At 70.9% G+C, this 56295-nt stretch carries 57 protein-coding genes and 1 tRNA gene (2 of these 58 cut by a window edge); 26 read left to right on the top strand and 32 right to left on the bottom strand.

What is annotated here, in order from left to right:
• The 8 genes from ACFWWR_RS21640 to rsmI all read right to left on the bottom strand — a co-directional run.
• Positions 1-136 carry the 5' end (the start) of a PQQ-binding-like beta-propeller repeat protein gene (locus ACFWWR_RS21640; protein ID WP_383858865.1) on the bottom strand. The gene continues 1652 nt to the left of window position 1, outside the view, so 136 of the gene's 1788 nt are visible here — the first part of the coding sequence; its start codon is at positions 134-136; its stop codon lies off the left edge, out of view.
• 193 nt (positions 137-329) lie between these two features.
• Positions 330-2138, bottom strand: a complete 1809-nt coding sequence (locus ACFWWR_RS21645; RefSeq protein ID WP_383858868.1) for an ABC-F family ATP-binding cassette domain-containing protein — start codon at positions 2136-2138, stop codon at positions 330-332.
• 264 nt (positions 2139-2402) lie between these two features.
• Positions 2403-3299 (bottom strand): 4-(cytidine 5'-diphospho)-2-C-methyl-D-erythritol kinase, encoded by an 897-nt coding sequence (locus ACFWWR_RS21650; protein ID WP_383858871.1) that lies wholly within the window; start codon positions 3297-3299, stop codon positions 2403-2405.
• The gene (rsmA, locus tag ACFWWR_RS21655; RefSeq protein ID WP_384304810.1) at positions 3296-4315 is read right to left on the bottom strand and encodes a 16S rRNA (adenine(1518)-N(6)/adenine(1519)-N(6))-dimethyltransferase RsmA; all 1020 of its coding nucleotides are present in this window, start codon (positions 4313-4315) and stop codon (positions 3296-3298) included. The genes ACFWWR_RS21650 and rsmA overlap by 4 nt, the downstream gene beginning before the upstream one ends.
• A gap of 70 nt (positions 4316-4385) precedes the next feature.
• Positions 4386-5699 carry a ubiquitin-like domain-containing protein gene (locus ACFWWR_RS21660; RefSeq protein ID WP_384304813.1) on the bottom strand — a complete coding sequence of 438 codons (1314 nt, stop codon included), beginning with the start codon at positions 5697-5699 and terminating at the stop codon, positions 4386-4388.
• Positions 5700-5839: 140 nt separating this feature from the next.
• On the bottom strand, positions 5840-6721 hold the full coding sequence (locus tag ACFWWR_RS21665; protein WP_384304815.1) for a TatD family hydrolase: 882 nt from the start codon (positions 6719-6721) through the stop codon (positions 5840-5842).
• Positions 6722-6768: 47 nt separating this feature from the next.
• Complete coding sequence (locus tag ACFWWR_RS21670; protein WP_383858883.1) at positions 6769-7203, bottom strand: hypothetical protein; 435 nt, start codon at positions 7201-7203, stop codon at positions 6769-6771.
• Positions 7204-7642: 439 nt separating this feature from the next.
• Positions 7643-8500, bottom strand: a complete 858-nt coding sequence (rsmI, locus tag ACFWWR_RS21675; protein ID WP_383858886.1) for a 16S rRNA (cytidine(1402)-2'-O)-methyltransferase — start codon at positions 8498-8500, stop codon at positions 7643-7645.
• A 63-nt stretch (positions 8501-8563) separates the two neighbouring features.
• On the opposite strand from rsmI, the gene ACFWWR_RS21680 reads away from it, so the two are divergent.
• The gene (locus ACFWWR_RS21680) at positions 8564-10306 is read left to right on the top strand and encodes a dolichyl-phosphate-mannose--protein mannosyltransferase (RefSeq protein WP_384304818.1); all 1743 of its coding nucleotides are present in this window, start codon (positions 8564-8566) and stop codon (positions 10304-10306) included.
• On the opposite strand, the gene ACFWWR_RS21685 is transcribed toward ACFWWR_RS21680, so the two are convergent.
• Positions 10307-10588, bottom strand: a complete 282-nt coding sequence (locus ACFWWR_RS21685; RefSeq protein ID WP_383858892.1) for an SCO0607 family lipoprotein — start codon at positions 10586-10588, stop codon at positions 10307-10309.
• 242 nt (positions 10589-10830) lie between these two features.
• Between ACFWWR_RS21685 and ACFWWR_RS21690 the strand changes: the two genes are divergently transcribed.
• Both ACFWWR_RS21690 and ACFWWR_RS21695 read left to right on the top strand, forming a co-directional pair.
• Positions 10831-12471: a penicillin-binding transpeptidase domain-containing protein gene (locus tag ACFWWR_RS21690; protein ID WP_384304820.1), complete on the top strand. Its 1641-nt coding sequence runs from the start codon at positions 10831-10833 to the stop codon at positions 12469-12471.
• Positions 12472-12566: 95 nt separating this feature from the next.
• On the top strand, positions 12567-14249 hold the full coding sequence (locus ACFWWR_RS21695) for a penicillin-binding transpeptidase domain-containing protein (protein ID WP_384304822.1): 1683 nt from the start codon (positions 12567-12569) through the stop codon (positions 14247-14249).
• Here the strand turns inward: ACFWWR_RS21695 and ACFWWR_RS21700 are convergent.
• Entirely contained in the window at positions 14226-14600 is a 375-nt protein-coding gene (locus ACFWWR_RS21700; RefSeq protein ID WP_383858901.1) for an SsgA family sporulation/cell division regulator, read from the bottom strand. The two genes, ACFWWR_RS21695 and ACFWWR_RS21700, sit on opposite strands and share 24 nt — an antisense overlap.
• A 179-nt stretch (positions 14601-14779) precedes the next feature.
• Here ACFWWR_RS21700 and ACFWWR_RS21705 point away from each other — a divergent pair, with 179 nt between their 5' ends.
• From ACFWWR_RS21705 to ACFWWR_RS21730, 6 genes are all read left to right on the top strand, one after another.
• On the top strand, positions 14780-15826 hold the full coding sequence (locus ACFWWR_RS21705) for an energy-coupling factor ABC transporter permease (protein ID WP_383858904.1): 1047 nt from the start codon (positions 14780-14782) through the stop codon (positions 15824-15826).
• Between the two features lies 1 nt (position 15827).
• The gene (gene cbiQ, locus ACFWWR_RS21710; RefSeq protein ID WP_384304825.1) at positions 15828-16589 is read left to right on the top strand and encodes a cobalt ECF transporter T component CbiQ; all 762 of its coding nucleotides are present in this window, start codon (positions 15828-15830) and stop codon (positions 16587-16589) included.
• Positions 16565-17344 (top strand): energy-coupling factor ABC transporter ATP-binding protein, encoded by a 780-nt coding sequence (locus tag ACFWWR_RS21715; RefSeq protein WP_383858910.1) that lies wholly within the window; start codon positions 16565-16567, stop codon positions 17342-17344. Before cbiQ ends, ACFWWR_RS21715 begins: the two co-directional genes overlap by 25 nt.
• Positions 17345-17354: 10 nt before the next feature.
• Positions 17355-17825, top strand: a complete 471-nt coding sequence (locus ACFWWR_RS21720; protein ID WP_384304827.1) for a MarR family winged helix-turn-helix transcriptional regulator — start codon at positions 17355-17357, stop codon at positions 17823-17825.
• 119 nt (positions 17826-17944) lie between these two features.
• Positions 17945-18409: an organic hydroperoxide resistance protein gene (locus tag ACFWWR_RS21725; RefSeq protein WP_383858916.1), complete on the top strand. Its 465-nt coding sequence runs from the start codon at positions 17945-17947 to the stop codon at positions 18407-18409.
• 35 nt (positions 18410-18444) lie between these two features.
• The gene (locus tag ACFWWR_RS21730; RefSeq protein ID WP_384304830.1) at positions 18445-19617 is read left to right on the top strand and encodes a serine hydrolase domain-containing protein; all 1173 of its coding nucleotides are present in this window, start codon (positions 18445-18447) and stop codon (positions 19615-19617) included.
• A gap of 4 nt (positions 19618-19621) precedes the next feature.
• Here ACFWWR_RS21730 and ACFWWR_RS21735 read toward each other — a convergent pair whose 3' ends face one another.
• Positions 19622-19897, bottom strand: coding sequence for a DUF1876 domain-containing protein (locus tag ACFWWR_RS21735; protein WP_383858922.1), 276 nt, complete (start codon positions 19895-19897; stop codon positions 19622-19624).
• A 118-nt stretch (positions 19898-20015) separates the two neighbouring features.
• On the opposite strand from ACFWWR_RS21735, the gene ACFWWR_RS21740 reads away from it, so the two are divergent.
• Entirely contained in the window at positions 20016-20420 is a 405-nt protein-coding gene (locus ACFWWR_RS21740; RefSeq protein WP_383858925.1) for a RidA family protein, read from the top strand.
• A gap of 68 nt (positions 20421-20488) precedes the next feature.
• Here ACFWWR_RS21740 and ACFWWR_RS21745 read toward each other — a convergent pair whose 3' ends face one another.
• The 3 genes from ACFWWR_RS21745 to ACFWWR_RS21755 form a co-directional block, all read right to left on the bottom strand.
• On the bottom strand, positions 20489-21334 hold the full coding sequence (locus ACFWWR_RS21745) for an EamA family transporter (protein ID WP_384304832.1): 846 nt from the start codon (positions 21332-21334) through the stop codon (positions 20489-20491).
• Positions 21331-21837, bottom strand: a complete 507-nt coding sequence (locus ACFWWR_RS21750; RefSeq protein ID WP_384304835.1) for a YbaK/EbsC family protein — start codon at positions 21835-21837, stop codon at positions 21331-21333. The genes ACFWWR_RS21745 and ACFWWR_RS21750 overlap by 4 nt, the downstream gene beginning before the upstream one ends.
• A gap of 87 nt (positions 21838-21924) precedes the next feature.
• On the bottom strand, positions 21925-22476 hold the full coding sequence (locus ACFWWR_RS21755; RefSeq protein WP_383858933.1) for an ATP-binding protein: 552 nt from the start codon (positions 22474-22476) through the stop codon (positions 21925-21927).
• Between the two features lie 176 nt (positions 22477-22652).
• On the opposite strand from ACFWWR_RS21755, the gene ACFWWR_RS21760 reads away from it, so the two are divergent.
• Together ACFWWR_RS21760 and ACFWWR_RS21765 are read left to right on the top strand one after the other, a co-directional pair.
• On the top strand, positions 22653-23291 hold the full coding sequence (locus ACFWWR_RS21760; protein WP_384304837.1) for a GNAT family N-acetyltransferase: 639 nt from the start codon (positions 22653-22655) through the stop codon (positions 23289-23291).
• Positions 23292-23372: 81 nt separating this feature from the next.
• Positions 23373-23849: a MarR family winged helix-turn-helix transcriptional regulator gene (locus ACFWWR_RS21765; RefSeq protein WP_383858939.1), complete on the top strand. Its 477-nt coding sequence runs from the start codon at positions 23373-23375 to the stop codon at positions 23847-23849.
• 58 nt (positions 23850-23907) lie between these two features.
• Here ACFWWR_RS21765 and ACFWWR_RS21770 read toward each other — a convergent pair whose 3' ends face one another.
• Both ACFWWR_RS21770 and ACFWWR_RS21775 read right to left on the bottom strand, forming a co-directional pair.
• Entirely contained in the window at positions 23908-26145 is a 2238-nt protein-coding gene (locus ACFWWR_RS21770; protein WP_383858942.1) for an MMPL family transporter, read from the bottom strand.
• Between the two features lie 100 nt (positions 26146-26245).
• Complete coding sequence (locus ACFWWR_RS21775; RefSeq protein ID WP_384304840.1) at positions 26246-26845, bottom strand: TetR/AcrR family transcriptional regulator; 600 nt, start codon at positions 26843-26845, stop codon at positions 26246-26248.
• Positions 26846-27012: 167 nt separating this feature from the next.
• On the opposite strand from ACFWWR_RS21775, the gene ACFWWR_RS21780 reads away from it, so the two are divergent.
• Positions 27013-30267 carry a S41 family peptidase gene (locus tag ACFWWR_RS21780; RefSeq protein ID WP_384304842.1) on the top strand — a complete coding sequence of 1085 codons (3255 nt, stop codon included), beginning with the start codon at positions 27013-27015 and terminating at the stop codon, positions 30265-30267.
• A gap of 124 nt (positions 30268-30391) precedes the next feature.
• Here the strand turns inward: ACFWWR_RS21780 and ACFWWR_RS21785 are convergent, their stop codons facing one another.
• From ACFWWR_RS21785 to ACFWWR_RS21800, 4 genes are all read right to left on the bottom strand, one after another.
• Positions 30392-30619 carry a hypothetical protein gene (locus ACFWWR_RS21785; RefSeq protein WP_383858951.1) on the bottom strand — a complete coding sequence of 76 codons (228 nt, stop codon included), beginning with the start codon at positions 30617-30619 and terminating at the stop codon, positions 30392-30394.
• A gap of 91 nt (positions 30620-30710) precedes the next feature.
• Entirely contained in the window at positions 30711-31595 is an 885-nt protein-coding gene (locus ACFWWR_RS21790) for an SDR family oxidoreductase (RefSeq protein WP_383858954.1), read from the bottom strand.
• Positions 31592-32518, bottom strand: coding sequence for an alpha/beta fold hydrolase (locus ACFWWR_RS21795; protein ID WP_384304845.1), 927 nt, complete (start codon positions 32516-32518; stop codon positions 31592-31594). Before ACFWWR_RS21795 ends, ACFWWR_RS21790 begins: the two co-directional genes overlap by 4 nt.
• Complete coding sequence (locus ACFWWR_RS21800; RefSeq protein ID WP_384304847.1) at positions 32515-34023, bottom strand: flavin-containing monooxygenase; 1509 nt, start codon at positions 34021-34023, stop codon at positions 32515-32517. The genes ACFWWR_RS21795 and ACFWWR_RS21800 overlap by 4 nt, the downstream gene beginning before the upstream one ends.
• A 133-nt stretch (positions 34024-34156) precedes the next feature.
• Here ACFWWR_RS21800 and ACFWWR_RS21805 point away from each other — a divergent pair, with 133 nt between their 5' ends.
• Positions 34157-34801 carry a MerR family transcriptional regulator gene (locus ACFWWR_RS21805; protein WP_384304850.1) on the top strand — a complete coding sequence of 215 codons (645 nt, stop codon included), beginning with the start codon at positions 34157-34159 and terminating at the stop codon, positions 34799-34801.
• Between the two features lie 18 nt (positions 34802-34819).
• Here ACFWWR_RS21805 and ACFWWR_RS21810 read toward each other — a convergent pair whose 3' ends face one another.
• Positions 34820-35623, bottom strand: coding sequence for an exodeoxyribonuclease III (locus ACFWWR_RS21810; RefSeq protein ID WP_384304853.1), 804 nt, complete (start codon positions 35621-35623; stop codon positions 34820-34822).
• Between the two features lie 66 nt (positions 35624-35689).
• Here ACFWWR_RS21810 and ACFWWR_RS21815 point away from each other — a divergent pair, with 66 nt between their 5' ends.
• Positions 35690-36166 (top strand): GNAT family N-acetyltransferase, encoded by a 477-nt coding sequence (locus ACFWWR_RS21815; RefSeq protein ID WP_383858967.1) that lies wholly within the window; start codon positions 35690-35692, stop codon positions 36164-36166.
• A gap of 61 nt (positions 36167-36227) precedes the next feature.
• On the opposite strand, the gene ACFWWR_RS21820 is transcribed toward ACFWWR_RS21815, so the two are convergent.
• Positions 36228-36623: a nuclear transport factor 2 family protein gene (locus tag ACFWWR_RS21820; protein WP_383858970.1), complete on the bottom strand. Its 396-nt coding sequence runs from the start codon at positions 36621-36623 to the stop codon at positions 36228-36230.
• A 76-nt stretch (positions 36624-36699) separates the two neighbouring features.
• On the opposite strand from ACFWWR_RS21820, the gene ACFWWR_RS21825 reads away from it, so the two are divergent.
• Entirely contained in the window at positions 36700-37254 is a 555-nt protein-coding gene (locus ACFWWR_RS21825) for a PadR family transcriptional regulator (RefSeq protein WP_384304891.1), read from the top strand.
• Positions 37255-37356: 102 nt separating this feature from the next.
• On the opposite strand, the gene ACFWWR_RS21830 is transcribed toward ACFWWR_RS21825, so the two are convergent.
• The 7 genes from ACFWWR_RS21830 to galU form a co-directional block, all read right to left on the bottom strand.
• Positions 37357-37430, bottom strand: a tRNA-Ala gene (locus ACFWWR_RS21830).
• 76 nt (positions 37431-37506) lie between these two features.
• Entirely contained in the window at positions 37507-38700 is a 1194-nt protein-coding gene (gene glpR / locus ACFWWR_RS21835; RefSeq protein WP_383859022.1) for a gephyrin-like molybdotransferase receptor GlpR, read from the bottom strand.
• 185 nt (positions 38701-38885) lie between these two features.
• Entirely contained in the window at positions 38886-39500 is a 615-nt protein-coding gene (locus ACFWWR_RS21840) for a GNAT family N-acetyltransferase (protein WP_383859025.1), read from the bottom strand.
• Between the two features lie 20 nt (positions 39501-39520).
• Positions 39521-40027, bottom strand: a complete 507-nt coding sequence (locus ACFWWR_RS21845; protein ID WP_383859028.1) for a molybdenum cofactor biosynthesis protein B — start codon at positions 40025-40027, stop codon at positions 39521-39523.
• Positions 40024-40536 carry a cyclic pyranopterin monophosphate synthase MoaC gene (moaC, locus tag ACFWWR_RS21850; protein ID WP_383859030.1) on the bottom strand — a complete coding sequence of 171 codons (513 nt, stop codon included), beginning with the start codon at positions 40534-40536 and terminating at the stop codon, positions 40024-40026. The genes ACFWWR_RS21845 and moaC overlap by 4 nt, the downstream gene beginning before the upstream one ends.
• A gap of 107 nt (positions 40537-40643) precedes the next feature.
• On the bottom strand, positions 40644-41966 hold the full coding sequence (gene glp / locus ACFWWR_RS21855; RefSeq protein ID WP_384304856.1) for a gephyrin-like molybdotransferase Glp: 1323 nt from the start codon (positions 41964-41966) through the stop codon (positions 40644-40646).
• Between the two features lie 5 nt (positions 41967-41971).
• On the bottom strand, positions 41972-42874 hold the full coding sequence (gene galU / locus ACFWWR_RS21860; protein WP_383859036.1) for a UTP--glucose-1-phosphate uridylyltransferase GalU: 903 nt from the start codon (positions 42872-42874) through the stop codon (positions 41972-41974).
• A 131-nt stretch (positions 42875-43005) separates the two neighbouring features.
• Here galU and ACFWWR_RS21865 point away from each other — a divergent pair, with 131 nt between their 5' ends.
• Entirely contained in the window at positions 43006-43590 is a 585-nt protein-coding gene (locus ACFWWR_RS21865) for a 5-formyltetrahydrofolate cyclo-ligase (RefSeq protein WP_383859039.1), read from the top strand.
• A gap of 69 nt (positions 43591-43659) precedes the next feature.
• On the opposite strand, the gene ACFWWR_RS21870 is transcribed toward ACFWWR_RS21865, so the two are convergent.
• Positions 43660-46440, bottom strand: coding sequence for a penicillin acylase family protein (locus ACFWWR_RS21870; RefSeq protein ID WP_383859042.1), 2781 nt, complete (start codon positions 46438-46440; stop codon positions 43660-43662).
• Positions 46441-46677: 237 nt separating this feature from the next.
• Between ACFWWR_RS21870 and ACFWWR_RS21875 the strand changes: the two genes are divergently transcribed.
• The 6 genes from ACFWWR_RS21875 to mscL all read left to right on the top strand — a co-directional run bounded on the left by ACFWWR_RS21875 (position 46678) and on the right by mscL (position 52482).
• Positions 46678-48216, top strand: a complete 1539-nt coding sequence (locus ACFWWR_RS21875) for a potassium/proton antiporter (protein WP_384304893.1) — start codon at positions 46678-46680, stop codon at positions 48214-48216.
• Positions 48217-48491: 275 nt separating this feature from the next.
• Complete coding sequence (locus tag ACFWWR_RS21880; protein ID WP_383859048.1) at positions 48492-49754, top strand: MFS transporter; 1263 nt, start codon at positions 48492-48494, stop codon at positions 49752-49754.
• 67 nt (positions 49755-49821) lie between these two features.
• A complete protein-coding gene (locus ACFWWR_RS21885; protein WP_383859051.1) occupies positions 49822-50157 on the top strand; it encodes an FmdB family zinc ribbon protein in 336 nt (111 codons plus the stop codon).
• A 156-nt stretch (positions 50158-50313) separates the two neighbouring features.
• Positions 50314-51147, top strand: coding sequence for an S-methyl-5'-thioadenosine phosphorylase (locus tag ACFWWR_RS21890; RefSeq protein WP_383859054.1), 834 nt, complete (start codon positions 50314-50316; stop codon positions 51145-51147).
• A gap of 165 nt (positions 51148-51312) precedes the next feature.
• A complete protein-coding gene (locus ACFWWR_RS21895) occupies positions 51313-51879 on the top strand; it encodes a hypothetical protein (RefSeq protein ID WP_383859057.1) in 567 nt (188 codons plus the stop codon).
• A 138-nt stretch (positions 51880-52017) separates the two neighbouring features.
• The gene (mscL, locus tag ACFWWR_RS21900; RefSeq protein ID WP_384304859.1) at positions 52018-52482 is read left to right on the top strand and encodes a large conductance mechanosensitive channel protein MscL; all 465 of its coding nucleotides are present in this window, start codon (positions 52018-52020) and stop codon (positions 52480-52482) included.
• A gap of 26 nt (positions 52483-52508) precedes the next feature.
• Here mscL and ACFWWR_RS21905 read toward each other — a convergent pair whose 3' ends face one another.
• On the bottom strand, positions 52509-52691 hold the full coding sequence (locus tag ACFWWR_RS21905; protein WP_383859063.1) for a hypothetical protein: 183 nt from the start codon (positions 52689-52691) through the stop codon (positions 52509-52511).
• Between the two features lie 122 nt (positions 52692-52813).
• Between ACFWWR_RS21905 and ACFWWR_RS21910 the strand changes: the two genes are divergently transcribed.
• The 3 genes from ACFWWR_RS21910 (at position 52814) to ACFWWR_RS21920 (ending at position 56126) form a co-directional block, all read left to right on the top strand.
• A complete protein-coding gene (locus ACFWWR_RS21910; protein ID WP_384304861.1) occupies positions 52814-53842 on the top strand; it encodes a P1 family peptidase in 1029 nt (342 codons plus the stop codon).
• A 130-nt stretch (positions 53843-53972) separates the two neighbouring features.
• Complete coding sequence (locus ACFWWR_RS21915) at positions 53973-55193, top strand: Ig-like domain-containing protein (protein WP_384304864.1); 1221 nt, start codon at positions 53973-53975, stop codon at positions 55191-55193.
• 186 nt (positions 55194-55379) lie between these two features.
• Positions 55380-56126 carry a DUF6227 family protein gene (locus ACFWWR_RS21920; protein WP_384304867.1) on the top strand — a complete coding sequence of 249 codons (747 nt, stop codon included), beginning with the start codon at positions 55380-55382 and terminating at the stop codon, positions 56124-56126.
• Between the two features lie 43 nt (positions 56127-56169).
• On the opposite strand, the gene ACFWWR_RS21925 is transcribed toward ACFWWR_RS21920, so the two are convergent.
• Positions 56170-56295, bottom strand: partial view of a hypothetical protein gene (locus ACFWWR_RS21925; protein WP_383859075.1) — the final stretch only. Its footprint extends 129 nt past the window's final position; 126 of the gene's 255 nt are visible here — the last part of the coding sequence; its start codon lies beyond the right edge, outside the window — the gene reads right to left on this strand; the stop codon is at positions 56170-56172.

Below are 56295 nucleotides of genomic sequence, written 5' to 3' on the forward strand. Positions count from 1 at the left end.
AGCCGTAACCGGGCTGCGGTGGAGCCTGCGGCGGCGGTGGCGGCGGAGCTCCGAAGCCGCCTCCCTGCTGTTGTGGTGGTTGGTCCTGCGGCGCTCCGAAGCCACCCTGCGGCGGCTGGTTGGGCGGCTGAGTCATCAGCGCGTCCCCCCGTTCAGTCACTGATTTTTAGCCACGCCCTGAGGTTCGTATGGACCCAGAGTCGTACTCAGAAAGTTCTCAGACGGCTCTTTCTATCACTCGGGACCGACAACGCACCGGGCCGGTTCTGCCCCTGTTCCCAAGGGAGGACCGGCCCGTGATGCCGTCGTTATGCGCCTTCACGCGCCCTTCACGCGTCCTCGGCGAGTTCCAGCCATCGCAGCTCCAGGTCGTCCCGCTCGGCGGCCAAGTCCCGCAGCTCGGCGTCGAGTTTGGCCACCTTCTCGAAGTCCGTGGCGTTCTCCGCGATCTGCGCGTGCAGTTTGGTCTCCTTCTGGGAGACCTTGTCCAACTGCCGCTCGATCTTCTGGAGTTCCTTCTTCGCGACACGCTGGTCGGCGGCGCTCTTCTCCGGTACGGCCTTGTCGGCGGCCGGCGTGGGGACCGAGGCCGCCGCCACCTCCTCCATGCGCCGGCGCCGCTCCAGGTACTCGTCGATGCCGCGCGGCAGCATCCGCAGGGTGGCGTCGCCGAGGAGGGCGAAGACGCGGTCGGTGGTGCGCTCGACGAAGAACCGGTCGTGGGAGATGACGACCATCGAGCCGGGCCAGCCGTCGAGTACGTCCTCCAGCTGGGTCAGCGTCTCGATGTCGAGGTCGTTGGTGGGCTCGTCGAGGAAGAGGACGTTGGGCTCGTCCATGAGGAGACGCAGCAGTTGGAGCCTGCGCCGCTCACCGCCGGACAGGTCGCCGACGGGCGTCCACTGCTTCTCCTTGTTGAAGCCGAACGTCTCGCACAGCTGACCGGCGGTCATCTCGCGCCCCTTGCCGAGGTCGACGCGCTCCCGCACCTGCTGCACGGCCTGCAGCACCCGCCAGGTCGGGTCGAGTTCGGCGACCTCCTGGGAGAGGTAGGCGAGCTTGACGGTCCTTCCCACGGCGATCCGCCCGCCGACCGGCTGCGTCTCGCCCTGCGTCAGGGCGGCCTCGGCCATGGCCCGCAGCAGGGAGGTCTTCCCGGCGCCGTTCACCCCGACCAGACCGATCCGGTCGCCCGGGCCGAGCTGCCAGGTCACGTGCTTGAGCAGCACCTTGGGGCCGGCCTGGACGGTCACGTCCTCCAGGTCGAAGACGGTCTTCCCGAGCCGCGACGAGGCGAACTTCATCAGCTCGCTGCTGTCCCGGGGCGGCGGCACGTCCGCGATGAGCTCGTTGGCCGCCTCCACGCGGAAGCGCGGCTTGGACGTACGGGCCGGGGCGCCGCGCCGCAGCCACGCCAGCTCCTTGCGGACCAGGTTCTGCCGCTTGGTCTCCTCCGTGGCGGCGATGCGCTCACGCTCCGCGCGCGCGAAGACGTAGTCGGAGTAACCGCCCTCGTACTCGTAGACATCGCCCTTCTGCACGTCCCACATCCGGGTGCAGACCTGGTCCAGGAACCACCGGTCGTGGGTCACGCAGACGAGCGCGGAGCGCCGCTCGCGCAGGTGCCGGGCGAGCCAGGCGATGCCCTCCACGTCGAGGTGGTTGGTCGGCTCGTCCAGGACGATCAGGTCCTGCTCCTCGATGAGCAGCTTGGCGAGCGCGATGCGGCGCCGCTCACCGCCGGAGAGCGGGGCGATGACGGTGTCGAGCCCCTGCGGGAACCCCGGCATGTCGAGCCCGCCGAACAGCCCGGTGAGGACGTCCCTGATCTTCGCGTTCCCGGCCCACTCGTGGTCGGCCATGTCCCGGATGACCTCGTGCCGGACGGTGGCCGTCGGGTCGAGGGAGTCGTGCTGGGTCAGCACGCCGGTCCGCAGTCCGCCCGAGTGCGTGACCCGGCCGGTGTCGGCGTCCTCCAGCTTGGCGAGCATCCGGATCAAGGTCGTCTTGCCGTCGCCGTTCCGCCCGACCACCCCGATGCGGTCGCCCTCGGAGACGCCGAGCGAGACGCCGTCCAGCAGGGCACGGGTGCCGTACACCTTGCTGACGTTCTCGACATTGACCAGGTTGACGGCCATTACTCTCCTGACAAGGGGGACGATCGACCTTCCAGAGTAGTCGGAGGGGCGGGTGGTCATCCCCAAGCCGGGGTTCTCGCCCCCGCCAGGGGGCTCCGCCCCATGGACCCCCGGCCTTCGCCCACCCACCACCCGACTCGGTGGGTCGAGAGGTGCGCCACCGGGGCGAGGGTCACGTTTTGTCCGACCGAGTCGGGTGGGGGGTGGGCATAGGCCCGGCGGTCTGAGGGCGGAGCCCCCAGAAACGCGCACCCCCACCGGGGATCAGCGCTTGACCGTGGCCCCCGGGGCCGGCCCGGAAGTCGTCCGTACGCTCCGGCAGGCGCCGGACGTGCGCAGGGCCTCCGCCACCTTCGTCGCCGACTCGGCGTCCCGGGTGAGGAACGCCGTGGTCGGGCCCGAGCCCGAGACGAGGGTGGCGAGGGCGCCGGCGGCCCGTCCGGCCGCGAGGGTGTCGGCGAGTTCCGGGAAGAGGGAGAGCGCGGCGGGCTGGAGGTCGTTGGTGACTGCGGCGGCGAGCGCGTGGGCGTCGCCCTTGGCGAGGGCGTCGAGGAGCGGCTGGGAGGCGACCGGCTCGGGGACGTCCAGCCCCTCCGCCAGCCGGTCGAACTCGCGGAAGACGGCCGGCGTGGACAGCCCGCGCTCCGCCATCGCGAACACCCAGTGGAAGGTTCCGCCCACCTCCAGGAGCCGGAGTTTCTCTCCGCGCCCGGTGCCGAGTGCCGCCCCGCCGACCAGGCTGAACGGCACGTCGCTGCCCAACTCGGCGCAGATGTCGAGGAGTTCCTCGCGGGAGGCGTTCGTGCCCCACAGCGCGTCGCACGCGACGAGGGCTCCGGCGCCGTCCGCGCTGCCGCCCGCCATGCCCCCCGCCACCGGGATGTCCTTGGCGATGTGGATGTGCACGGCGGCATCGAGGCCGCGACGCCCGGCGAGGACGATCGCCGCACGCGCTGCCAGGTTCGTACGGTCCAGCGGCACCTGGCCGGCGTCCGGCCCCGCGCAGGTCACGCGCAGTTCGTCGGCCGGGGTCACCGTCACCTCGTCGTAGAGGCCGACCGCGAGGAAGACGTTGGCCAGGTCGTGGAAGCCGTCGGGACGGGCGGCGCCGACCGCGAGCTGCACGTTGACCTTGGCGGGAACACGCACGGTGACGCTCACTGCTCGGCCTGCTCCTCGGTGTCGACGTCCGTCTTGTCGCCGGTCTCTGTCTTGCTTTCCGCGCCCGTCTTGCTCTCGACGCCCGTCCCGTACCCGGCGTCCGTCCTGCTTTCCGCGGCCGTCTTCCTCCCGGCGCCCGTCCCGTACCCGGCGTCCGTCTTGTTCTCGGCGATCCGAGCGAACTCCTCCACCGTCAGCGCCTCCCCGCGTGCCTGCGGCGAGACGCCGGCGGCGACCAGGGCGGTCTCGGCGGCGGCCGCGGATCCCGCCCAGCCGGCGAGCGCGGCCCGCAGGGTCTTCCGCCGCTGCGCGAACGCGGCGTCGACGACGGCGAAGACCTCGTGCCTGGAGGCGGTCGTCTTGAGCGGCTCGGCCCGCCGCACCAGTGAGACCAGCCCGCTGTCGACGTTCGGGGCGGGCCAGAAGACCTTGCGGCCGATCGAGCCGGCCCGCTTGACCTCGGCATACCAGTTGGCCTTGACCGACGGGACGCCGTACACCCGCGAACCGGGCGGGGCGGCGAGCCGGTCGGCGACCTCCGCCTGGACCATGACGAGGGTGCGCTCGATGCTCGGGAAGGTGTCGAGCATGTGCAGCAGGACCGGCACGGCCACGTTGTACGGCAGGTTCGCGACCAGCGCGGTCGGGGCGGGGCCCGGCAGCTCCCGCACCTGCATCGCGTCGGAGTGCACCAGCGCGAACCGGTCGGCCCGGTCCGGCATCCGCGCCGCGACGGTCGCGGGCAGCGCGCCGGCTAGTACGTCGTCGATCTCGACGGCGACGACCCGGTCGGCGGCCTCCAGCAGTGCGAGCGTGAGCGAGCCGAGTCCGGGTCCCACCTCGACCACCGTGTCGTCGGGGCGGACCCCGGCGGTGCGGACGATACGGCGGACCGTGTTCGCGTCGATCACGAAGTTCTGACCGCGCTGCTTGGTGGGCCGCACACCGAGCGCTGCCGCGAGTTCGCGGACGTCGGCGGGGCCCAGGAGGGCGTCGGGGGTGGGGCTGCTGCTCACGGCACAAGAGTACGGGGCACGCCGGGCGCGATCGTCCGCGCGCGGTCGCGGGCCACCGCACGCTAGACGCTCACCCGTGCAACCGCGCCCCGCAATGCGGCCAGGGGCTCGTCCCCTGCCGCACGTACAGCTTCTTCGCCCGGAACGTCTGTTCCGCCGCCGGGGCGTCCTGCGGGCGCCCCTTGCCGCCGAGGCTCTGCCAGGTCCGGGTGTCGAACTGGTAGAGCCCGCCGTACGTCCCCGAAGGGTCGACGGCGCCCGGCCGCCCCCCGGACTCGCAGGTCGCGAGGGCCTGCCAGTTCAGGTCGTCGGCGCCCCGCACGGACGTCGGCAGCGGCTTCGTGCCCACCCTGACCATCTGCGCGCGCGGCTCCCGCACCACCTCGGTCCTGGTCCGCCGCGGCTTCTGCCGGACCCCGTTGACGGTCCGCAGCGAGTACGTGATCCGTCGCAGCCCCGGCTGCCCGGCCCGTTCGACGACCTCGGTGCCCCGGAACAGGGAGGCGTCCTCGGTCCGCTCCACCTCGAAGGGGATCGCCTCGTCGTGGACCTCTTTGATGCCGATGATCCGCAGCACGGTGACGGTCTGCCCGTCGCGAGGGAAGCTGTCCGGCGCGACGGAGGTGGTGTCCTGCCCGCGCAGGGTGATCCCGGCCTGCTCGACGGCCTCCCGCACGGTCGCCGCGTTCGTACGGATCGTGCGGGCCCGCCCGTCCGCCATGATCGTCACGGCGCGTTCGGTACGCATGTCCAGTGCGAGCCCCTCGCGCCCGATGGGCCGGGAGCGCGAGACGGACAGATAGGCGCCCTGCGCACGCACCCCCAACTGCTGAAGCGCCCCTTCCACCGTGTGCGCCGTGGTCCACACCTCGTGCCGGTGTCCGTCGATCGTGAGCCGCACGGGGCGCCCGTAGCGCACCGCGACCTCGTCGCCGCTGGCGAGCTCCTCGCCGGGGGCGGGCGCGACCACGTCGTGCGCGCCGACCTTCACGCCCTCCTCGGCGAGCAGTTCGGAAACGTCGTCCGCGAAGGTGTGCAGGGTGCGGGGCCTGCCGTCGACGCTGAGCTCGATCGCCTTGTCCTCGGCGACGAAGGCGGTGGTGCCGCCCGCGAGGAACGCGACGACCAGCGCCTGTGGGAGCAGTCGGCGCATGGCGCTCTCCGAGCGCTCCGCGTACCGGACCCTGCGCCGCCGCGCGGCCCGCCCGTTCCCCTCGGCGCGCACAGCGGGCGCGGGTGGCGCCTCGTAGGCGGGCATGTAGGTGTCGTCGTACGGCGGCGGCGCCACGTACATGCCGTAGGCCAGCGTCTGGGCGCTGTGCACGTCGGTGTACGGCTCGCTCGGGCCGTACGTCTCGTACGTCTGGTGCTGCGAGTTGCTCACGCCGACACGCTCCAGGGGCCGGAGGGTCCATAGGGGTCCGGATCGGGCCCCCAGAACCTAGCGGAGCGGCCGTCACTCTCCAAGGCGACGCGGCTACTCAGAGTCGCGTTTCGATGGGTATTGGTAACGGATGGTCGCTGTCAGTAGTCGAACGCGCGGGCCGTGTTGGCGGCGAGTGCCGACGCCAGCGCGTCCTCGTCGACACCGCGCACGGCGGCCATCGCGCGCACCGTGACCGGAATGAGATACGGGGCGTTGGGCCGTCCTCGATACGGCACCGGGGTGAGGAAGGGCGCGTCCGTCTCCACCAGGAGCAGCTCCGCCGGCGCTGTGGCCACGGCGTCCCGCAGGTTCTGGGCGTTCTTGAAGGTGACGTTGCCGGCGAAGGACATGAAGTATCCGGCGCCGGCGCAGATCTCCGCCATCTCGGCGTCGCCGGAGTAGCAGTGGAAGACGGTGCGCTCGGGGGCGCCCTCCTCCTTCAGCACGCGCAGTACGTCGGCGTGGGCGTCGCGGTCGTGGATGACCAGGGCCTTGCCGTGCCGCTTGGCCATCTCGATGTGGGCACGGAAGGACCTCTCCTGCGCCTGCTTGCCCTCGGGGCCGGTGCGGAAGTAGTCGAGGCCCGTCTCGCCGACGCCCTTGACCTGGGGCAGCCCGGCCAGCCGGTCGATCTCGGCGAGGGCCTCGTCGAGGCCGGCGTCGCCGCCCGGGGTGCGCGCGCCCTGCCGGGACCAGCCGTCGGGGTCGCCGTGGACGATCCGCGGGGCCTCGTTCGGGTGCAGGGCGACGGTCGCGTGGACGGCGTCGTAGCGCTCGGCCGTCTCGGCGGCCCACCGCGAGCCGGCCAGGTCGCAGCCGACCTGCACGACCGTGGTCACGCCCACCGACGCGGCTTTCGCGAGCCCTTCCTCCACGGTCCCCGACTGCATGTCGAGGTGGGTGTGGGAGTCGGCGACCGGTACCCGCAGGGGTTCCGGGAGCGGCGGGGCGGCGTTCTTGTCGGCGGCGTTCGAAGGCATGCCCCGATCCTACGAAAGGGGCATGCCGTCGCCGGTGCCGGAGCGGATCAGCTCGCCTTGCGCTGGAAGGGGTGCAGGAGATCGGACAGGTGCCAGTGGTGCTGCTCCCCGTGCTCCCCCTGTTCTCCGCGCTCCTTCTGCTGTCCCTCGGCGTCGGCCGCCGGTGCCTCTGCCGGACCGGCGGGCGGCGTGCGGTGCTGCCGGTGCGCCGCGTCGCGGGCGGAGGCGACCCGGCCCGGCCGCATGATCCGTACGACGTGGTTGTCGCAGTTGGTGCACGTGGGCCGGGAGAGCGGGGAGGGCACGACCTGTCCGTTCGCCACGTAGAGCACGAACTCGTGGTCGTCGGCGTCCACGTGGTGCTCTATCTCGTACGACTGCTCCCACCCGTGCCCGCAGCGCATGCAGGCGAAGGAATACGACTCGTGCACGACGGCGGTGGCACCGGCGCGGAGTCCGGTCTGCCCTGCGATCTCACTCATGCCAGCTCCTGTTGTCCGCTGGATCGAGGGACGGATGAGTCCCTCGACCCAGTGGACGCCTCCACCAGCATGAACGCAGCAGGCCTGTCGAGTGTTGGCGGCGATTTGGGCGTTCCTTGCCAAACCGCCCCGTTGACCGCCTCCTGGCTTTGCCTTCCAAGCCGACTCTTTGCGCACGCATGGGGCGCCCGCTCAGAGGAGGTACGCCCTGCTCAGGGGGCGTGTGCGCCAGCTCACAGGATGCGTACGCCGGGCGCACACGACAAGCCGTGCGCCCTTGCTTACGCCCCTTTGTTCCTCGCGTCACGCCCCCCGCAGCCTCGCAACCGCTCCCGCGTTCCCGCCGCTCACGCCCGGCGATCTCCGCCGCTCAGGCCGTACGTTCCCCGCCGCTCACGCCCGGCGATCTCCGCCCCTCACACCCCGTGATCTCCGCCGCTCACGCCCCCGCGTTCTTCGCCGCCACCACCGCGTCGAACACCTGCCGCTTGGGCAGCCCCGCCTCCGCGGCCACCGCGGCGATCGCCTCCTTGCGCCGCTCCCCCGCCTCCTCGCGCACCCGCACCCGCCGGACCAGCTCCGTGGCGTCGAGCTCCTCGGGGCCGCGCTCCGGCGCCCCCTCCACGACGACGGTGATCTCCCCGCGTACGCCCTCCGCCGCCCACGCCGCCAGCTCGGCCAGCCCGCCGCGCCTGATCTCCTCGTACGTCTTGGTCAGCTCCCGGCAGACGGCGGCCCGCCGGTCGGCGCCGAACACCTCGGCCATCGCGGCGAGGGTGTCGTCGAGCCGGTGCGGGGCCTCGAAGTAGACGAGGGTGCGTCGCTCCTCGGCCACCTCCCGCAGCCGGGACAGCCGTTCGCCCGCCTTCCGGGGCAGGAACCCCTCGAAGCAGAACCGGTCGACGGGCAGCCCGGACAGCGCGAGCGCGGTGAGCACGGCGGACGGCCCCGGCACGGCGGTGACCCGGATGTCCTTCTCGACGGCGGCGGCGACGAGCCGGTACCCCGGGTCGGACACGGACGGCATCCCCGCGTCGGTCACCAGCAGCACCCGCGCGCCGCCCACCAGCGCCTCGACCAGCTCGGGTGTCCGGGCGGCTTCGTTGCCCTCGAAGTAGGAGACGACCCTCCCCTTGGGCGTCACGCCCAGCGCCTGCGTCAGGCGTCGCAGTCTCCGGGTGTCCTCGGCGGCGACGACGTCGGCACCGGCCAGTTCCTCGGCGAGCCGGGGCGGGGCGTCGGAGATGTCGCCGATGGGAGTACCGGCAAGGACCAGGGTTCCGGGCGTAACTGTCACGTTTCCATCCTCGCAGGGGCCCAAGCACGGGACTCACACAGCGCCGTTCCCTACGATGGCGCGGTGACCAGTACCGCGTCCTCCATGGACACCCGGCAGGAGCAGGCCCACCAGGACCAGCGGCCGTCGTGGCAGCAGCGGCTGCGCCGCTTCGGCTATGCGGCGGGGCCCAGAAGCGACGTCCGCGATCGCCTGGTGCCGCCCTACGTCGAGCCGAGCCCGAGGCTGTGGCAGGTCCTCGGGGTGTCCAAGGAGTTCGCCGGGCGGATCGGCCGCTGGTCCGCCTGGGGCGGTCCGCTGCTGGTGACGCTGTTCGCGGGCGTCATCCGGTTCTGGAACCTGGGCAGCCCGAAGGCGGTGATATTCGACGAGACGTACTACGCGAAGGACGCGTGGGCGCTCGTCCACCGCGGCTACGAGGTCAACTGGGACAAGAACGTCAACGACCTGATCCTGTCGAACAACGGGAACGTCCCGGTCCCGACGGACCCGGCGTACGTGGTGCACCCGCCGGTCGGCAAGTACGTCATCGGGCTCGGCGAGCTGATCTTCGGGTTCAACCCCTTCGGCTGGCGGTTCATGACCGCCCTGCTGGGCACCCTGGCGATCCTGATGCTGTGCCGGATCGGCCGCCGCCTGTTCCGCTCCACGTTCCTCGGCTGCCTGGCCGGCGCGCTGATGGCGGTGGACGGCCTGGCGTTCGTGATGGCCCGCACCTCGCTGCTCGACGGCGTGCTGATGTTCTTCGTGCTGGCCGCGTTCGGCTGCCTGGTGATCGACCGGGACAGGGTGCGCGAGAAACTCGCCGCCGCGCTCCCGGCCGACGCCGACGGCCGGGTCCGCCCCGACGCGCACATCGCGGAGACCCTCCGCTTCGGGTGGCGCCCCTGGCGCTGGCTGGCGGGCCTGATGCTCGGCCTCGCGATCGGCACCAAGTGGAACGGCCTGTACGTCCTCGCCGCCTTCTGCGTGCTGACGGTGCTGTGGGACGTCGGCTCCCGCAAGGTCGCGGGCGCGGGGCGCCCGTACGAGGCGGTGCTCAAGCACGATCTCGGTTTCGCGTTCCTGGCCACCGTGCCGGTCGCGATCGCCACGTACATCGTCTCGTGGACCGGCTGGATCCTCTCCCCCTCGGACGGCACCGGCGGCTACTACCGCAACTGGGCGGCGACCGACGGCAAGGGCAGCAGCTGGTCGTGGCTCTTCCCGGAGTGGTGGCGCAGCCTGTGGCACTACGAGCACGAGGTCTACAAGTTCAACATCAACCTCTCCTCGCCGCACACCTACCAGTCCAACCCGTGGAGCTGGATCGTCACCGGCCGCCCCGTCTCGTACTTCTACGAGTCCCCCGCACCCGGCAAGGACGGCTGCCCCGCCGACGCGGGCGAGAAGTGCGCCCGCGAGGTGCTGGCGATCGGTACGCCACTGCTGTGGTGGGTGGGCTGCTTCGCGATCCTGTACGTCCTGTGGCGCTGGTTCTTCCGCCGCGACTGGCGGGCCGGCGCGATCGCCTGCGGTATCGCGGCCGGATACCTGCCCTGGTTCCTCTACCAGGACCGCACGATCTTCTTCTTCTACACGATCGTCTTCGTCCCGTTCCTCTGCCTGGCCGTCGCGATGCTCCTCGGCGCGATCATCGGCCCACCCGGCTCCAGCGACACCCGCCGGGTGGCGGGCGCCACGGGCGCGGGTGTCCTGGTCCTGCTGATCGCCTGGAACTTCGTCTATTTCTGGCCGATCTTCACGGGCACGGCGATCCCGATAGACCAGTGGCGGTCACGGATGTGGCTGGACACCTGGGTCTAGCTAGCCGGAGACCTCGGTGATCCTGCCGTTCTCGTCGACGGTGTGGGTCTCCCAGTACACGTCCCACTTGTCGCCGACGTGCTCGGGCTCCTTGCCCTTCGGGTAGCGGGCGTACCCCTCCGGCGGGTCCTGGTCGTCGGGGACGCAGGCGGTGCCGGTGCTGCCCACGGCGAGGACGCCGTACTCGCCGCCGCCGCAGCTCGCGTCCTCCGTGGAGCAGCCGGTCAGCAGTACGGCGGCGGTCGTGCCGGCCAGTACGAGGCCCAGGATGGTCTTGCGCACGAGTGACTCCCCCTTGGTCGGTGTGGGACCAGCTTGGACGAGCCGGGGAGGGCCGGCATGAGTTGCCGTACTCAGGAGTAGGGCGTCGGACTACTCGGTCACGCGTTCCCACACATTCGCTCAACAAAAGCGAAACACCCGTTACAGCCGCCACAGCTTCCGCATAGAGTGCCACCGATGAGGAGCCTTTCTGAACGCGTTCAGAAGATGCGTGGAAGGCACAAACGGGGAGGGGAAGCCCAGTGGGCAAGGGGGTCAAGACCGCCGTCATCGGTGGCGTGTTCGCCGTGATGGTCGGCGGCGCGGGGTACGGGGCGTACAACGTCGTGTCCGCGCTGAACGGGAACGGGGGCGGCGGAACGGGGACGGCGGCCGGGCCGGCGGAGGTCAAGAGCGGGCCGCCGAGTGCGGACGAGGTCAAGGAGACGACCGGCAAGTTCTTCGCGGCCTGGGAGAAGGGCGACGCCGTGAACGCGGCGGCGTACACGAACAACGCCACGGCGGCCGAGCCGCTGCTGACGGCGTACGCGGGGACCGCCCACATCGGCGATGTGAAGATCACTCCCGGTACGGCGTCCGGTGCCACCGTGCCGTACACGGTGAAGGCGAAGGTGGCCTACGACGGGAAGTCGAAGCCGCTGACGTACAAGAGCGAGCTGACCGTGGTGCGCGGGGTCACCACCGGGCGGGCGCTGGTCGACTGGCAGCCGTCCGTGATCCACCCCGAGCTCAAGCGGGACGACACCCTGGTCACCGGGGAGTCGGCGAACCCGCCGATCGAGGCCGTCGACCGGAGCGGGACCGTGCTGACGGAGGAGAAGTACCCGTCCCTGGGACCGGTCCTGGACGCGCTGCGCGGCAAGTACGGCGACAAGGCCGGCGGCACACCCGGCATCGAACTGGCGATCCGGCACACCGACGAGGGCGCCGCGGACACCCCGCTGCTCACCCTCGCCAAGGGCACCCCCGGCAAGCTGGAGACCACGCTCAGCGCGACCGCGCAGGCCGCGGCGGAGAAGGCGGTCAAGCTGTACGCCCAGTCGTCGGTCGTCGCCGTCAAGCCCAGCACGGGTGAGGTGCTGGCGGTGGCCAACAACCGCACGGACGCCTTCAACGCGGCCTTCGAGGGCACCGTCGCGCCCGGCTCCACCATGAAGATCATCACGGCCGCGATGCTCATAGACAACGGCGTGACCTCGATGAACGGCCCGGCGCCCTGCGATAACACGGCCGTGTGGCAGAGCCAGACCTTCAAGAACCTCACGGGCATGGAGCCCAACGAGAACGCCACACTCGCCAACAGCTTCATGCGGTCCTGCAACACCGCCTTCGTCAAGCTCATCGACGAGAAGCCGCTCACCGACGAGTCGCTGACCACGGAGGCCCAGACGCGCTTCGGGCTCGGCCTGGACTGGAAGACCGGCATCGTCTCCTTCGACGGCAGTGTCCCCGCCTCCGGCGGCCCGGACCGCGCGGCCAACGCCATCGGCCAGGGCGAGGTCCAGATGAACCCGCTGAACATGGCGTCCGTGACGGCCACCGCCATCACCGGCGACTTCCGCCAGCCCTACCTGGTGTCGCCGAAGCTCGACGACCGGCAGCTGGCCACCGCCAAGGGCCTGCCGTACGACACCGCCTCCCAGCTGAAGCAGATGATGCGGCTGACGGCGACCCAGGGCACCGCCCAGAAGGCGATGGCCGGGCTCGGCGGCGACATCGGCGCGAAGACCGGCTCCGCCGAGGTCGACGGGCAGGCCGTGTCCAACAGCTGGTTCACCGGCTTCCGCAACGACGTGTCCGCGGCGGCCATGACGGAGGAGGGCGGCCACGGCGGCGACGCGGCCGGTCCGATTGTCGCAGCTGTGCTACGAGCTGCCGGCTGAAGTCATCCCCGTGGGACGGGACTCTAGGGTGGTGTCGTCGTTGAGGTGAATGAGGGCAACGGGGACCCTGGGGATCTTGCGGAGGATCGAAGGCTGTGGGTAACAGAAGACGCGTCGCCGAGCGACGGAAGACCAGGCCCGCCGTGATCGGCGGGCTGATCGCCGTGGTGGTCGGCGGCGCCGGCTTCGGCGTCTACGCGCTCTACGGCGGCGGGGCCGCGGCCGACGACCGCACGCAGTCCACCTCCGCCTCCGCCGAGGACAAGGCGAAGGACATCCCGTCCGGCCCCCTCTCCGCGACCGAGGTCACCACCGCCGCGCGGAAGTTCCTCACGGCCTGGCAGCAGGGCAAGGTGACCGCCGCCGCGGCCGCCACGGACGACGCGAAGTCGGCCACCACCCTGCTGACCGGCTTCACCAAGGACGCCCACATCAAGGGCGTCACGCTCACCGCGGGCACCCGCACCGGCGACAAGGTCCCCTTCTCCGTGAAGGGGACCGTGTCGTACAAGGGCACCGAGAAGCCGCTGACGTACGACAGCGCGCTCACCGTCGTCCGGGGCACCGGCGACGGAAAGCCGATCGTCGACTGGCACTCCGCCGTCCTCCACCCCGACCTCCAGGACGGCGACACCCTGGTCACCGGTGAGTCCGGGACCCCGCCGATCAAGGCCTTCGACCGGGACGGCGGCGAGCTGACCGAGGCCAAGTACCCGTCGCTGGGCACGGTCCTGGACGGTCTGCGCGAGAAGTACGGCAAGACGGCCGGCGGCAAGGCGGGCATCGAGCTCCGTGTGATCCGCGGCAAGTCCGCGAAGTCGTCAAAAGCGTCCGACAAGACCCTGCTGGAGCTGAGCAAGGGCACACCGGGCACCGTGAAGACGACCCTGAACCCGACGCTCCAGGCGGCGGCTGAGGCACAGGTGGCCAAGAAGGCCCGGTCCTCGGTCGTCCTGATGCGCCCCTCCACCGGCGAGATCCTCGCCGTGGCGAACGCCTCCCACGGTTTCAACACCGCCTTCCAGGGCTCCCTCGCCCCGGGCTCCACGATGAAGGTCATCACCTCCTCGCTACTGATCGACAAGGGGCTGGCGTCGGCGGACAAGGCGCACCCCTGCCCGAAGTACTTCACGTACGGCGGCTGGAAGTTCCAGAACGACGACAAGTTCCAGATCAAGGGCGGCACCTTCAAGGCGAGCTTCGCCCGTTCCTGCAACACCGCCTTCATCAGCCAGGCGCCGGACCTGGAGAACAACGACCTGACCAAGCAGGCCCAGCAGGTGTTCGGCCTGGGGCTCAACAACTGGGCCATCGGTGTGCCGTCGTTCGACGGCTCGGTGCCGGTGCAGAGCGCGGCCCAGATGGCGGCCTCGCTGATCGGGCAGGGCGGGGTCCGGATGAACCCGCTGAACATGGCGTCGGTGTCGGCGACGGTCGAGTCCGGCACCTTCAAGCAGCCCTACCTGGTGTCCCCGACGGTCGACGACCGCGCCCTGGCGACGGCCTCGCGCACGATGTCCGCGGGCACCGTCTCCCAGCTGCGGGAGCTGATGGCGTACACGGCGGCCTACGGCACGGCGGCCGAGGCGATGTCCGGGGTCACCGGGAACGTCGGTGCGAAGACGGGCTCGGCGGAGGTCGACGGCCAGAAGAAGCCCAACGGCTGGTTCACCGCGTACCGGGGCGACCTCGCGGCCGCGGGCGTCGTCCAGTCGGGCGGCCACGGCGGCGACACCGCCGGACCGATCGTGGCGTCACTGCTGAAGCTGGGCGGCTGACTCCCCGCGGCCTACCGGCGTCGCCAGGTAGGTCCGCCGCAGGAACCTGAGCAGTGCCTTCGTCTCGAACTGAACGACCGAGACGCCCTGCGGGGAGTGGAACTCGACCACGGCCTGCACCCGCCCGCACGGCCACACGCGGACCTCTCCGCTGCCGACCGGGGCGCGCAGGCCCTGTTCGAGGAGTGAGCGCGAGAAGGTCCACTCGTCGTGGGTGCTCGGCAGCCCGACGCGTACCGAACGCGGGTCGGTCTCGGGGTCGTACCGCAGGATCACGGGGACGGCCTCGTCCTCGACGATGTCCGCGTCCGAAACGATGTGGGCTCGCGCGTACTGTTCGACTACAGACATCGTGACGGGCCTCTCACGCTGCGCAACCTGTGCGGAAGCTGTGCATCCACTGTCACTCCAGCGTCGCATATTTCCCGGATTCCGCCCCTGGGACCGCACGGCTTGCTTGTGAGCACCCATGGCTGTTCGTCGCGCATCTCACTTGCAAGAGGTTCGCAACAAGCCACTATCATCGAACGGTGCATGTGCCTGACGGATTCATCGACGCCCCCATCTCGGTAGCGACCGGAGCGGTCGCCGCGGCCGCCGTCGCGGTGAGCCTGCGCGGCGCGCGCCGCGAACTGGACGAACGCACCGCCCCGCTGGCCGGGCTGGTGGCGGCGTTCATCTTCGCCGTGCAGATGCTGAACTTCCCCGTCGCCGCGGGGACCAGCGGACATCTGCTCGGCGGTGCGCTCGCGGCGATCCTCGTCGGCCCCTTCACCGGGATCCTCTGCGTCTCCGTGGTCCTGCTCATGCAGGGCATCCTGTTCGCGGACGGCGGTCTGACCGCGCTCGGCGTGAACATCACGGACATGGCGATCGTCACTACGGTCGTCGCCTACGCCGTCTTCCGCGGGCTGGTGAAGGTGCTGCCCCGCACGCGGCGCTCCATCACCGTCGCCTCCTTCGTCGCCGCGCTGCTCTCCGTGCCGGCCGCGGCCCTCGCCTTCACCTTCCTCTACTGGCTCGGCGGCACCACCGACGTCTCCATCGGCAAGGTCGCCACCGCCATGGTCGGCGTGCACGTTCTCATCGGCATCGGCGAGGCCGCGATCACCGCGCTGACCGTCGGCGCCGTCATCGCCGTACGGCCGGACCTCGTGTACGGCGCCCGCGGTCTCCAGCAGAAGCTCAAACTGCGGGTGAACGGCGAGCTGGTCGACGTCCCCGCGGCGGCCCCGGCGCCCGTGGCCGCCCGCTCCCACCGCACGGTGTGGATCGCCGGACTGGTCACCTCCCTCCTCCTGGCCGGGTTCGTCAGCTTCTACGCCTCCGCGAACCCCGACGGCCTGGAGAAGATCGCCGCCGACAAGGGCATCGACGCGAAGACCGAGAAGCACGCGAACGCGGACTCACCGCTCGCCGACTACGGCGTCAAGGACGTCGACGACGCCCGCCTGTCCGGCGGCCTCGCCGGCGTGATCGGCGTCGGCGTCACGGTCGTCGCGGGCAGCACGGTGTTCTGGGCGGTGCGCAGGCGGCGTACCGGCGAGGACGTCTCTCCCGTGAGCACGAGCGTCTGACATGGGCGCCGGACACGCACACAGGCTCTACCGCCACGGGCACTCGCCCGTGCACGCCCTGCCGCCGCACACCAAGCTGGCGGCGACCTTCGCCTTCGTGCTGGTCGTGGTGTCGACCCCGCGGGAGGCGATGTGGGCCTTCGGCCTGTACGCCGTGCTCCTGGCCTGCGTCGCGTACGCGGCCCGTGTGCCCGCCGGTTTCCTGCTCAAGCGACTGCTGATCGAGGTGCCGTTCGTCGCCTTCGCGGTGCTGATGCCGTTCGTGGCGGAGGGCGAGCGGGTCGAGGTGCTGGGCCTCCAGCTGAGCGTGAACGGCCTGTGGGGCGCCTGGAACGTGCTCGCCAAGGGCACCCTCGGCGTCGCCGCGTCGGTGCTCCTCGCCTCCACGACCGAACTGCGCGAACTCCTCCTGGGACTGCAGCGGCTGAAGCTCCCGCCGCTGCTCGTGCAGATCGCCTCCTTCATGATCCGGTACGGCGACGTCATCACGGACGAGATGCGGCGGATGCGGATCGCCCGGGAGTCACGGGGCTTCGAGGCGAGCGGTGTCCGCCACTGGGGCGTCCTCGCGAAGTCCGCCGGGGCGCTGTTCATCCGCTCCTACGAACGCGGCGAGCGCGTGCACCTGGCCATGGTCAGCCGCGGGTACGCCGGTTCGATGCCGGTCATCGACGAGGTGACCGCGTCCCGGGCGCAGTGGTCGTACGCGCTGACCCTCCCGTTCACCGCCCTCGTCGTATGTCTGCTGGGATGGACGCTGTGACCGCTTCCCTCGAGGTCTCGGGCCTCGCTTTCGCCTATCCCGACGGCCACCAGGCCCTGTTCGGCGTGGACTTCGCCATCGCCCGCGGCGAGCGGGTCGCGCTGCTCGGGCCGAACGGCGCCGGCAAGACGACCCTGGTGCTTCACCTCAACGGCATCCTGTCCGGCGGCACCGGCACCGTGAAGGTCGCCGGGCTGCCCGTCGGCAAGCAGCACATGGCAGAGATCCGGCGCCGGGTCGGCATCGTCTTCCAGGACCCCGACGACCAGCTCTTCATGCCGAGCGTGCGCGAGGACGTGGCGTTCGGGCCGGCGGCGGCCGGGCTGAAGGGGCCCGAGCTGGAGCAACGCGTGCGTACGGCCCTGGAACGGGTCGGCATGCAGGACTTCGCCGACCGGCCCCCGCACCACCTCTCCTTCGGGCAGCGGCGCCGGGTGGCGGTCGCCACGGTGCTGGCGATGGAGCCGGAGATCCTCGTCCTCGACGAGCCCTCCTCCAACCTCGACCCCGCCTCCCGCCGCGAACTGGCCGACATCCTGCGGTCGTTGGACGTGACCGTCCTGATGGTCACGCACGACCTGCCGTACGCCCTGGAGCTGTGCCCGCGCTCCCTGATCCTGAGCGACGGCACGATCGCCGCCGACGGGAAGACCGCGGAGCTCCTGGTGGACGACGAGCTGATGCGCGCCCACCGGCTGGAGCTGCCCTTCGGTTTCGATCCGCGTCCGGCACCGGTGCCCGAGGGCCGTCCGTGACAATGGGCGCGTGACGAACCAAGAGGACGCCGGGGTCGAGGGCTCACTGCTGCTGGACGACCAGCTGTGCTTCGCGCTGTACGCCGCCCAGCGCGCGGTGACGGCCGCGTACCGGCCGCTTCTGGAGGACCTCGGCCTCACCTACCCGCAGTACCTGGTGCTGCTGGTGCTGTGGGAGCGCGGCGAGATCACGATCAAGGAACTGTCGGGCGCGCTGCGCCTCGACTACGGCACCTTGTCGCCGTTGCTGAAGCGGCTGGAGAGCGCGGGGCTCGTGCGCCGGGAGCGCGCGGCGAACGACGAGCGCTCGGTGCTGGTGTCGTGCACGGGACGCGGTGAGGAACTCAGGGAGCGCGCGGCGCCGGTGCCCGGCGCCCTGCTCACGGCCACGGAGCTCGACGGCGCGGAGGTCGCGCGGTTGCGCGAGGAGTTGTGGCGGCTCGCGGACCGGGCGGAGGCCGCGGCCGAGCGCGGCCGCTGACATCCGCGCCGACATCCCCTCTGACATCGCGTTACCCGCGGTTGCCTCCCCCGGCCGTGAACGGCACGGCTACTGGCCGGTACCTTGTGCACGATGTATTTGCTGGGGGAGGTTCTGCCGTGATCGAAGAGACCGTCGAAAGTGCCGCCGTCTCCGTCGACACCCGTCCGACGAAGATCGCCTACGTCGCCGAGGCCACCGCGCACGGCGGCCGGGACGGCTATGTCACCAGTCAGGACGGGCAGATCGAGCTGAAGGTCGCGATGCCGCCGGAACTCGGCGGGGACGGCAACGGCACCAACCCGGAGCAGCTGTTCGCGGCCGGCTACAGCTCCTGCTTCCACAACGCGCTGGTGATGGTCGGCCGCCGGTCCGGCTACGACCTGTCCGGTTCCACGGTCGCCGCGAAGGTCGGCATCGGCCCCAACAAGCACCGCGGTTACGGCCTCGCGGTCGCCCTCAGCGTCTCACTCCCGGTCCTCGACGCGGACGTCGCGGCGAAGCTGGTGGACGCGGCGCACGAGGTCTGCCCGTACTCCAACGCGACCCGCGGGAACATCGACGTGACGATCCTGCTTGGCTGAGGGGGAGACCCCACAGCCAGACGAGGAGTACGCGCGTGGACGTGAACGGCACAGTCGCCGAGGGCTTCGAGCCGGTCAGGGAAGCGTTCGCCAGGAACTTCGAGGTGCTCGGGGACCGGGGCGCGGCGGTCGCCGTCTACCGGGACGGGCACAGGGTCGTCGACCTGTGGGCCGGCACCAGGGACATCGACGGGACCGAGCCCTGGCGGCGCGGCACCGCACAGATCGTGCGCTCGGCCACCAAGGGCGTCGCCGCCGCCGTACCGCTGCTGCTGCACCAGCGCGGGCTGCTCGACCTGGACGCGCCGGTGAGCGAGTACTGGCCGCAGTTCAAGGCGCGGGGCAAGGAACGGGTGCTGGTCAGGCACGTGCTGAACCACCGGTCCGGCCTTCCGGTCCTCGACCGGCCGCTCACCCCGGCCGAGGCGCTGGACCCGGCGCGGGGCGCCGAGGCGGTCGCCGCGCAGGCCCCGGTCTGGGAGCCCGGCACCGACCACGGCTACCACGCGCTCACGTACGGCTGGATGCTCGACGAACTCGTGCGGCGCGTGACGGGCCTGTGGGCCGGCGAGTGGATCGCGGCGGAGATCGCCGGCCCGCTGGGCGCCGACCTGTGGCTCGGACTGCCGCAGGCGGAGGAGGAGGCGGGACGGACCGGCCGGGTGGGCCGGATCGAGACGCCGGAACCCGCCACGGGGGCGGGCCTGCGCGTCCGCCCCAAGCGTGCGGTCACCGAGGCCTACGCCGATCCCGCCTCCCTCACCCGCCGGGCCTTCGCCGCGATCACTCCCTTCCCCGACCAGAACTCCCCGGCATACCGGGCGGCCGCCCTGCCCGCGACGAACGGCATCGCGACCGCCGACGGACTGGCGCGCGTGTACGCGGCCCTGATCGGCGAGGTCGACGGCGTACGCCTCTTCGACCCGGCGACCATGGAGGCGGCCCGCGGCGAGGAGTCGGCGGGAGCGGACCGCGTCCTGGTCGTGAACACCCGCTTCGGCCTCGGCTACATGCTGCACGGCAGCGCGTCGCCGCTCCTCGGCCCGGGTTCGTTCGGCCACCCGGGCCGAGGCGGCTCCCTGGGCTTCGCCGACCCGGAGACCGGCGTCGCGCTCGGCTATGTGACGAACGGCTTCCGCAAGACCGTGACGGCGGATCCGCGGGCGCAGGCGCTGGTCAGGGCGGTACGGAGCGTCGTACAGGCGTAACGGCTCAGACGTTGATCGAGTGGGACCTCCGGCCGGACGCCTCGTCGATCTCGTCGTGGGCTTTGGTCAGCAGGCGCATGGCGAGCTCGTTCAGGGCCCGCGCGCCCGCGACCTCCTCCCCCACCCTCGGCTGGTTCGCGTCGGTGTGGTGGCGGCTCGCGTGCCCCTGCGCGCGTACCTCGGAACCGTCGGGCAGCCGGACCATCGCGGCCGCCCGCGTGTGCTGATCGTCCTCCCGGAATTCCAGTTCGACGTGCCATCCCACAGCGGTGTGCATCATGACGATCACCTCCGGAGCATCTGCTTCCAGAGTGCTCCTCCGAGGGCACGGGCGCACGGCCTGAGGAGCCGCCGCGGGACGCGGAATGGGCCGCCCCTGGCGGGACGTTCGCACAGGCATGACGCCCGACCAGCGCACCATCACCAACCCGCCCGCCCTGCACGACCCCACGCCGTTCGGCTACAGCCACGCCGTGTCCGCGCCCGGCGAAACCGTCTTCATCGGCGGCCAGTACGCCTCCGACGCCACCGGCGCCCCCGTACCCGGCGACTTCGCCGCACAGGTGGACCTGTCCTTCGACCGGCTGCGCTCCGCCCTGGCGGGAGTGGGGCTCGGCTTCGAACACGTCGTCCGGCTCGGCACGTTCATCGTCGACCACGACCTCGACAAGCTGGAGACCCTCGGCAAGGCACTGCACGCCCGCTTCGGCGACCGGCTGCCGGCGCAGACGCTGAGCGGCGTCGCCTCGCTCGCGCTGCCCGGGATGCTGTTCGAGGTGGACGCGGTGGCGGTACGGCCGTAAGAGCCACTGCCCGCGGTGGCGGTACGGCCGTACGCCCCGGCGGGCGCGGTGGAGTACCGCCCCCGCGCCTACCCGGCGTGCAGCATCAGCCCGATCCCGATCACCAGCAGCCCCGCCGCGGCGACCCGCGGGGCGCCGAACCTCTCCTTGAAGAACACGGCACCGATCGCCGCGCCCACGATGATCGAGGACTCGCGCAGGGCGGCGATCGGCGCCAGTTCGGCCCTCGTCTGGGCCCACAGGACGAGACCGTACGCCGTCACGGAGAGGGCCGCGCCCAGCAGCCCGACGCCCGTGAACGGGCGGAGAACGGTGACGAACTGCCCCCGCCAGCGGTAGAGCGCGTACGCCGGGATCGCCACGCCCTCCACCGCCATCAGCCAGGCGATGTACCCGAGGGACGACCCGGAGGCCCTGACGCCCAGCCCGTCGACGACGGTGTACGCCGCGATGGTCAGTCCGGTGGCCAACGCCGCTTTGATCGCCGCCCAGTTGGGCCGGCGGCCGCGCAGGCCCCACAGGGCGACGCCGATCAGCCCCGCGCAGGACAGGGCGATGCCCGCCGCCGCCCACCCGTCCGGCACCTCGTGCGCGAAGACGGCGGCGAGCAGGGTGACCAACAATGGCGCGGTGCCGCGCGCGATCGGGTACGCCTGCCCGAAGTCGCCCAGCCTGAAGGACCTCATCAGCAGCACGTAGTAGGCGAGGTGGATGACGGCCGAGAGGATCAGGTACGGCCACGCCCCCGCCGCCGGGACGGGCACGAACGGCATCATGGCCAGCCCGATCAGCGACCCGCCGCCCGCGATCAGCGTGAACCCGACCAGCTTGTCGGTGATGTGGTGCGCGATGGCGTTCCAGCTGGCGTGCGTGACCGCGGCGAGCAGCACGGCCGCGGTCACCAGCGGGGTCACGAGGTGCGCTCGCGCACGTCCACCAGGGTGGCACCGGCGTGGGCGACGAGGTCCTCGGGCCGCATGGGGAAGACGGTGTAGGGGGTGCCGGCGGCGGCCCATACGGTGTCGTGCTCGAGGAGGGAGCGGTCGGCGAGGACCCGCGTCCGGGTGCGATGCCCGAAGGGCGGCACGCCCCCGATCGCGTATCCCGTCGTCTCCCGTACGACGTCCGCCTTGGCCCGAGTGACCTTTTCGGCGCCGAGCGCTCCCCGGACCCTGTCGAGATCGACCCGGGAGGAGCCGTCCATCAGCACGAGCACCGGCACCCCGTCCGCCGCGAAGATCAACGACTTGCAGATCTCGCTCAACTCGCACCCGAGCGCCGCCGCGGCCTCGGCGGCGGTACGCGTGGCGTCGGGGAAGCGGCGGATGCGGGGGTGCAGGTCGTCGAGGCCGAGCTCGCGCAGGGCCGCGGCGAAACGGGGATGGGCTTCGGAGCCGTCGGTGTCGGTCGTCGTCATACCCGGCACGCTAGTGGTGGGTGTACGGGGCATGCGACCGGGTTACGGCCGTCGTCACCAGGCCTCCGCCTGCTCCACGAAGCCGCTTCAAGCTCCGCGGGCGGGCCCGGAGATCACCGAACGGACCGCTGCCACACGGTGTGCCAGGTCGCCGGCGGGGATGTCGACGAGTTCGTAGCCGAACGCACGGTAGCTCCGTTCGTGGAACTCCTCGAACACGAGGGACTCCTCGAAGCTGATCCGCCGGGCGCTGGTGGGCTCGCAGAAACCCAGGTTGCGGACGAAGAGCACCTGCCGCTCGTAGATCTCCCCGGCGGTGATCCGCTCGATCTCCGCCGTCAGTGCCCGGGACACCGGCCGCCCCAGGTAGTTGGCCAGCGCGTGGGTGCAGACCGGCGAGCGGTCGAAGACCTGGAGAGTGCCCATGACGGAGCCTTCCAACTGCCGTTCCCTCTGCAGCTCGACGACCTCGTCGACGAAGCCCGCCCGCGTCCACGGCTCCGCCTCCCCGCGAGCCTGCGCCCGCGCGATGACCGCGGTCGCCGCCTCCTCCACGACCGCGTGGCCGAGCTCGGCCAGGCTCCGCAGGATCGAGGTCTTGCCGGCACCGGGAGTACCGGTGAGAACGTAGCGCTGCATGTCGGAGGCCTTTCGTACGGTGGTGGACGGGCGCGGCTGATGCCCCGAACCCGCCGGGGACGGCCCTGCTGAGGGGATGGGGAGCGGTGGGGCGAGGCGGGGAGGGGCCGGATGCTCGAACGGCTCGTGCGCCGGAGACGGTTGCGGGAGCGCTCCCAACCCGCCACATTACGACGATGACTTCGGCACCCGCACCCGAGATACGCCCCTACCGCCCGACCGACCGCCCCGCCCTGGACGACATCTGCATCCGCACCGCCCACGTCGGCCAGGACAGCCGCCCCCACTACGCCGACCCCGGCATCTTCCCGGCGATCTTCGCGGCGCCGTACGTCCATCTGGAGCCGGATCTGGCCTTCTTGCTGGACGACGGCCACGGACAAGCCGTCGGATACATCCTCGGCACCGCGGACACGCCCCGCTTCGTCGAGGACTTCCGGGCGAAGTGGCTGCCGTCGGTGGCCGATCGGTACCCCGAGCCGAAAGCCCCGCCCCGCACTCCCGACGAGGAGATCATCCGCCTCCTGCACCACCCCGAACGCATGCTCGTCCCGGAAGTCTCCGCCTACCCGGCCCACCTCCACATCGACCTGCTCCCCGACTGGCAGGGGCGAGGCTACGGGCGGGCCCTGACGCAGACGTTCCTCGACGCCCTGCACAAGAAGGCCGTACCGGCCGTGCACCTCTCCATGCTCACCGCCAACACTCCCGCCCGGGCCTTCTACGACCGCCTCGGCTTCCACGAGATCGAGGTGCCGGACGCCGATCCGGGCGTCACCTGTCTCGGACGCGGGACGCTGATCAGCAGCCCGTGATCAGCAGCCGGTGGTCGGCAGTCGTTGGTCAGCAGTCGTTGGTCAGCAGCCCGTAGACAGTAGCCATGTACCGTATCCGTCGTGAGCGACGCACCGAAGGCCCCCTCCCCCACCCCCGGCTACCTCGTCTGGCGTCTGGCCAACAAGTGGCGTACCGCCGTGGACCAGGCCCTCGCGCCCCTGGACCTGACCCATGCCCAGTACGTCCTGCTGGCCTCCCTGAGCGGGATGGAGCGGTCGGGCCGGCAACCGAGTCAGCGGGAGCTCGCCGACTACACGGGGCTCGAGGCGCTGTACGTGTCGAAGCTGGCCCGGTCGCTGGAGGCTGCCGAGCTGGTCCGGCGTACCCGGGATGCCGAGGACACCCGGGTCGTGCGCGTGGCGCTCACCGACGAGGGCCTCAAAGCCGTGCGGCCCGCCATCGACGCCGTACAGGTGCTGCTGGATCAGCTGCTCATGCCGCTCGGCGGGCTGGACGACCGGCGGACCGACGACTTCAAGCGCACCCTGACCCAGCTCCTCGACACCCCACTGGGCCGAGACGAGGAAAGCCGGTGAGGACGCCCCGTCCCCACGGAGCCCTCACCGGCGTGTCAAGCGGCGGAAGTGATGCGCGTCAGACGCGCGCCAGCTCCCGGTCCTCGTCCGGATCCGCGTCCTTGACGTCGTCCGGCGTGCGCAGGCTCTCGCCCTCGACGTCCACGTTCGGCAGGGCGCGGTCCAGCCACTTCGGCAGCCACCAGGCCTTCTTGCCGAGGAGTGCGAGCACCGCGGGGACGATCGCCATGCGGACCACGAACGCGTCGAAGAACACCGCGATCGCCAGACCGAAGCCGATCATCTTGATCATCGACTCGCTGGAGCTGATGAAGCCTCCGAAGACGGCCATCATGATGACCGCGGCGGCGGCCACGACCCGGGCACTGTGCCGGAAGCCGGTCACGATGGCCTGGCTCGGCGACTCGCCGTGGACGTACGCCTCCCGCATGCGGGTCACGAGGAACACCTCGTAGTCCATCGCGAGACCGAAGACCACGCCCACCATGAAGATCGGCATCATCGACATGATCGGGCCGGTTTCCTCGACGCCGATCAGGCCGGACAGCCAGCCCCACTGGAAGACCGCGACCACGGCACCGAGCGCGGCGAGCACGCTGAGCAGGAAGCCGAGGGCCGCCTTCAGCGGGACCAGGATCGAGCGGAAGATCACGATCAGGAGCAGGAAGGCGAGGCCGACCACCAGCGCCAGGTACGGGATCAGCGCGTCGGTGAGCTTCTGCGAGAAGTCGATGTTCATCGCCGTGGTGCCGGTGACCAGGACTCTCGCGCCCGTGTCGGCCTTGATGTCGGTGCCCTGGTCACGGATGGAGTGCACCAGGTCCTCGGTCTGCACAGAGGACGGCTTGGAGTCCGGGATCACGGTGATCGTCGCCGTATCGCCGGCCTTGTTGAACGCCGCCGGGGTCACCGTCACGACGTCCTTGAGACCCTTGATCCCGTCGGTGACCGTGGTGGCCGCCGCCTTGGGGTCGTCGCTGTCCTTGGCGTCGACCACGATCATCAGGGGGCCGTTGAAGCCGGGGCCGAAGCCCTCCGACAGCAGGTCGTACGCCCGGCGCTGCGTGGTGGACGTCGGCTGCGAGCCGTCGTCGGGCAGGCCCAGCTCCAGCTGGGTGGCCGGAACGGCGATCGCACCCAGACCGACCACGCCGAGCAGCAGCACGGCGACCGGACGGCGGATGACGAAGCTCGCCCAGCGGGTGCCCATGCCGGGCTTGGCCTGCGCCTCGGACTTCTCGGGCGCCTCCAAGGTGTCGCCGCCACGCCGCTTGCGCTTCTCGCCGGTCGGCCGGACCTTTTTGCCCGCGTACCCGAGCAGCGCCGGGATCATGGTCAGCGCGATGAGGACGGCCACCACGACCGTGCCCGCGGCCGCGAGGCCCATCTTGGTCAGCATCGGGACGCCTACGACCGAGAGTCCCGCCAGTGCGATCACGACCGTGAGACCCGCGAAGACCACCGCCGAGCCGGCGGTGCCGGTGGCCCGGCCTGCCGCCTCCTCGCGGTCACGGCCCTCGGCCAGCTCGCCCCGGTAGCGGGAGACGATGAACAGCGCGTAGTCGATGCCGACCGCGAGGCCGATCATCAACGCGAGCGTGGAGGTGGTGTCGCCGAGGTCGAGCGCCTTGGCGAGGGCGGTGATGGTGGAGACGCCGATGCCGACGCCGATGATCGCCGTGAGCAACGGCAGTCCGGCCGCGACCAGCGAGCCCAGGGTGAGGACGAGGACGACCGCCGCGATGGCGAGACCGACGATCTCGCCGACGGCCCCCGGCTCGGCCGCGGCCTGCAGGGCGTCACCTCCGACGTCGACGGTCAGCCCGGTGGCCTGCGCCTTGTCCGCGGCCGCCTCGAGGGCGTCCCGGGTGGTCTCCTTCAGCTCCATGCCGGGGGCGCCGTACTTCACGGACGTGTAGGCGACCGTGCCGTCCTTGCTCACGGCGTTCGTGGTGAACGGGTCGGTGACGGAGACGACCTCGGAACCGTCGCCCAGTTCCTTGACGGTCTTCTCCACGGTCGCCTTGTTCTCGGCGTCCGTCATCTTCTGGCCCTCGGGCGCCTTGAAGACGATGCGTCCGGTTCCGCCGTCGGCGCTGGCGCCGGGGAAACGCTGTTCCAGCAGGTCGAAGGCCTTCTGCGCCTCGGTGCCGGGGATGGAGAAGGAGGTGGAGCCCGCGGACGGGGCGCTGGCCGCGCCGACGCCGGCGAGCGTCAGCAGGGCGACCCATATCAGGGCGACGAAATGCCGTCGCCGGAAGGCGAGCCGGCCGAGTTTGTAGAGGAACGTGGCCACGAAGGCGTACTCCCGGTCAGGTCGTGATGTTTCAGGGCAGGGGTGATGAGCCCGACGACGTGAGCGATTACGTCAGGTGGGGTCCAGCTGTGGGGACTTGCTAGGGAACCGAGACGCCGAGGGCGGGGAGGACCACGGCGTCGATGTACGAACGAAGGAATTCCTGCGTGGGCGGCAGCTCGTCGATCAGCGTGCGGGTGGCGAAGGCGCCGACCATCATGTGGACGACGTACTCGCGCGCCGGGCAGTCGGCCCGGACCTCACCGCGGTCCACCGCGCGCTGCATGACCTTGCGGAATTCGCCCATCTCCGGTTCGACGAGCAGCTCCTTGAGCGCCCGCATGAGGTCCGGGTTCGAGTGCGCGGCCATGGCCAGCGCCCGCATCAGGTCGGAGTTCCGCTCCATGGTGCAGTCGTCCTCGCGTGCCACGAGGGTGTGGAAGTCGCCCCGCAGGGATCCGGTGTCGACGTCGCCGACGCTGCCCGGCTTGCTGTGCCGCATGGCCTTGACGACCAGTTCGGGCTTGCCGCCCCACTGGCGGTACAGGGTCGCCTTGCTGGATCGCGTACGGGTGGCCACGGCGTCCATGGTGAGGGCGTCGTAGCCGACTTCGCGGAGCAGGTCGAGCACGGCCGTGTAGAGCTCGGCCTCGCGCTCGGGCGTGATCCGACTGCGGCGCACCGTTGCGACTTCAGTCATGACTCTCACCTTTCCCGGCTCCGAACGACACGGTTTCGTACGTGACGAATGTAGCGCACTCTCGTGCGAAACGAAACTGTTTCGTTCGTGTTGCGGGTCACGTGCGGCCGACCCGTGCGTGTTTTCCATAAGTTGCCCGGGTTCATCCGCCGGAAAAGCATGGGGAGGTGAGCTATCTTCGCTTTCCGCATCTGAGCGGCGAACTGCTGTGTTTCGTGGCCGAGGACGACCTCTGGCTGGCCCCCCTCGACGGTCCCGGCCGCGCCTGGCGGCTCACCGTCGACCGCACCAAGGTCGGCCACCCCCGCTTCTCGCCCGACGGCCGCCATCTCGCGTACACGAGCTGGCGGAGTCTGGTCCCCGAGATCCATCTGGTGCCGGTGGACGGCGGGCCGGGCCGACAGCTCACCCACTGGGGGTCCGCCGACACGCAGGTCCGCGGCTGGACCCCCGAGGGAGCCATCCTCGCCGTCGCCTCCCACGGCGAGCCGTTCTCCTACTTCACCTGGGCGTACAAGGTCCACCCCGACGGCGACCCCGGCCGCAAGCTCCCGTGGGGCCCGGTCTCCGACATCCAGGCCGTCGACGTCGACGGCGAGCGCAGAGTCCTGCTCCTCACCGGCACCCCGCCCCACGAACCGGCCGCGTGGAAGCGCTACCGGGGCGGGGCGACGGGGAGGTTGTGGCTGCACGGCGAACGGCTGCTGGCCGATCTCCGGGGCCACCTCCACTCCCCCATGTTCGTCGGCGGCCGGATCGCCTTCCTCTCCGACCACGAGGGCGTCGGCAACCTCTACTCGTGCGCGTACGACGGCTCCGACCTGCGCCGCCACACCGACCACGACGCCTTCTACGCCCGGCACGCGGCGAGCGACGGCGCCCGGGTCGTGTACCAGTGCGCGGGCGACCTGTGGATCGTCGACGACCTCGCCGCGGACTCGGTGCCCCGCCGACTGGACGTCCGGCTGAGCGGCCCGCGCGCGGGGCGCCGCAGGTACCAGGTCCCGGCGGCCCAGCACGTGGACGGCATCTCGGTGGACGAGACGGGCCGCGCGAGCGCGGTCGTCGTCCGCGGCAGCCTGTACTGGCTGACACACCGTGACGGCCCGGCCCGGACGATCACGGACACGCCGGGCGTACGGGTCCGGCTCCCGGAGATGCTCGGCTCGGTCGGCCAGGTCGCGTACGTGACGGACGCCGAGGGCGAGGACGCGATCGAGGTCGCCTACCTGCCGGGGGCGACCGGGGACCGTGAGCCCCGGCGGCCGGCCTCCGGCGAGCTGGGGCGGGTGCTGGAGCTGGTCTCCGATCCGCAGGGCGAGCGCCTCGCCATCGCCTCGCACGACGGAAGACTGCTGCTGATCACCGTGTCCGACGATGCCGCTGCCGCCGAGGGCACCGAGGGCTCCCCCGGCGAGGTGACGGAACTCATCCGCTCGGTCAACGGGCCGGTGCGCGACCTCGCCTTCTCGCCGGACGGGGCCTGGCTGACGTGGTCGCATCCGGGGATCGGGCGGTCGCTGCGGCAGATCAAGATGGCGCGGATGAAGGACCGGTTGATCGTCGATGTCACCAACGGCCGCTTCGAGGACGAGAACCCGGTGTTCACGAGGGACGGCCGCTATCTCGCGTTCCTGTCGTGGCGCGGTTTCGACCCCGTCTACGACGTGCACACCGGCGACCTGTCCTTCCCGCTGGGCTGCCGCCCGTACCTGGTCCCGCTGTCCTCCGCCACCCCCTCCCCCTTCGCACTGAACCCGGAGGGCCGGCCGGCCGCCGGGGGCCTGGACCCGGCGGAGGACGAGGGCGGCGACGGCGGCGGCACGGTGATCGTCGAGTTGGAGGGCCTGGAGAGCCGGGTGACTCCCTTCCCGGTCACCGCCTCCAAGTACTCGGCGCTGTGTCCGGTCGCGGGCGGCGGCCTGGTGTGGCTGCGCTGGCCGATCTCCGGGGCGCTCGGCGAGACGTTCGCCAACCCGGACGACACCAGCGGCCGGCCGACCCTCGAGTACTTCAACATCACCAAGGCGAAGAAGTCCGAACTCGTCGAGCACCTGGACTGGTTCGCGGTCAGCGGCGACGGCTCGCGGCTGGTCGTCGTGGACGAGGGCGACCTGCGGGCGGTGCCGTCCAACGAGGCCGGCGACGGTGATTCGACGGTCTGGATCGACGCGCGCCGCATCCTGCACGAGGTCGACCCCGCCGCCGAGTGGCGCCAGGCGTACGACGAGGCCGGCCGGCTCATCCGGGCCTACTTCTGGGAGCCCGGCATGTGCGGCATCGACTGGGACGCGGTGCTCGACCAGTACCGCCCGCTGGTCGAACGGGTCGCCTCCCCCGACGAGTTCGCGGACCTGCTGCGCGAGGTGCTCGGCGAACTCGGCACCTCCCACGCCTACGTCTCCGCCGCCCGCCGCAACGAGGGCCCGCCGCACTACCAGCGCCGGCAGGGCCTGCTCGGCGCCAACCTCGTCCGGCGGGACGAGGGTTGGACGGTCAGCCGGATCCTGCCCGGCGACTCCTCGGACTCCAAGGCGCGTTCACCGCTGGCCGGCACCGGCATCCGGGAGGGCGCGGTCCTCACCCACGTGGACGGCCGGCCGGTGGATCCGGTGACGGGACCGTACCCGCTGCTCGCGGGGGCGGGCGGCACGACGGTGGAGCTGACGTTCACCCCGGCCGAGGGGGAGGGACGGGCGCGGCGCGTGGCGGTCGTACCGCTCCTCGACGAGCGGCCCCTGCGCTACCAGGACTGGGTGACCAAACGCCGGGCCGTCGTACGGGAGTTGAGCGGCGGACGCTGCGGCTATCTGCACATCCCCGACATGGGCGGCTCGGGCTGGGCCCAGTTCAACCGGGACCTGCGCATGGAGGTGTCCCGGCCCGCCCTGCTGGTGGACGTACGCGGCAACGCGGGCGGCCACATCAGCGAGCTGGTCGTGGAGAAGCTGACGCGCAGGATCCTCGGCTGGGACCTGACCCGGGACGCACAGGCGGTGTCGTACGCCTCGAGCGCCCCGCGCGGGCCGGTGGTCGCCCTCGCCGACGAGGCGACCTCCTCGGACGGCGACATGATCACGGCGGCCTTCAAGCTGCTCGGGCTCGGCCCGGTGGTCGGCCAGCGCACCTGGGGCGGAGTGGTCGGCATGACCGGCCGCCACCGGCTGGGCGACGGCACGGTGATCACCGTGCCGATGAACGCGGCCTGGTTCGACGCCTACGGCTGGACCGTGGAGAACCACGGCGTCACCCCCGACCTGGAGATCCTCCGCACCCCGCTGGACTGGGCGGAGGGCAGGCACGCGCAGTTGGACGACGCCGTGAAGCTGGCCCTGGACCTCCTGGAGACCAACGCCCCGGCCACACCCCCGGATTACTCGAACGTGCCGGACCGGTCGCGGCCGGAACTCCCACCGCGGTGACGGAACGGCCGGAACTCCCACCGCGGTGACGGAACGGCCGGAACTCACACCGCGGTGACAGAGCGGACGTGACAGAAGGGGTGCCCCCGCCAGGGGCACCCCTTCCTCAGTTCAGCGCGCAGCGTCAGGCGTCGTAGTCCTGGCTGAGGCGCTCCTCTTCTTCGCGACGGAGACGCTCGGTCTCCTCGTCACGCTCACGCATGGGGTGCATGGGGTCCTGCCCCGGGCGGCCGCGCTCCTGGCCCTGCTTGCCGCCGCGCTCCTGGCCCTTCTCACGGGCCTGCTGCGCCTTCTGCTTGGCCTGCTCCTGCCACTGCTCCGACTTGTCCTGGAACTTGTCCTTCATACCCATGTGGGTTCACTCCCATAGAGGGTGGGGGATCTTGAGGTCCCTTGCGGGGCCTCGACCAGATTCACACGGGCGGACACAGTGCGCATTTCGATCAACTACGGTGCGTAGCGCGGGCCTCCTCATCAGCCGCCCCACCTGCACCGACGAGCCCCGACCGCATCCCCTCCAGCCGGGTCGCGAACCGCCGCATCTCCCGCTGTCCGACGGTCCCGATGACCGCGGGCAGACACCCGCGCACCCCCTGCATCCCGCGCAGCCACCACTGGCCGTAGACGTGACTCGACCTGCGCTCGATCCCGGCGACGATCCGGTCCACCGCCGGCCCCAGCGGGTACGTCTTGTTGGACGGCCACGGCAGCCGCTGCCGCAGTTCCCGCATCACGTCGTCCTGATCCGCGCCCCGCACCATGTCGGTGTCGGTCCACGACAGGTACCCGACGCCCACCCGCACACCCCGGTACCCGACTTCGGCACGCAGACTGTGCGCGTACGCCTCCACCCCGGACTTGGACGCGCAGTACGCGGTCATCATCGGCGCCGGAGTGATCGCGGCGAGGGAGGCGATCTGCAGCAGATAGCCCCGGCTCTCCGTCAGCACCGGCAGGAAGGCCCGCGCGGTCACCGCCGACCCGATCAGGTTGACCTCGATCACCCGCCGCCAGGCCACGGGATCGGAGTCGACGAAGGGCCCGCCGGTGGCGACACCGGCGTTGGCGACGACGATGTCGACCTTCCCGAACCGCTCCTTGACCTCCTCGGCCACCCGGGCCATCGCCTCGTGGTCGGTGACGTCGGCGTACCAGTGGGCACTGTCGCCGTGCAGCCGCTCGGCGACCTGCTTGAGCAGGTCCGGCTCCAGCCCGACCAGCGCCACCTTCGCCCCGCGCGCGGACAGCTTGCGGGCCAGCAACTCCCCCACGCCCCGCGCGGCTCCGGTGACGACGGCGACCTGTCCTTCGAGACTCACCCTGCTCATGCGTCCTCCTTGACGGGACCGACGTGGACGTACGTGCTGACGAGCTCCCGGATCTTCCCGGTGACCTGCTCGGGCGCCTCGATCGGCGTCATGTGGCCGATGCCGGGCAGCTCGATCAGGCCCAGGCAGGCGGGCAGTGCGGCCACCAGCGCGCGGGCCTGCACCGGGGGCGTCAGCCGGTCGTCCGAGCCGACCACGACGGCCGTCGGTACGCGCAACTCCCTCACGTGGTGGTCGAGATCGAGCAGGCCGAGCACCTCCGACCAGGCGTGCCGCACCTTGCGCGGACACGCGTGCACGATCCGGGCGCACGCCTCGACCATGTGCGGGGCCGAACCGGCGCCCATCGTCCCGTACCTGAGGATCCGCCGGGCGAGCGGCGTGACCGGCCCGAGCGGGGCGCGGGAGCCGAGCAGCCGCTTGGTCAGGAAGGTCCGCAGCCGGCCCGCCCGGATCGGCAGCACCAGCGACTCGGCGACCAGCCGTGACGCACCCGTACTGCACAGCAGTACGGCAGCCGCGTGCTCCCGGAAGCCGGCTCTCCCGGCCGACGCCATCACCGTCATCCCGCCCATGGAGTGACCGGCGATCACCGCCTTCTCCCCCGGCGCGAGGGTCGCCTCCAGTACGGCTTCGAGGTCGTCGGCGAGCGCTTCCGTACCGCAGGCACGGCTCGCCGGGCTGCGTCCGTGGCCGCGCTGGTCGTAGGCGATCACCCGGTGGTCCGCGGCCAGTTCCCGTGTCTGCGCCGCCCAGAAGGCGGTGGAGCAGGTCCAGCCGTGGGCGAGGACGACGGCCGGCGCGCCCTCGGGTCCGTGCACCTCGACGTGCAGGCGGGCGCCGTCGGCGGAGACGGCGGTGAGCACGCGGGCCGGGACGGGCGGGGCGTAGGGACCGGAGGAGACGTGGAGGAGGCGGCTCATGCGTCGGCCTCGGCCTTCTTCACGGCCGGCGTCCGCAGCACCTCGTACTCGCTCAGGTCCACCCGCCGTGTCGCCCTTCGAAACTCGGCCGTGGTGCCCGGCCAGATGGTGGTGTTGCGGCCGTTCGCGTCCAAGTACCAGCTGTCGCAGCCGGTGTTCCACACCGTGCGCTTCATGCGCTCCTGCACCCGCCGGTTCCAGGCCCGCACGGCACCGGGGCGGGCGTCGAGGGCGACCTGGCCGCCGAGGACCCGCAGCTGCCGTACGAAGTCGACCATGTAGTTCAGCTGCGACTCGATGATGAGGATCATGGACGAGTTGCCGAGGCCGGTGTTGGGCCCGATGACCGTCATCCAGTTGGGGAATCCGGGCACCGAGCCGCCCCGCAGCGCCTCCATCGCACCGCCGGCCGCCCAGGCCTCGGCGAGCGTACGGCCGTCCGCGCCCACCACCCGGTCGGCGATCGGCATGTCGGTGACGTGGAAACCCGTGCCGAAGACGATCACGTCGGCCTCGGCCTCGGTGCCGTCGGCGGCGACGAGGGTCGAGCCGCGGACCTCGCTCAGGCCGCTCGCGACGACGTCCACATTGGGCTCGGCGAGCGCCGGGTAGTACTCGCTGGACAGCAGGATCCGCTTGCAGCCGATGCGGTAGTCGGGCGTCAGCTTGGCGCGCAGGGCCGGGTCCTTGATGGAGCGGGCCATGTTCCGCTTGGCCAGCGCCTCGACCAGACCCAGCTCGTCGGGGCGCTTGGTGAACAGCTGGACCTGCAACTCCCGGATGCCCCACAGGAGTCCGCGCCTGAGCTGCGTGGTGACCGGCAGCCGCCGGTGCAGCAGGCGCTCGGCCCCCGTGATCGCCCGGTCGACGCGGGGCATCACCCAGGGCGGGGTGCGCTGGAAGAGGGTGAGCTTCTCGGCGAGGGGCTGGACGGCCGGCACGATCTGGATGGCGGAGGCACCGGTCCCCACCATGGCGACCCGCTTGCCGCGCAGGTCGAAGTCGTGGTCCCAGCGGGCCGAGTGGAAGACCTTGCCGGGGAAGGTGTCGAGTCCCGGGATGTCCGGGATCCGCGGATCGGACAGCGGGCCGGTGGCCGAGACGACGAAGTCCGCGCAGAGCGAGCCGGCGGCCGTCTCGATGTCCCAGCACAGCCGCTCCGCGTTCCAGGTCATCGTCTTGACCTCGGAGTCGAAGCGGATGTGCGGGCGCAGCCGGAAGACGTCGGCCACGTGTTCCAGGTAGGCGCGGATGTGCTGCTGCCCGGAGAAGGTGCGAGGCCACTCGGGGTTGGGCGCGAAGGAGAACGAGTACAGGTGGGACGGCACGTCGCAGGCGCACCCCGGATAGGTGTTGTCCCGCCAGGTGCCGCCGACGCTGTCGGCCCGCTCCAGGACGACGAAGTCGGTGACGCCCTCGCGCCGCAGCCGCACGGCGGCGCCGAGTCCGCCGAACCCCGATCCGATCACCGCCACCCGTACATGCTCGTGTTCGTGCTCGGCCATCCCGAAGCCTCCACGCGTCGCGTTGAACTCTGCCAGTGAACACTGGCGCAATGGGGAGAGTAGAGCAGCTCCGTACCGATGGGTAGGGGCCGGGGCCAGGAAAGTTACCGGGGGTACGACATAGGCTGCGCTCGTGACGGAGAAGCGCGAGTACCGCATGGAGGAACTGGCACGACTGGCCGGCATCCCCGTGCGCACCCTGCGCTTCTACCGCGAACGCAAACTGATCGCGCCGCCCCGCCGCGAGGGCCGCATCGCCTGGTACGACGACCACCACCTGGCCCGCCTGCGCACCATCGCGGCGCTCCTGGAACGCGGCCACACCCTCAGCAGCATCGCGGAGCTGGCGGAGGCCTTCGAGCACGGCCGCAACGTCGGCGAACTCCTCGGCATGGACACCCCCACCGAGGAGGAACCGGTCCGCCTCACCCCCGAGGAGCTCGCCGCCCGCTTCGAGGGCGAGGTCACCTCCGAGAACCTCGCCGCCGCCCTGGACCTCGGCTACCTCGGCACCGACGGCGACGAACTCGTCCACATCAGCCGCCGCCTCCTGGACGTCTCCTCGGCCCTGGTCCGCGAGGGCATCCCCCTGGCGGAGGTCCTGGAAGCAGGCAAACGCGTCCGCGCACACGCCGACGCCCTCGCCGAACTCTTCGCCGACGTGATCCTGCGCCACGCCCCCGAGGAAGACCTCCAACGCCTGCGCCCACTGGCACGGAGCGTGGTGGAGGCGGAACTGTCACTGGCGCTGGACCGGCGGATGCGGAAGCGGGACTAGAGGTCAACTAGAGGGCGACTAGAGGTCGTAGACGACGGTGACCGGCGCGTGGTCGGACCACCGCTCCGCATGCGTGGCCGCGCGCTCCACATACCCCTTGACCGCCTTGGCGGCCAGACCCGGCGTCGCGACGTCATAGTCGATGCGCCAACCTGAATCGTTGTCGAAAGCCCGCCCCCGGTACGACCACCACGTGTACGGTCCCTCGACGTCCGGATGCAGTGCCCGCACGACGTCGACGTAGCCGCCCTCCGCCGGATCGAAGACCCGGCTGAGCCACTCGCGCTCCTCCGGCAGGAAGCCGGAACTCTTCTGGTTCCCCCGCCAGTTCTTGAGGTCGGCCCGCTGGTGGGCGATGTTCCAGTCGCCGCAGACGACGACCTCGCGGCCGTCGGCGGCCGAGCGCTCGCGCAGGTTTTTCAGGTAGGCGAGGAACTCGTCCATGAAGCGGACCTTCTCGTCCTGGCGCTCGGTGCCGACCTCACCGGAGGGCAGGTAGAGGGAGGCGACGGTGACGCCGGGCAGGTCGGCCTCGACATAGCGCCCGCTGGTGTCGAACTCGGCCGAGCCGAAGCCGACCCGGACGCGGTCGGGCTCGCGGCGGGTGTAGAGGGAGACGCCGGCCCGGCCCTTCGCGGCGGCGGGCGCGTGCACGACGTGCCAGCCGTCGGGGGTGCGGACGTGCTCGGGCAGTTGCTGCGGTTCCGCGCGCACCTCCTGGAGGCAGAGCACGTCGGCGGAGGTCTCCGCGAGCCACTCCACGAAGCCCTTCTTCGCGGCGGCGCGCAGTCCGTTCACATTGGCGGAAGTCACAGTGAGCACCACGGCACGATACCGGCACACTGGATCGAGCCCCGACCAGGATTGGATTAATATACGGTGCACAGCATGAACATACGTCGCGTCTCCTTCGACCACCCCGACGCCGTCAAGCTCAACGACCAGGTACAGGCCGAGTACCACCTGCGCTACGGCGACGGCGGAGACGCCACCCCCCTGGACCCCGCGGACTTCGACCCCCCGAACGGCGTCTACCTGATCGCGTACGACGAGAACGACGCCCCCGTCGCCACGGGCGGCTGGCGCGCCCAGGACACCAACGGCGAGGGCAACGTCGACGGCGACGCCGAGCTCAAGCGGATGTACGTCATCGACGCGATGCGCGGCCGCGGCCTCGCCCGCCGCATGCTGGCCGTCCTGGAGGAGGACGCCCGCACGGCCGGCCGCGCACGCATGGTCCTGGAGACCGGCACCGAGCAGCCCGAGGCCATCGCCCTCTACCAGTCCAGCGGGTACGAGCCGTGCACCAAGTTCGGCTACTACCGGCACTTCGAGGAGAGCCGCTGCTTCGCCAAACGCCTGTAGGCGCTCGGCTTCCTCGACCTGTCCCACCCGGCCCTCGAGCCGGCAGCCGAAACCGGTACCGTCACTGCTGCCCGGCCACCTCCCGGGCGATCCGCTCGAACTGCGCGCCCATGGCGGCGGACAGGGCGTGGGCCGCCGAGAGCGGACGGACCATGACCATGAAGTCGTCGATCCTGCCGTCCTCGTCGAAGTGCAGGAAGTCGCAGCCGGTGAGTTGCTTGCCGTCGACGGTCGCGGTGAAGACGAGGGCGTGGTCGCGCCCGTCGGGGTTCGCGATCTCCCGTACGTACGTGAAGTCCTCGAAGACCTGCGACACGGCCCGCAGGATCGCGCTGGTGATCGCCTTGCCTTCGTACGGCTTGAAGACGACCGGGCTGGTGAAGACGACGTCCTCGGCCAGCAGGGCCGCCGCAGCGTCCATGTCACCGGCTTCCACGGCTTTCCGGAAGGGATGCACGAGCTCACCTCACATACCAAACAAGTTGAATAGGTGTGTTGCAGAGTAGGATCGGATAAAGTTGCGCAACGCCGTGATGGCCGCACTTCTGGAGGGCGAGGCGTCCGGGTACGACCTCGCGAAGGGGTTCGACGCCTCGGTGGCCAACTTCTGGACAGCCACCCCTCAGCAGCTCTACCGGGAGCTGGAGCGCATGGAGAGCGAGGGCCTCATCGCGGCCCGCGTGGTCGAACAGGAGCGTCGCCCCAACAAGCGGCTCTTCACGCTCACCGACGCCGGGCTGAAGGCCGTACGTGCCTACACCGCCGAACTCCCCGGCAAGCCGACGGCGATCCGGGACGAGCTGATGGTGAAGGTCCAGTGTGTCGACGCCGGCGACATCGAGGCCGTACGCGCCGGGATCGCCGAACGCATGGAGTGGGCCACGGCCAAGCTGGCTTCCTACGAGCGCCTGCGCGGGCGCCTGTTGGACGGGCGCACCGAGGACGAGTACTTCGCCACCGCCGAGCGAATCGGCCCCTACCTCACGCTCATCCGGGGTGTGGCCTTCGAACGGGACAACCTCGAGTGGGGCAGGCTGGCCCTGATGCGACTGGAACAGCGCGCCTCGGGGGCCAACGGGCGCGCCTGAGAGGGCGATTGGCGAGGCGAAACACGAAGATCCCGCCCGATCGGTCAGATCGGACGGGATCTCGTCAACTGCCCCCGAATTACCTCGGAACAGTTGTTGCGGTGGACCTGTGGGGATTTGAACCCCAGACCCCCTCGATGCGAACGAGGTGCGCTACCAGACTGCGCCACAGGCCCTTGCAACGAGTGAAACTCTAGCATCCCCGTCCGGGTGCTTGGAAATCCGTTCCCGGGCTGGTCACACCACCTCGGGTCACTCGTTCGCGGCCCGCGGCCGGTCGCCGTCCTCGTACTGGTCGAAGAGCGGCGTGCGGCCACGCTCACGGGCACGTCGGGCGGAGGCGGCGCGACGGGCGTCACTGCGGCCGTCCGCCGCCGGTTTGTCCTCCGCGTCGGCGTCCTCTTCCTCCGCTCCGCCGTCCCGCTGCTCGACAGCCCGTGCCTCCTGCTCGGGGGTGGCGGCACTGGACCGCGCGGAGCTCCACGCGTCCGGCGCCCCGAGGTCCACGTCGGAGGTGGCCCGCGGAGCGACCGGGGCGGTCACGTACGTCGGCAACGGCACCGGGACCGGGTCCCAGCTGTCACCGTGCCCGGGCCGCTGCTGGCGCTCGCGCTGCTGGTCCACCCACTCCGCGTGGTCGGTCTGCTCGACGAGCGCACGCCGGTCCGCGGCCAGCGCCGACAGCCCCGGGTCCAGCTCGGAGGCGGATCCTTCGTCCACCTCCTCGGCGTCGGCGCCCGTGTCGACGGACGCGCGGCGGCGCGGCTGGCGCGCCCGCTCGCGCAGTCGCTGTGCGGCGACCTCGGCGCGGCGGCGGTCCATCTGGTAGGCGAAACGCCGGCGCTCCTGGGAGCGCAGGTACGCGATGTACGCGCTGAGCAGCACGGCGGGTACGCCGGGCGCCCACAGGAAGGTGAGCCCGCCGACCGCGGCGACGATCGCACCGAGCGAGAAGGCGATGAACAACATGACGGTCGTACGTCTGCGGCGCGCGAGCACCTTCGTGCGCCGGGCCCGCGCCGCTGCCGCTTCCTCCGCGGGCGTGCGCCGGGCCGCCGGCACCCGCTTCCGCGCGGGCGCACCCGCCTTTTCGCGCGCCGGTTCACGCGCTTGTTCCGACCGGGCGGGTGCCTGGGCCTGCTCCTGGACCGCGGCTTGCGCCTTGGGGCGGGTCGGAGGCATGGCGAAGGCCCGGACGTCCACCGAATCGGTGACCGCGTCCGGGTCCACGGCGCTGGGCTCCCCCTCTTCGGTGGAGCGCGCCCGCAGGTCCTTGGCGTATCGGCGCTCCATCCCCGCCCGTCCGGACAGCAACCGGATGGCCGTGCTGAAGCGTTCCGTCGGACGGGCCTCGTTCAGCTCGTCCTGCCTACGGAGCCACATCGGCACCAAGTAGGCGGCCCAGGCCCCGACAATGACTGCGTAGATGAGGCCGCTGCTGCTCACGCCTCACACGGTAGAGGGGTTTGCGTGAGGCCATCTGCCAATTGCGCCGGTGTGTCGCACGATCTAGCTGATATTTCGAGCTTTTTTTGTGACCGATGCGATCAACAGGCCACCGAGGTAGCGAATTCAATGCCCCGAGACGGTCATCCGCCGATCATTTTCGAACACATATTCAATTTCCCGGGCTATGCGGGATAGTCGTGCGGGGTGCTCCCGGATCGTGCCCGCTGCCAGCGCCTGAGCAAACCGTCGGGCACCTCTTCCGCCGTGAGGGCGAACACGAGGTGGTCGCGCCAGGCGCCGTCGATGTGGAGATAGCGCGGCCTGAGGCCCTCCTCACGGAATCCGAGTTTCTCCACGACCCGGCGGCTGGGCCCGTTCTCGGGGCGAATGCAGACCTCGATGCGGTGCAGGCCCACGGTCCGGAAACAGTGGTCCACGACGAGCGCCACGGCCGTCGGCATCACTCCGCGGCCGGCCACCGACTCGTCGACCCAGTAACCGACATGCCCCGAGCACATCGAGCCCCAGGTGATCCCGGCGACCGTCAGCTGCCCGACCAGCCGCCCCTGGTACTCGATGACGAACGGCAGCATGCGACCCGCGTTCGCCTCGGCCCGCAGATGCCGGACCATCTGGCGGTAGGTCGGCCGGTGCGCGATCGGCCCGCTGGGCGTGGGCGGCGGGATCGTCGCCTCCCAGGGCCGCAGCCAGTCCCGGTTGCGTCGGTTGACCTCGCGCCACGGCCGCTGGTCGCGCATCTTTATCGGCCGGAGGACGACATCGCCGTCCGCCAGCACGACGGGCCAGGATGGGCTGTTCAGCTCGCACCCCCACTACTTGCGGCGGGTCTGGGGTGGTCGCCGCCGCGCAGCTGGTCGACGGCGTGCGCCAACAGGGGCTCCAGGACGGCCAGTCCGTCCCTCACCCCGCCGGTGGAGCCCGGCAGATTGACGATCAGCGTCCGCCCCGCCACTCCGGCCAGGCCCCGGGAGAGCGCCGCCGTCGGCACCTTCTCCCGTCCGAACGCCCTGATGGCCTCCGCGATGCCCGGCACCTCGTGGTCGATCACCCGGCGCGTCGCCTCGGGGGTGCGGTCGGTGGGCGAGATGCCGGTGCCGCCGGTGGTGACGATCACGTCGTACCCGGCGTCGACACCGGCCCGCAGGGCGGCCTCCACCGGCTCCCCGTCGGGGACGACCTGCGGTCCCTCGACGGTGAAGCCGAAGCCCTTGAGTCCGTCGGCGATCAGCGGGCCGCCCTTGTCCTCGTAGACCCCGGCGGCGGCCCGGTTGGAGGCGGTGACCACGAGAGCGCGATACGTCATGCCCGGCTCCAGTCGCCCGACTTGCCGCCCGTCTTCTCTTCGACCCTGACGTCCGTGATGACCGCTCCCTTGTCGACCGCCTTGACCATGTCGATCACGGTGAGCGCGGCGACGGAGACCGCGGTGAGGGCTTCCATCTCGACGCCCGTGCGGTCCGTCGTCTTCACCGTGGCCAAGATCTCCACGGCGTCGTCCGCGACCCTCAGGTCCAGTTTCACACCGGACACCGACAAGGGGTGGCACAGCGGAATGAGGTCGGGGGTGCGCTTGGCGCCCATGATGCCCGCGATCCGCGCGGTGGCCAGGGCGTCTCCCTTGGGGACGCCCTCGCCGCGCAGCAGCTCGACCACGCGGGGCGAGACGAGGACCCGGCCGCTGGCGCTGGCGGTGCGCGCGGTCACGTCCTTCCCGGACACGTCGACCATGCGGGCCGCGCCCGCCTCGTCGATGTGGGTCAGTCGGTCCTGCACTGAGGGTCCGGGGGTCTCCCCCCGGGAAGGCACTGTCATGCTGTGTCGCGCTCCCGGTCCGGGCCCGGCGCGGTGCGGCGCGTGAGCCTGTTGTGCGCGACACGGTACCGCCAAGTTGAACCCTTGAGCGGCGCGGACCCCGCTGCTCAGCCGAGCAGGACGACCTCGATCTCGGCGCCGGGCTCCACGGACTCCACGTCCTCGGGGACGACGATCAGCGCGTCCGCGTGCGCGAGGGCCGCCACCAGATGTGATCCGGCGCCGCCGACCGGGGTGACCGCACCGTCGGCGTACGTCCCGCGCAGGAACTGCCGACGGCCCTTCGGCGAGGTCAGCGCCTTGTGGGTGGTGAGGGTCGCGCGGGTCCGCGTCCGGTGGACGTCGGGGAGGCCCATCAGGGCGCGGATCGCGGGGCGTACGAACAGCTCGAAGGAGACGTACGACGACACGGGGTTGCCGGGCAGGGCCAGCAGCGGTGTGTGGTCGGGGCCGATGGAGCCGAAACCCTGGGGCTTGCCGGGCTGCATGGCGAGCTTGCGGAACTCGATGCCGCTGCCGGCCTCGTCCTCGTCGCCGACGTACGACAGCGCCTCCTTGACGACGTCGTACGCCCCGACGCTGACCCCGCCCGTGGTGACCATGAGGTCGGCGCGGACGAGCTGGTCCTCGATGGTGGACCGCAGGGTCTCGGCGTCGTCGGCGACGGCGCCCACCCGGTAGGCGATGGCGCCGGCGTCGATCGCGGCGGCGGTGAGGGCGAAGCTGTTGGAGTCGTAGATCTGGCCGCTGCCGAGTTCCTCACCGGGCTGGACGAGTTCACTGCCGGTGGACATGACGACCACGCGCGGGCGCGGCCGGACACGTACCGTGCCGCGGCCGATCGCGGCGAGCAGGGCGATCTGCGGCGGGCCGAGGACGGTGCCCGACTCCAGGGCGCGGTCCCCGGCCTTCACGTCACTGCCCTTGGCGCGCACGTGCGCGCGTGCCTCGGCCGACCGGTACACGTGCACGTGCCCCTCGGCGCCGTCGGGGGCCAGGGCGCGGGCGCGCATCCCGGTCACGGGGCCCTCGCCGAGCCCGCCGTCGGTCCACTCGACGGGGACGACGGTCTCGGCGCCGGGCGGCAGCGGGGCGCCGGTCATGATGCGGGCGGCCTGGCCGGGTCCCACGTGCAGCAGGTCGGCCTGGCCGGCCGCGACGTCCCCGACGACGTCCAGGACGGCGGGGTACTCCTCGCTCGCGCCCGCGACATCCGTGACCCGCACCGCGTACCCGTCCATCGAGCTGTTGTCGAACGGTGGCAGGGACACCGGCACCGTGATGTCCTCGACCAGGACGCAGCCCTGGGCGTCGAGGAGTTGCAGCTCGATGGGTTCGAGGGGGCGGACGGTCGCGAGGATGTCCTCCAGGTGCTCGTCCACCGACCACAGGTGGTCGTGGCCGGTGGTGCGGGGCGCGGCGCTGCTCAACGTTGTTACATCTCCTCGGCTACGTAACTGCGAAGCCAGGTCCGGAAGTCCGGGCCCAGGTCTTCACGTTCGCACGCGAGTCTGACAATGGCACGCAGGTAGTCGCCACGGTCGCCGGTGTCATAGCGGCGGCCCTTGAAGACGACGCCGTGCACCGGGCCGCCGACCTTCTCGTCCTCGGCGAGCTGCTGGAGGGCGTCGGTGAGTTGGATCTCGCCGCCGCGGCCGGGCTCGGTCTTGCGGAGTATGTCGAAGATGTGCGGGTCGAGGACGTAGCGACCGATGACCGCGTAGTTGGACGGGGCGTCCGCCGGGTCGGGCTTCTCGACCAGGCCGCTCACCCTGACGACGTCGCTGTCCTCGGTGGTCTCGACGGCCGCACAGCCGTAGAGGTGGATCTGCTCGGGGGCGACCTCCATGAGCGCGATGACGCTGCCGCCGCGCTGCTCCTGGACCTCGACCATGCGCTTGAGCAGCGGGTCGCGCGGGTCGATCAGGTCGTCGCCGAGGAGGACGGCGAAGGGCTCGTGGCCCACGTGCGGGGCGGCGCACAGCACGGCGTGCCCGAGGCCCTTCGGGTCGCCCTGGCGGACGTAGTGCATCGTGGCGAGGTCGCTCGACTCCTGCACCTTCGCGAGCCGGCCGGCGTCGCCCTTCTTCTGAAGGGCTGATTCCAGCTCGTAGTTACGGTCGAAGTGGTCCTCGAGGGGGCGCTTGTTGCGTCCCGTGATCATGAGGACGTCGTCGAGGCCCGCGGAGGCGGCCTCCTCGACCACGTACTGGATCGCGGGCTTGTCGACGACCGGCAGCATCTCTTTGGGAGTGGCCTTGGTGGCCGGCAGGAACCGGGTGCCGAGGCCTGCTGCGGGGATGACAGCCTTGCTGATCCGAGGGTGCGACTGAGTCATGTCCGCAACCATATCCGGTGCCTTTGCAGGGAATCTGTGGCTCCGGTTAATTGGCTCTCATATGAGCGGATTGCTAGGGTACGGAGCAACTTTTGAACCACATCGGACGTCCGGGCGAGCCTGACAAGCGAATGTTGCGGCGAGAGATCCTCGCGGTGAGGAACACGTTGACGGCCGATGACGTGCGGGAAGCCGCCGTCGCGTTGGCCGGGAGGGCGTTGGAGCTGCCCGAACTGGCGCGTGCGCGCACGGTGGCGGCGTACGTCTCCGTGGGGAGCGAACCCGGGACACTCGTGCTCCTGGACGCGCTGCGCGCGCGGGGCGTGCGGGTCCTGCTTCCGGCCCTCCTGCCCGACAACGACCTGGACTGGGGCGCCCACACCGGCGAGGGCTCCTTCGCGCGCGTCCAACACGGCGGGAAGATGGCCCTCTTCGAACCGGCCGGAGAGCGTTTGGGCGCGGACGCCGTGACCGCCGCCGACGCCGTGCTGCTGCCGGGCCTCGCGGTCGACGCGCGCGGCATGCGTCTGGGGCGCGGCGGGGGGTCGTACGACCGGGTACTCGCGCGCCTGGAGCACGCGGACGCACACCCCGCGCTGGTGGTGCTGCTGTACGACTCGGAGGTCGTGGAGCGGGTGCCCTCGGAACCGCACGACCGGCCGGTGCACGCGGTGGTGACGCCGTCGGGGGTGCGCCGCTTCCGGAACGACCGCTGAATACGGACCGGCCCTCCACGCACGCGTGGAGGGCCGGTTCGACGGCGTGCCGTCAGTGCCGTGACTGGGTCACGGCTTCAGTTCCAGTGTGTCGCTCGTGCTGTCGTCGACCGCCTTGGCCGAGAAGGACCAGTCCAGCAGTTCGCCCTTGACCCACTTGCTCGTCTGGTCGATGTAGTGGGCGCTGTAGGCGTGCCCGGAGGCACCGGTGAGGTTGATCCACTTCGACTTGTCGAGGTCGCCGAGGTTGACCACCATCCGCATCGACGGCACCCAGACGACGTCGTAGCCCCCGGCCGCGTTCCAGCCGGTCGCGTTGACGGCCGCCTCGCCGCCGCCGAGCTTCCAGGGGCCGCGGTTGAGCATGTACTGGAGGAAGCCGGGGCCCTCGGTGCCCAGGGTCTGGTTCTTCAGGAACAGGCGGTGCAGCCGGCCCCAGCTCCAGGTGTCGATGTCCTTGCCGAGCTTGGCGGTCAGCTCCCAGCGGGCGTCGACCATGGCGCGCTTGAACAGCTTGTCGCGGTTCTTGACGGCGCCGACGCGGTTGCCCGAATCGGGCGTCGTCCACCAGTCGCTGTTCTCGTCGTTCATGAGGTTGCGGACGACCTCGAACCAGCGGTCGCCACCGTCCGGCTGCGCCTGGTCGGCGTCGCGCTGGCCGCACTCGCGCACCTTGCCGGTCTCGTCGACGGGCCCGGTGGAGTTGACCGGGTCGACCCACAGGCACTGACCCTTGACCCGCAGTTCCTTGGGCAGCTTGTTGCCGAAGGCGAGCTTGAGGATGTTGCGCCAGACCGAGTTGAAGTAGGCGGCCGCCGCCGAATCGGCGTCCTGGGTGTAGTCCCAGCCCTCGAGGAGTTCCTGCGCCTCGCGGACGTTGGGGTCGTCGACGTCGATCTTCAGCAGCTGGGGCACGAGCAGCTTGGCGATCTCACTGCTGTTGTCCAGCTGCATCTGGCGCATGTCGTCGGTGGAGATCTTGCCGCCGCCCTTGATCTTCGACTCGATCAGGTCGGTGATGCGCTGGCTGCGGGTGCCGTAGCCCCAGTCCGTGGTGAGCGTGTAGGGGTACTTGTCCTGGTCGACCACGGCCTGGTTGGCGGTGACGATGTAGCCGCGCTCCGGGTTGTACTCGTAGGGCAGCTCGTCCTGCTTGATGAAGCCGGTCCACTTGTACTTCGAGTTCCAGCCCGGCGCCGGGATGGAGCCGTCGTCGCCCTCCGCGCGCGTGGGGATCCTGCCGGGCAGGGTGTAGCCGATGTTGTCCCTGGTGTCGGCGTACACGAGGTTCTGCGAGGGCACGTCGAACAGGGCCGCGGCCTTGCGGAAGCCGTTCCAGTCGGTCGCCTTGCCCATCGCGAAGACGGCGTCCATGGAGGTGCCCGGGTCCAGCGCGGTCCAGCGCAGCGCGATGCCGTAGCCGTCGCCGCGGTCGGGTGCGGAGGTGTCGACCGATGCCTTCTTGCCGACCTTCACGAGCTCGTCGTCACGGTCGGACAGCAGGGGCCCGTTGTTGGTCTCCCGGACGACGATCTTCTTGGAGGCGCCGCCGGCGACCTTGATGGTCTCCTCGCGCGTGGTGAAGGGCTTCACCTTGCCGTCGTACAGGTAGCCGTCGCCGGAGAGCTTCTCCAGGTAGAGGTCGGTGACGTCGACGCCGGAGTTGGTCATGCCCCAGGAGATGTCCTGGTTGTGGCCGATTATCACGCCGGGCATGCCCGCGAAGGTGTAGCCGCTGACGTCGTACTGGCACGTGGCCGAGACGGTCCGGCAGTGCAGGCCCATCTGGTACCAGACGGACGGCAGCGAGGCCGAGAGGTGTGGGTCGTTGGCCATGAGCGGTTTGCCGGTGATGGTGTGCTTCCCGGCCACGACCCAGGAGTTCGAGCCGATGCCGTTGCCGTTCACGCCGACGGCCGTCGGGACGTCGTCCAGGATGTTCTGGAGGCCCGTCAGCTGGCTCTGCAGCGCGGAACCGGCCGTCGAGGACGAGGTGCCCGTCCCGGTGCCGCTGGTGCCGCCGGTGCCGCTCGTGGACGTTCCGCTGCCGGACGTGCCGCCGGATCCCTCGAAGGTCCCTGTGAGCTCGTCGTACTGGCCCTGCTGGACGATCGTCTGGTTCCGGCTGTACGGGTACTCGGGGTACAGGTCGGCGATCTGCTTGGGGCCGAGGCGGCTGGTCATCAGGGCGCGGTCGATCTCGTCCTGCATGTTGCCGCGCAGGTCCCAGGCCATGGCCTTCAGCCAGGCGACCGAGTCGACCGGGGTCCACGCCTTGGGCTTGTAGTCGTTCTCGAAGCCGAGGGCCGCGTACTCCAGGGAGATCTCCTTGCCGTCCTTGCCCTGGAGGTAGGCGTTGACCCCCTTGGCGTAGGCCTGGAGGTACTTCTTCGTGGAGGCCGACAGCGTCTTGTCGTACTCCTCCTTGGCAACCCGGTCCCAGCCCAGGGTGCGCAGGAACTCGTCGTTCTTGACCTGGCCCTTGCCGAACATCTCCGACAGGCGCCCGGAGGTCATGTGCCGGCGTACGTCCATCTCGTAGAAGCGGTCCTGCGCCTGGACGTAGCCCTGTGCCATGAACAGGTCCGCGTCGGAGGAGGCGTAGACCTGCGGGATGCCGTAGCCGTCGCGCTTGACCTCGACTGGCCCCGACAGGCCCTTGAGCGTGAGGGAACCCTGCGTCTGCGGGAAGGAGGCACGGACGGTGCTGATCGACCAGAACGCCCCGTAGGCGACGCCCCCGATGATGGCCAGCACCAGCACGAGGACGAACAGGCGGGCTTTGCGCCCCTTCTTCCTGCCGGACTTGCCGGGCTGCTGACCCGAAGAGGCGGTGGTGTTGGGGGGCATCGCTGTCCTTGCTGTCCTAACGCGAGCGGCAGGGCGGGCTGTGCTTTTGACTGAGCGCTGGAGCAACCATAGGCGCAGGGCCAAGCGCCCCTTGACGCGGAGTCGGGAACCAGAACGGGCAGACGTTCGATCACACCTCGCGGAGAGTCAAGAAATCGTCAAGAGTTAGGTAAGGTAACGAAGTACTTGGGTGCGAAGCGTCACCACTTCGTGTCCTATGTACGTGAGCCCGCGCGCGTGCAGCGTGCGAGCCAGGGAAGGGAACGGCCGCTGACTGTCCACCATCTCAACCAACTCCTGCTCGTCTGCTCGCTCGTCCTGCTCGTCGCCGTGGCAGCGGTCCGGATCTCCTCGCGCAGCGGGCTCCCCAGCCTGCTCGTGTACCTGGGGATCGGCATCGCCATGGGCCAGGACGGCATCGGCGACATCCAGTTCGACAACGCCGAACTCACCCAGGTCATCGGATACGCGGCCCTCGTCGTGATCCTGGCCGAAGGTGGCCTCGGCACGAAGTGGAAGGAGATCAAGCCGGCCCTGCCGGCCGCCTCCGCGCTGGCGCTGGTGGGAGTCGCGGTGAGTGTGGGGGTCACGGCGACGGCCGCGCACTACCTGATCAACCTGGAGTGGCGCCAGGCGCTCATCATCGGCGCGGTGGTGTCCTCGACGGACGCCGCGGCGGTCTTCTCGGTACTGCGCAAGATCCCCCTCCCCGCGCGCGTGACGGGCACGCTGGAGGCCGAGTCCGGCTTCAACGACGCTCCCGTCGTGATCCTGGTGGTCTCCTTCTCCACCGCGGGCCCCGTCGAGCACTGGTACGTGCTGATCGGCGAAATAGCCCTTGAACTGGCCATCGGCGCCGCCATCGGCATCGCGGTGGGCTGGCTGGGCTCCTGGGGCCTGCGGCACGTGGCGCTGCCCGCCTCCGGCCTGTACCCGATCGCCGTCATGGCCATCGCCGTCACCGCGTACGCGGCGGGCGCGCTGGCACACGGCAGCGGCTTCCTCGCCGTCTACCTCGCCGCGATGGCGATGGGCAACGCCAAGCTGCCGCACTGGCCCGCCACCCGCGGCTTCGCCGACGGGCTCGGCTGGCTCGCCCAGATCGGCATGTTCGTGCTGCTCGGCCTGCTGGTCACCCCGCACGAACTGGGCGACGACATCCTGCCCGCGCTCGTCATCGGGCTGGTCCTGACGATGGTGGCGCGACCGCTGAGCGTGGTGCTCTGCCTGACGCCGTTCCGGGTGCCGTGGCAGGAGCAGACGCTCATGTCCTGGGCCGGGCTGCGCGGCGCCGTGCCCATCATTCTCGCGACGATCCCCATGGTGGAGGGCGTCGAGGCCAGCCGCCGGATCTTCAACATCGTCTTCGTCCTGGTCGTCGTCTACACGCTCGTCCAGGGGCCGACCCTGCCGTGGCTCGCCCGCACGCTGAGGCTGGGGGGAGACCCCGAGGCCGCCGACCTCGGGATCGAGTCGGCGCCACTGGAACGACTGCGCGGCCACCTGCTGTCCGTCGCGATCCCGGACGGGTCGAGGATGCACGGCGTGGAGGTGGGCGAGCTGCGCCTGCCGGCGGGGGCCGGGGTCACCCTCGTCGTCCGCGAGGGAAAGTCGTTCGTCCCGCTGCCGACGACGGTGCTGCGACGGGGCGACGAGCTCCTCGTGGTCGCCACGGACCCGGTCCGGGACGCGGCCGAGCGGCGGCTGCGCGCGGTGGGACGCGGCGGCAAGCTGGCCGGGTGGCTGGGCATGAACGGCTCCGACACGGGTGGTTAAGGGCGCGTTTCGTACCCTTCACACCCCTCGCCATCGCAGGTGGCCACGCTCATGGTGCTCGTTTTCACAGGCTCACGGGCTTTGATCCCTGTACGATGAAGGCGCATTCCGATCGAACCAACTCTGCCTGACGCAGTGCTGGCGCGACCGTATGGCGGCCGGGACACCCCCTCAGTGGGCGCCGGTATCCACCGCAGTCCGCGCAAGAGGACAGCTCTCGGCGCCGTCGCCCCCGACCGGGGGCCGCGCTACCAGGCGGCAGAAAGGCACGGGCCGTGGCATCCACGGTCACCCCCCGCCCCGGCTACGGGCAACTGCTGCGCACGCGCGGCGCCTGGACATTCCTGCTCCCCGGCTTCGCCGCACGCCAGCCGTTCGGGATGCTCACCGTCTCCATCGTGCTGCTCGTGCAGCACACCACCGGCTCGTACGGCGCGGCCGGTGCCGCCGCGGCCGTCACCGGCGTCTCCATGGCGCTGTTCGCGCCCTTCACCGGCCGCCTCGCCGACCGCTACGGGCAGCGCGCCGTCCTGATCCCGGGCGTGCTCGTGCACGCACTGTCAGGCCTGACTCTGACCGCCCTCGCACTGGCCCACGCCCCTCTGTGGGCGCTGCTCGTCGCGGCCGTGCCCACGGGCGCCTCGCAGCCTCAGATCGGCCCCATGGTGCGCGCCCGCTGGGGTGTGAAGCTCCAGGACTCGCCCCTGATGTCCACCGCGGCCGCCTTCGAGTCCGTCACCGACGAGCTGACCTTCGTCCTCGGCCCGCTGCTGGCGACCGCCCTGTGCACGGCCGTCGACCCCGCCGCGGGTCTGGTGACGGAGGCGTCGCTGACGCTCATCGGCGGCCTGCTGTTCGCCGCCCAGAAGAGCACGCAGCCGCCGGTCACCGCAGCCGGGCACGCGCGCGTGGAGCACGGTTCCGCGCTGCGCATCCCCGGGGTGCGGGTCCTGATCGTGGCCTTCCTCGGTATCGGTTCCGTCTTCGGCGGCATGCAGGTCTCGCTGGCCGCCTTCTCCGAGTCGATCGGCGAACCGGGCCTCAACGGCGTCCTCTACGGCACCTTCGCCGCGGGCAACATGCTCTCCGGCCTCGTCTGCGGCGCCATCGCGTGGAAGGTCGCCCCGCAGCGGCGCCTGGTCGTCGGATACGTCGCCCTCGCGCTGACCGCGTCCGGCCTGTGGGCGGCCCACTCGGTGCTCGTCCTGGCCGGCCTCGGCCTGCTCGTCGGGATGTGCATCGCGCCCGCCCTGATCACCGGCTACACCCTGGTCGAGGGCCTGGTCCCGGCCGGCGCCCGCACCGAGGCCTTCACCTGGCTGACCGGCGCGGTCGCCCTCGGACAGGCGGCGGCCGTCACGGTCGCCGGGCAACTGGAGGACGGCTTCCGGGAGGGCGCCGGGTTCCTGGTGCCGATGGGCGGCACACTGCTCGCCCTGACGACCCTGCTGGCGCTGCGCTCACGCCTTTCGGTACGGCCGCACAGCCGCACCGTCGCACGTGGCGTCGGTCACCGCTTGCCGGTGGCAGTGGACTGATCCTCAGGAATACGTCACTATGGACCATCGTTAGCACTCATTGAGTGAGAGTGCCAGGAGGAAGACAGTGCCCACCTACCAGTACCAGTGCACCGAGTGCGGCGAGGGCCTCGAGGCGGTGCAGAAGTTCACCGACGACGCCCTTACCGAGTGCCCCAGCTGCAGTGGACGCCTGAAGAAGGTGTTCTCAGCGGTCGGCATTGTCTTCAAGGGCTCCGGCTTCTACCGCAACGACAGCCGCGGCTCCTCGTCGAGCACCTCGCCGGCGTCCGCGAAGTCGTCGACGTCCTCGGACACGAAGTCCGACTCGTCGTCCGCCTCGTCCTCTTCTTCGTCGTCCTCGGACGCGAAGTCGAAGTCGTCGAGCACGGGCACCTCGTCCAGCAGCAGCTCGGCCGCGTAAGGCCGCACCCGCTCACGGGACCCTGCCGTCGTACGACGGCGGGGTTCTCGCTGTGTCCGTGACCCGGGCTGTGGACGGGGGCTCCGGGCCGGGGCCCCGGACGCCGTTTCCGTACCCGGGGTCGGGTCCCGGGCGGCGCCGGTTACTGTGCTGGTCATGGCGAACGCAGAGATCGGCGTAATCGGGGGCTCCGGCTTCTACTCGTTCCTCGACGACGTGACCGAGATCCAGGTGGACACTCCCTACGGGCCACCCAGCGACTCCCTCTTCCTCGGCGAGATCGCCGGCCGGCGGGTCGCGTTCCTGCCCCGGCACGGCCGCGGCCACCATCTGCCGCCGCACCGGATCAACTACCGCGCCAACCTGTGGGCGCTCAGGTCGGTCGGCGCGCGTCAGGTCCTCGGCCCGTGTGCGGTGGGCGGGCTGCGCCCCGAGTACGGGCCGGGCACGCTGCTGGTGCCGGACCAACTGGTCGACCGTACGAAGTCGCGGGCGGGCACGTACTTCGACGGGCTGCCGCTGCCGGACGGCACGGTGCCGAACGTGGTGCACGTGTCGCTGGCCGACCCGTACTGCCCGGCCGGGCGGGCGGCCGCGCTGAAGGCGGCCCGCGGCCAGGACTGGGAGCCGGTGGACGGCGGCACGCTGGTGGTGATCGAGGGGCCGCGCTTCTCGACCCGTGCCGAATCGTTGTGGCACCAGGCGCAGGGCTGGTCGGTGGTCGGCATGACCGGCCATCCGGAAGCCTCTCTCGCCCGTGAACTCGAGCTCTGCTACACGTCCTTGACCCTGGTCACGGACCTCGACGCCGGCGCCGAGACCGGTGAGGGCGTCTCCCACGACGAGGTGCTGCGGGTGTTCGCGGCCAACGTGGACCGCCTGCGGGGTGTGCTGTTCGACGCGGTGGCCGCGCTGCCCTCGACCGAGGAGCGGGACTGCCTGTGCACGAACGCGTTGGGCGGGATGGATCCGGGGTTCGCCCTGCCGTAGCCGCCGCGTGGCTGTGGGAGACCGTGGCTCCAGGGCTGCGGAACTTCCCGTTCGGGTGAGGGAGTTGTCCACAACCCGCCAGTAGCCCACCGGCCTCAGCGGGAATCGGCGCGAAGCCTCATCGTGGCATCGCAGGCCGATTCCTCGTCGCAGGTGGTGGTTCCCATGCCCTTCGCCCCTTCTCCCCCGTCCTCCTCTCATTCCTCTTCCTCGCTCTCTCCCCTCTCCCCACGTCCGCTCGGCACGGACGCTCCTCCCACGTGCGAGGTGCCGCACTTCGCCCCGGTGCGGGTCCGCGGCGGGCGGTATCAGGTCCAGCGGCTCGTACGGCACCGCAGGCGGGCCGTGGCGATCGGCCTCGCCGTCACCGCGGCCGCGCTCGTGGCGGCGGGACCGCGTGACGCGGAGCGGACCCGCGGGCATCCACAGGCGGATCCGCTACGGGAACACCGGGCCGTGCAGACCGTGACGGCGCCGGTGCGGATCGCCGACGGTGCCACGGTCCGGCTGTTGCGGCCCGGCGACCGGGTGGACGTCATCGCCGCCGAGGAGACGGCGACCGGCGGCGACGCGCGGGTGGTCGCGCGCGGGGCGCGGGTCACGAAGGTGCCGGAGCCGCTGGACGGCGCGACCGAGGCCGGGGCGCTGGTCGTCCTCTCGGTGCCGCGCTCCACCGCGGCGAACCTCGCCGGCGCGAGCGCGACGGCCCGGCTGGCGGTGACGCTGTGCTGAGCCCCGCGACTCCCGGACCTCGCACATTCCCGTCAAGTCCCTCGTTGGAGCCACCCCGTGGGACAGGGTCGCCTCGCCCTGACGTAGGTTGCGGAGCTGTTTGTTCCACAACCTGTGCATGCGAGGAGAGTCCCCTACGTGAGCGAGAAGAAGCCGAGCGTCTGGGAGGGCTTCAAGGCCTTCCTGATGCGCGGGAACGTTGTCGATCTGGCAGTGGCGGTGGTCATCGGCGCCGCTTTCACCAACATCGTCAACTCGGTGGTGAAGGGGCTCATCAACCCGCTGGTCGGAGCGATCGGCACCAAGAACCTCGACAGCTACAGCTCCTGCCTGAGCGACAACTGCACGGGCGACGAGGGGATTCGGCTCCTGTGGGGCTCGGTCCTCGGCGCGACGCTCACCTTCGTCATCACCGCGGCCGTCGTCTACTTCCTGATGGTCCTGCCCATGGCGAAGTACCTCGCCCTGCAGGAGTCCCGCAGGAAGGCGAAGGAGGGCACGCAGGAGGTCATGGAGGTGTCCGAGCTGGAGGTGCTCAAGGAGATCCGCGACGCGCTGGTCGCGCAGCAGCGGCAGCGCGGCTCGGGCCACGACGAGCCGTAGCGGTGGCGGGCGACGGCCCGCCCGGCTCACAGGTGGTGCGGCGGCTTCTCGTCGAGGAAGCGCTTCAGGTCGGCCGCGCTGTCGCTGCCGGGTCGCTCGCCCCACCCGCGGTCCGTGTCGTCCGAGGACTGCTGGTCCAGCGGGTCGTCGAAGACCAGCGCGGGCTTCGGCTCGCGCGACTCGGGCTCGGGCTCGGGGGCGGTGGTCATGCGTCCAGGGTACGGCCCTGGGCGTCGGGCGCCGCCGGGTCGGGAACGCGTGCACAAAGCAGACAGGCGGCCCCGGCCGGGGCCATCCCGGGCCGGGGGCGGCTCTGGACGAGACTGGCCCCATGACAGTCGACGCTTTGACAGACGTCGCCGGAGTGCGCGTGGGGCACGCCACCCGCACCGGTGACGGTTGGCTCACCGGCACCACGGTCGTGCTCGCCCCCGAGGGCGGCGCCGTGGCCGCCGTGGACGTGCGGGGCGGCGGACCCGGCACCAAGGAGACCGACGCCCTCGACCCTCGCAACGTGGTGCAGAAGGTCGACGCGATCGTGCTGACCGGCGGCAGTGCGTACGGGCTCGACGCGGCGTCCGGGGTGATGGCCTGGCTGGAGGGGCAGGGGCGCGGGGTGCGGGTGGGGACCGATCCGGCGCACGTCGTGCCGGTGGTGCCCGCCGCCTGTGTCTTCGACCTGGGGCGCGGCGGCGACTTCCGGGCCAGGCCGGACGCGGCCACCGGCCGGGCTGCCGTCGAGGCGGCCGCGGCGAGCGAGCCCGGGGCACGGGTGCGGGAGGGCTGCGTGGGCGCGGGCACGGGCGCCGCGGCCGGGCTGATGAAGGGCGGCGTGGGCACCGCGAGCATCGTCCTCGACTCGGGGATCACGGTGGCCGCGCTGGTGGTGGCGAATGCGGCGGGGTCGGTGGAGGATCCGGAAACGGGGGTGCTGTACGGGGAGTTGTTCCAAGGACGTGTGGAGTATCCGGACGCACGCGTCCACGAGGCCGCGCGTCGGCGCCTCGCCGAGATCGCGGCGAAGAGCGCGACTCCCCCGCTCAACACCACACTCGCGGTGGTCGCCACCGACGCTGACCTGTCCAAGGCGCAGGCGCAGAAGGTCGCCGGCACGGCCCACGACGGCATCGCGCGTGCGGTACGGCCGGTGCACCTGCTCCACGACGGTGACACGGTGTTCGCGCTGGCGACCGGCGCCCGCCCGCTCGACACCGGGCACCCTCTCCCGCTGAACGAGATCCTCGCGGCAGGCGCGGACGTCGTGACACGCGCGATCGTGCGGGCCGTACGCGCCGCCGAGTCGGTGGACGGCCCGGGCGGGGAGTGGCCGTCGTACGAGGAGTTGTACGGGGGCAGCTGACGCGAATGTGTCCCGGTTCTGTCACGTGATGGCGTTCACGGCGTTCGTTGGGAACCCGACCGTCGACCGCTCCCCTCTTTCTCCACGCACTGGAGCGGATCGCACACACCACCTGAACCTGGAGCAGCTAGTGACAACGCCGGACAAAACAGCGCGGCGCGCACTCGGGGCCTGTGCCGCCCTGATGGTCGGCGCCCTCACCCTCACCGCGTGTGGTGCAAGCGCCAATGCCAAGAACGACGACGACAAGAACGGCCAGGACGCCGCGAAGACTTCGGCGGCGAAGATCGCCATCTCGGCCGAGAACGGCTCGACCGGTGCGTCGATCAACACCACCGGCGTCAAGGTCAGCGACGGGAAGCTGACGGACGTGAAGATGACGGCGGCCGACGCGGGGACGGCCGTACCGGGGGCGATATCCGCCGACGGCGGCAGTTGGAAGCCGAAGGAGCAGTTGGAGCGGGGGACGAAGTACGAGATAACGGCGCGGGCGAAGGACGCGAACGGGCGGGCCACGGCCGCCGACTCGACCTTCACCACCGTCAGTTCGGCGAACAGCTTCATCGGGACGTACACGCCGGACGACGGGACGACGGTGGGCGTCGGGATGCCGGTGTCGTTCAAGTTCGACAAGGCCATCAGCGACAAGAAGGCCGTGCAGTCGCACATCACGGTGTCGTCCAGCAGTGGGCAGAAGGTCGTCGGGCACTGGTTCGGGGAGCAGCGGCTCGACTTCCGGCCCGAGGAGTACTGGAAGGCCGGCTCCAAGGTCACGATGAAGATCGACCTGGACGGGGTCGAGGGCGCGAACGGCGTCCAGGGGGTGCAGAAGAAGACGGTCACCTTCACCGTCGGACGCTCGCAGGTCTCCACGGTCGACGTGAACACGCAGACCATGACGGTCGTGCGGGACGGCAGGACCTTCAAGACGGTGCCGATCTCGGCGGGCAGCGCGGAGTTCACCACGTACAACGGGCAGATGGTGATCTCCGAGAAGTTCACGAAGCTGCGTATGGACAGCAGGACGGTCGACCTCGCCAACGCCTACGACATCCCGGACGTGCCGCACGCGATGCGTCTGACCACCTCGGGGACGTTCATCCACGGCAACTACTGGTACAACAAGGGCAACCCGCCCTTCGGCCGCGAGGGCACCAGCCACGGCTGCGTCGGGCTCCAGGACGTGCGGGGCGCGCAGGGAGACACGTCCGCCAAGTGGTTCTACGACAACTCGATCATCGGCGACGTGGTGATCGTCAAGAACTCCCCCGACAAGACGGTGACCCCGGACAACGGGCTCAACGGCTGGAACATGTCGTGGAGCGAGTGGATCGCGGGCAGTGCGGCATGATCGCAGAGCGACGCCCAAGTCTCCTCTGACCGGCGGTTTTTGACGGATGGACAGGCCGCGTGGGAACTTTCCCCGCGGCGCGCCCGTTTTCCGGGCGTACGTTTTCTCGGTTCCCGGACATGATGTCCGACCGAGGGGCTACGGTATGCACCCACAAGGTGACATGCAGCAACGCCGGGAGAAACCTTGAGCGTTCCGTACGAGACGGCAGCGTACGAACAACCCGAGTCGCCCGAGTCTCCGGAGGAGCATCTCGCGCGGCTCCTCGGCCGTGCCCTGAACTCCTTCGAGCTGCCCGACGAGACGATTCGGCGACTGGACTGCGCGTTGGCGCACGACAGTTCGCTGCACTCCGCGCACCACAGCGCGGGGCTGCACCGCGAGACGTATCGGCACACGTGGCTAATGGTCGACGGCTCGGCGCTCACGCTGTGGGAGCTCGTCCACAACACCGCGCCGGGCAGCGACCCGCAGCACGAGGTGTATGTGGACGAGGAGGAGCTGCGCGCGGCCACCGCACGGCTGCCGCTGCCCGCGGACCCTCCGGACTTCGAGCTGCCGGTGACGGTTCAGCTGTCGCCGATTTTCCCGCCCCGGCACGCCTACGAGCCCGACGACTCGGCGGATCACGCCCGCCGGGTGCTGCGCCGGGCGGAGAACGCGGACCGGCCGGACGCGCGGACGGCCGCGCTGCTGGCCACGGCGTTCGCGCACCAGATCACGCAGGCCTTCGGGCGCCCCGGGCGGCTGGGCCGCGCCGGCTTGTGCTTCTCGCTCTACGAGCACGCGTTCCTGCTGCGTGACGGCGCGGAGGTCTCCCTCTGGGAGGTCGAGCACACGGCGACGCCGGACGGACGCCACATGTGCGAGGTGTACGAGAGCGAGGACGCGGCCAGGGACGCGATGGAGCGGCGGGCGGCGCAGGTTTCCTGAGTGAGGGGAGCGGACGGCTCTGCGTACAGCGGGTCGGAGCGGATCAGCGGTCGGCGCTGAGCCGTCGTACCAGTCCCGCGAACGCGTCCTCTTCCGCCGGGCTCAGCTCGACGGACTCCCGCTGCGGGCCCACCTGCCGCTGGTGAGGAAGGGCGGGCAGGGCGCGGGC

This window comes from Streptomyces sp. NPDC058678 (genome assembly GCF_042714835.1).
In the GTDB taxonomy this organism is placed as follows: Bacteria; Actinomycetota; Actinomycetes; order Streptomycetales; family Streptomycetaceae; genus Streptomyces.

What these genes read in the sequence shown, in the direction of transcription:
- ACFWWR_RS21645 (WP_383858868.1), bottom strand. Translation starts at nt 2,138, where the DNA reads ATGGCCGTCAACCTGGTCAATGTCGAGAACGTCAGCAAGGTGTACGGC.
- ACFWWR_RS21665 (WP_384304815.1), bottom strand. Translation starts at nt 6,721, where the DNA reads ATGCCTTCGAACGCCGCCGACAAGAACGCCGCCCCGCCGCTCCCGGAA.
- ACFWWR_RS21670 (WP_383858883.1), bottom strand. Translation starts at nt 7,203, where the DNA reads ATGAGTGAGATCGCAGGGCAGACCGGACTCCGCGCCGGTGCCACCGCC.
- ACFWWR_RS21700 (WP_383858901.1), bottom strand. Translation starts at nt 14,600, where the DNA reads ATGTCTGTAGTCGAACAGTACGCGCGAGCCCACATCGTTTCGGACGCG.
- cbiQ (WP_384304825.1), top strand. Translation starts at nt 15,828, where the DNA reads ATGGGCGCCGGACACGCACACAGGCTCTACCGCCACGGGCACTCGCCC.
- ACFWWR_RS21715 (WP_383858910.1), top strand. Translation starts at nt 16,565, where the DNA reads ATGTCTGCTGGGATGGACGCTGTGACCGCTTCCCTCGAGGTCTCGGGC.
- ACFWWR_RS21735 (WP_383858922.1), bottom strand. Translation starts at nt 19,897, where the DNA reads ATGATGCACACCGCTGTGGGATGGCACGTCGAACTGGAATTCCGGGAG.
- ACFWWR_RS21740 (WP_383858925.1), top strand. Translation starts at nt 20,016, where the DNA reads ATGACGCCCGACCAGCGCACCATCACCAACCCGCCCGCCCTGCACGAC.
- ACFWWR_RS21750 (WP_384304835.1), bottom strand. Translation starts at nt 21,837, where the DNA reads ATGACGACGACCGACACCGACGGCTCCGAAGCCCATCCCCGTTTCGCC.
- ACFWWR_RS21755 (WP_383858933.1), bottom strand. Translation starts at nt 22,476, where the DNA reads ATGCAGCGCTACGTTCTCACCGGTACTCCCGGTGCCGGCAAGACCTCG.
- ACFWWR_RS21760 (WP_384304837.1), top strand. Translation starts at nt 22,653, where the DNA reads ATGACTTCGGCACCCGCACCCGAGATACGCCCCTACCGCCCGACCGAC.
- ACFWWR_RS21775 (WP_384304840.1), bottom strand. Translation starts at nt 26,845, where the DNA reads ATGACTGAAGTCGCAACGGTGCGCCGCAGTCGGATCACGCCCGAGCGC.
- ACFWWR_RS21785 (WP_383858951.1), bottom strand. Translation starts at nt 30,619, where the DNA reads ATGGGTATGAAGGACAAGTTCCAGGACAAGTCGGAGCAGTGGCAGGAG.
- ACFWWR_RS21790 (WP_383858954.1), bottom strand. Translation starts at nt 31,595, where the DNA reads ATGAGCAGGGTGAGTCTCGAAGGACAGGTCGCCGTCGTCACCGGAGCC.
- ACFWWR_RS21795 (WP_384304845.1), bottom strand. Translation starts at nt 32,518, where the DNA reads ATGAGCCGCCTCCTCCACGTCTCCTCCGGTCCCTACGCCCCGCCCGTC.
- ACFWWR_RS21800 (WP_384304847.1), bottom strand. Translation starts at nt 34,023, where the DNA reads ATGGCCGAGCACGAACACGAGCATGTACGGGTGGCGGTGATCGGATCG.
- ACFWWR_RS21815 (WP_383858967.1), top strand. Translation starts at nt 35,690, where the DNA reads ATGAACATACGTCGCGTCTCCTTCGACCACCCCGACGCCGTCAAGCTC.
- ACFWWR_RS21825 (WP_384304891.1), top strand. Translation starts at nt 36,700, where the DNA reads ATGGCCGCACTTCTGGAGGGCGAGGCGTCCGGGTACGACCTCGCGAAG.
- ACFWWR_RS21845 (WP_383859028.1), bottom strand. Translation starts at nt 40,027, where the DNA reads ATGACGTATCGCGCTCTCGTGGTCACCGCCTCCAACCGGGCCGCCGCC.
- moaC (WP_383859030.1), bottom strand. Translation starts at nt 40,536, where the DNA reads ATGACAGTGCCTTCCCGGGGGGAGACCCCCGGACCCTCAGTGCAGGAC.
- galU (WP_383859036.1), bottom strand. Translation starts at nt 42,874, where the DNA reads ATGACTCAGTCGCACCCTCGGATCAGCAAGGCTGTCATCCCCGCAGCA.
- ACFWWR_RS21865 (WP_383859039.1), top strand. Translation starts at nt 43,006, where the DNA reads ATGTTGCGGCGAGAGATCCTCGCGGTGAGGAACACGTTGACGGCCGAT.
- ACFWWR_RS21870 (WP_383859042.1), bottom strand. Translation starts at nt 46,440, where the DNA reads ATGCCCCCCAACACCACCGCCTCTTCGGGTCAGCAGCCCGGCAAGTCC.
- ACFWWR_RS21890 (WP_383859054.1), top strand. Translation starts at nt 50,314, where the DNA reads ATGGCGAACGCAGAGATCGGCGTAATCGGGGGCTCCGGCTTCTACTCG.
- ACFWWR_RS21895 (WP_383859057.1), top strand. Translation starts at nt 51,313, where the DNA reads ATGCCCTTCGCCCCTTCTCCCCCGTCCTCCTCTCATTCCTCTTCCTCG.
- ACFWWR_RS21905 (WP_383859063.1), bottom strand. Translation starts at nt 52,691, where the DNA reads ATGACCACCGCCCCCGAGCCCGAGCCCGAGTCGCGCGAGCCGAAGCCC.
- ACFWWR_RS21910 (WP_384304861.1), top strand. Translation starts at nt 52,814, where the DNA reads ATGACAGTCGACGCTTTGACAGACGTCGCCGGAGTGCGCGTGGGGCAC.